This is a genomic window from Enterobacter sp. WI-ESBL-E8, assembly GCF_053364895.1.
The window spans coordinates 739,045-796,715 of the sequence record NZ_JBRWXJ010000001.1 but is presented as its reverse complement, the minus strand read 5'-3'; the positions used below and the strand labels follow the sequence as shown (position 1 = coordinate 796,715).

At 55.9% G+C, this 57,671-nt stretch carries 50 protein-coding genes, 1 pseudogene and 1 other annotated feature (1 of these 52 running past the window's edge); of the genes and pseudogenes, 13 read left to right on the top strand and 38 right to left on the bottom strand.

The annotated features are described in order from the left end of the window. Nucleotides 1-218, top strand: partial view of a bis(5'-nucleosyl)-tetraphosphatase (symmetrical) ApaH gene (gene apaH / locus ACWHWP_RS03850; RefSeq protein WP_447855092.1) — the end only. It extends 631 nt beyond the left edge of the window; only the last 218 of its 849 coding nucleotides appear in the window; its start codon lies beyond the left edge, outside the window; its stop codon occupies nt 216-218. Between the two features lie 40 nt (nt 219-258). Here the strand turns inward: apaH and folA are convergent, their stop codons facing one another. From folA to kefF, 3 genes are all read right to left on the bottom strand, one after another. Beyond that, nucleotides 259-738 (bottom strand): type 3 dihydrofolate reductase, encoded by a 480-nt coding sequence (gene folA / locus ACWHWP_RS03845; RefSeq protein ID WP_063429523.1) that lies wholly within the window; start codon nt 736-738, stop codon nt 259-261. A 114-nt stretch (nt 739-852) separates the two neighbouring features. Then, nucleotides 853-2,718: a glutathione-regulated potassium-efflux system protein KefC gene (kefC, locus tag ACWHWP_RS03840; RefSeq protein ID WP_447855091.1), complete on the bottom strand. Its 1,866-nt coding sequence runs from the start codon at nt 2,716-2,718 to the stop codon at nt 853-855. Then, nucleotides 2,711-3,241, bottom strand: a complete 531-nt coding sequence (gene kefF, locus ACWHWP_RS03835; protein WP_023310358.1) for a glutathione-regulated potassium-efflux system oxidoreductase KefF — start codon at nt 3,239-3,241, stop codon at nt 2,711-2,713. The genes kefC and kefF overlap by 8 nt, the downstream gene beginning before the upstream one ends. Nucleotides 3,242-3,615: 374 nt before the next feature. Between kefF and ACWHWP_RS03830 the strand changes: the two genes are divergently transcribed. Next, a complete protein-coding gene (locus tag ACWHWP_RS03830) occupies nt 3,616-6,600 on the top strand; it encodes an autotransporter outer membrane beta-barrel domain-containing protein (RefSeq protein ID WP_447855090.1) in 2,985 nt (994 codons plus the stop codon). Nucleotides 6,601-6,647: 47 nt separating this feature from the next. Here the strand turns inward: ACWHWP_RS03830 and ACWHWP_RS03825 are convergent, their stop codons facing one another. The 10 genes and pseudogenes from ACWHWP_RS03825 to ACWHWP_RS03780 all read right to left on the bottom strand — a co-directional run bounded on the left by ACWHWP_RS03825 (nt 6,648) and on the right by ACWHWP_RS03780 (nt 18,928). After that, nucleotides 6,648-6,881: a YgdI/YgdR family lipoprotein gene (locus tag ACWHWP_RS03825; RefSeq protein WP_003856439.1), complete on the bottom strand. Its 234-nt coding sequence runs from the start codon at nt 6,879-6,881 to the stop codon at nt 6,648-6,650. 139 nt (nt 6,882-7,020) lie between these two features. Next, a complete protein-coding gene (gene carB / locus ACWHWP_RS03820) occupies nt 7,021-10,245 on the bottom strand; it encodes a carbamoyl-phosphate synthase large subunit (protein ID WP_023310356.1) in 3,225 nt (1,074 codons plus the stop codon). Between the two features lie 18 nt (nt 10,246-10,263). Beyond that, nucleotides 10,264-11,412: a glutamine-hydrolyzing carbamoyl-phosphate synthase small subunit gene (carA, locus tag ACWHWP_RS03815; protein ID WP_063429527.1), complete on the bottom strand. Its 1,149-nt coding sequence runs from the start codon at nt 11,410-11,412 to the stop codon at nt 10,264-10,266. Between the two features lie 454 nt (nt 11,413-11,866). After that, entirely contained in the window at nt 11,867-12,688 is an 822-nt protein-coding gene (gene dapB / locus ACWHWP_RS03810) for a 4-hydroxy-tetrahydrodipicolinate reductase (RefSeq protein ID WP_063429529.1), read from the bottom strand. A 205-nt stretch (nt 12,689-12,893) separates the two neighbouring features. Continuing rightward, complete coding sequence (gene ispH / locus ACWHWP_RS03805; protein ID WP_447855089.1) at nt 12,894-13,844, bottom strand: 4-hydroxy-3-methylbut-2-enyl diphosphate reductase; 951 nt, start codon at nt 13,842-13,844, stop codon at nt 12,894-12,896. 1 nt (nt 13,845) lies between these two features. Next, nucleotides 13,846-14,295 (bottom strand): FKBP-type peptidyl-prolyl cis-trans isomerase, encoded by a 450-nt coding sequence (fkpB, locus tag ACWHWP_RS03800; RefSeq protein ID WP_003856450.1) that lies wholly within the window; start codon nt 14,293-14,295, stop codon nt 13,846-13,848. Between the two features lie 118 nt (nt 14,296-14,413). Beyond that, nucleotides 14,414-14,914 (bottom strand): signal peptidase II, encoded by a 501-nt coding sequence (lspA, locus tag ACWHWP_RS03795; protein WP_047346316.1) that lies wholly within the window; start codon nt 14,912-14,914, stop codon nt 14,414-14,416. After that, nucleotides 14,914-17,730 (bottom strand): isoleucine--tRNA ligase, encoded by a 2,817-nt coding sequence (ileS, locus tag ACWHWP_RS03790; RefSeq protein ID WP_059312602.1) that lies wholly within the window; start codon nt 17,728-17,730, stop codon nt 14,914-14,916. The genes lspA and ileS overlap by 1 nt, the downstream gene beginning before the upstream one ends. 45 nt (nt 17,731-17,775) lie before the next feature. After that, entirely contained in the window at nt 17,776-18,702 is a 927-nt protein-coding gene (gene ribF / locus ACWHWP_RS03785) for a bifunctional riboflavin kinase/FAD synthetase (RefSeq protein WP_047346314.1), read from the bottom strand. Nucleotides 18,703-18,709: 7 nt separating this feature from the next. Next, nucleotides 18,710-18,928, bottom strand: a pseudogene (locus tag ACWHWP_RS03780) (DUF2575 domain-containing protein). A 101-nt stretch (nt 18,929-19,029) separates the two neighbouring features. On the opposite strand from ACWHWP_RS03780, the gene rpsT reads away from it, so the two are divergent. Then, nucleotides 19,030-19,293, top strand: a complete 264-nt coding sequence (gene rpsT / locus ACWHWP_RS03775) for a 30S ribosomal protein S20 (protein WP_003856458.1) — start codon at nt 19,030-19,032, stop codon at nt 19,291-19,293. A gap of 57 nt (nt 19,294-19,350) precedes the next feature. On the opposite strand, the gene nhaR is transcribed toward rpsT, so the two are convergent. From nhaR to dnaK, 4 genes are all read right to left on the bottom strand, one after another. After that, the gene (gene nhaR, locus ACWHWP_RS03770; RefSeq protein WP_059312603.1) at nt 19,351-20,250 is read right to left on the bottom strand and encodes a transcriptional activator NhaR; all 900 of its coding nucleotides are present in this window, start codon (nt 20,248-20,250) and stop codon (nt 19,351-19,353) included. A gap of 58 nt (nt 20,251-20,308) precedes the next feature. Next, nucleotides 20,309-21,484 carry a Na+/H+ antiporter NhaA gene (nhaA, locus tag ACWHWP_RS03765; protein ID WP_447855088.1) on the bottom strand — a complete coding sequence of 392 codons (1,176 nt, stop codon included), beginning with the start codon at nt 21,482-21,484 and terminating at the stop codon, nt 20,309-20,311. A gap of 171 nt (nt 21,485-21,655) precedes the next feature. Next, complete coding sequence (gene dnaJ, locus ACWHWP_RS03760; RefSeq protein WP_059312605.1) at nt 21,656-22,801, bottom strand: molecular chaperone DnaJ; 1,146 nt, start codon at nt 22,799-22,801, stop codon at nt 21,656-21,658. A gap of 87 nt (nt 22,802-22,888) precedes the next feature. Next, nucleotides 22,889-24,802: a molecular chaperone DnaK gene (gene dnaK, locus ACWHWP_RS03755; protein WP_447855087.1), complete on the bottom strand. Its 1,914-nt coding sequence runs from the start codon at nt 24,800-24,802 to the stop codon at nt 22,889-22,891. A gap of 296 nt (nt 24,803-25,098) precedes the next feature. Here dnaK and satP point away from each other — a divergent pair, with 296 nt between their 5' ends. Then, nucleotides 25,099-25,665 carry an acetate uptake transporter gene (gene satP, locus ACWHWP_RS03750; RefSeq protein WP_047346310.1) on the top strand — a complete coding sequence of 189 codons (567 nt, stop codon included), beginning with the start codon at nt 25,099-25,101 and terminating at the stop codon, nt 25,663-25,665. Here the strand turns inward: satP and ACWHWP_RS03745 are convergent. From ACWHWP_RS03745 to tal, 3 genes are all read right to left on the bottom strand, one after another. After that, nucleotides 25,642-26,964: an MFS transporter gene (locus ACWHWP_RS03745; protein ID WP_447855085.1), complete on the bottom strand. Its 1,323-nt coding sequence runs from the start codon at nt 26,962-26,964 to the stop codon at nt 25,642-25,644. The genes satP and ACWHWP_RS03745 overlap by 24 nt on opposite strands. 122 nt (nt 26,965-27,086) lie before the next feature. After that, complete coding sequence (mog, locus tag ACWHWP_RS03740; RefSeq protein WP_047346308.1) at nt 27,087-27,674, bottom strand: molybdopterin adenylyltransferase; 588 nt, start codon at nt 27,672-27,674, stop codon at nt 27,087-27,089. A gap of 110 nt (nt 27,675-27,784) precedes the next feature. After that, on the bottom strand, nt 27,785-28,738 hold the full coding sequence (gene tal, locus ACWHWP_RS03735; protein WP_023334458.1) for a transaldolase: 954 nt from the start codon (nt 28,736-28,738) through the stop codon (nt 27,785-27,787). 262 nt (nt 28,739-29,000) lie between these two features. Between tal and ACWHWP_RS03730 the strand changes: the two genes are divergently transcribed. Further along, a complete protein-coding gene (locus tag ACWHWP_RS03730) occupies nt 29,001-30,431 on the top strand; it encodes an alanine/glycine:cation symporter family protein (RefSeq protein WP_447855084.1) in 1,431 nt (476 codons plus the stop codon). 66 nt (nt 30,432-30,497) lie between these two features. Then, nucleotides 30,498-31,271 (top strand): peroxide stress protein YaaA, encoded by a 774-nt coding sequence (gene yaaA, locus ACWHWP_RS03725; protein WP_059312609.1) that lies wholly within the window; start codon nt 30,498-30,500, stop codon nt 31,269-31,271. Between the two features lie 32 nt (nt 31,272-31,303). On the opposite strand, the gene ACWHWP_RS03720 is transcribed toward yaaA, so the two are convergent. The 7 genes from ACWHWP_RS03720 to yjjY form a co-directional block, all read right to left on the bottom strand. Beyond that, nucleotides 31,304-31,606, bottom strand: a complete 303-nt coding sequence (locus ACWHWP_RS03720; RefSeq protein ID WP_447855083.1) for a DUF2502 domain-containing protein — start codon at nt 31,604-31,606, stop codon at nt 31,304-31,306. Between the two features lie 292 nt (nt 31,607-31,898). Beyond that, nucleotides 31,899-33,185, bottom strand: coding sequence for a threonine synthase (thrC, locus tag ACWHWP_RS03715; RefSeq protein WP_059312611.1), 1,287 nt, complete (start codon nt 33,183-33,185; stop codon nt 31,899-31,901). Nucleotides 33,186-33,188: 3 nt separating this feature from the next. Then, nucleotides 33,189-34,118: a homoserine kinase gene (gene thrB, locus ACWHWP_RS03710; RefSeq protein ID WP_059312612.1), complete on the bottom strand. Its 930-nt coding sequence runs from the start codon at nt 34,116-34,118 to the stop codon at nt 33,189-33,191. A gap of 1 nt (nt 34,119) precedes the next feature. Beyond that, a complete protein-coding gene (gene thrA, locus ACWHWP_RS03705; protein WP_063429604.1) occupies nt 34,120-36,582 on the bottom strand; it encodes a bifunctional aspartate kinase/homoserine dehydrogenase I in 2,463 nt (820 codons plus the stop codon). Between the two features lie 24 nt (nt 36,583-36,606). Then, nucleotides 36,607-36,724, bottom strand: a sequence feature (Thr leader region). Continuing rightward, nucleotides 36,663-36,731 carry a thr operon leader peptide gene (gene thrL / locus ACWHWP_RS03700; protein ID WP_015572623.1) on the bottom strand — a complete coding sequence of 23 codons (69 nt, stop codon included), beginning with the start codon at nt 36,729-36,731 and terminating at the stop codon, nt 36,663-36,665. Its footprint overlaps the feature before it by 62 nt. 211 nt (nt 36,732-36,942) lie before the next feature. Further along, the gene (locus ACWHWP_RS03695; protein ID WP_447855082.1) at nt 36,943-37,629 is read right to left on the bottom strand and encodes a tRNA/rRNA methyltransferase; all 687 of its coding nucleotides are present in this window, start codon (nt 37,627-37,629) and stop codon (nt 36,943-36,945) included. Between the two features lie 399 nt (nt 37,630-38,028). Then, nucleotides 38,029-38,169 carry a YjjY family protein gene (gene yjjY, locus ACWHWP_RS03690; protein WP_085928893.1) on the bottom strand — a complete coding sequence of 47 codons (141 nt, stop codon included), beginning with the start codon at nt 38,167-38,169 and terminating at the stop codon, nt 38,029-38,031. A 95-nt stretch (nt 38,170-38,264) separates the two neighbouring features. Between yjjY and arcA the strand changes: the two genes are divergently transcribed. Further along, the gene (gene arcA, locus ACWHWP_RS03685; protein WP_003856501.1) at nt 38,265-38,981 is read left to right on the top strand and encodes a two-component system response regulator ArcA; all 717 of its coding nucleotides are present in this window, start codon (nt 38,265-38,267) and stop codon (nt 38,979-38,981) included. Between the two features lie 46 nt (nt 38,982-39,027). Here the strand turns inward: arcA and creD are convergent, their stop codons facing one another. The 4 genes from creD to creA are packed head-to-tail and all read right to left on the bottom strand — an operon-like array spanning nt 39,028 to nt 43,035. Beyond that, entirely contained in the window at nt 39,028-40,380 is a 1,353-nt protein-coding gene (gene creD / locus ACWHWP_RS03680) for a cell envelope integrity protein CreD (protein ID WP_447855081.1), read from the bottom strand. Nucleotides 40,381-40,436: 56 nt separating this feature from the next. After that, entirely contained in the window at nt 40,437-41,861 is a 1,425-nt protein-coding gene (gene creC / locus ACWHWP_RS03675) for a two-component system sensor histidine kinase CreC (protein WP_447855080.1), read from the bottom strand. Then, on the bottom strand, nt 41,861-42,550 hold the full coding sequence (creB, locus tag ACWHWP_RS03670) for a two-component system response regulator CreB (RefSeq protein ID WP_063957455.1): 690 nt from the start codon (nt 42,548-42,550) through the stop codon (nt 41,861-41,863). Before creB ends, creC begins: the two co-directional genes overlap by 1 nt. 14 nt (nt 42,551-42,564) lie before the next feature. Further along, complete coding sequence (gene creA / locus ACWHWP_RS03665) at nt 42,565-43,035, bottom strand: protein CreA (protein ID WP_023334448.1); 471 nt, start codon at nt 43,033-43,035, stop codon at nt 42,565-42,567. Nucleotides 43,036-43,246: 211 nt separating this feature from the next. On the opposite strand from creA, the gene robA reads away from it, so the two are divergent. Next, nucleotides 43,247-44,116, top strand: coding sequence for an MDR efflux pump AcrAB transcriptional activator RobA (gene robA, locus ACWHWP_RS03660; RefSeq protein WP_025758049.1), 870 nt, complete (start codon nt 43,247-43,249; stop codon nt 44,114-44,116). Here robA and gpmB read toward each other — a convergent pair. Next, nucleotides 44,113-44,760: a 2,3-diphosphoglycerate-dependent phosphoglycerate mutase GpmB gene (gene gpmB, locus ACWHWP_RS03655; RefSeq protein WP_008502057.1), complete on the bottom strand. Its 648-nt coding sequence runs from the start codon at nt 44,758-44,760 to the stop codon at nt 44,113-44,115. The genes robA and gpmB overlap by 4 nt on opposite strands. A gap of 49 nt (nt 44,761-44,809) precedes the next feature. On the opposite strand from gpmB, the gene yjjX reads away from it, so the two are divergent. Continuing rightward, entirely contained in the window at nt 44,810-45,325 is a 516-nt protein-coding gene (gene yjjX / locus ACWHWP_RS03650) for an inosine/xanthosine triphosphatase (RefSeq protein ID WP_059312712.1), read from the top strand. Nucleotides 45,326-45,352: 27 nt separating this feature from the next. Here yjjX and trpR read toward each other — a convergent pair whose 3' ends face one another. After that, nucleotides 45,353-45,682 (bottom strand): trp operon repressor, encoded by a 330-nt coding sequence (gene trpR, locus ACWHWP_RS03645; protein WP_047346298.1) that lies wholly within the window; start codon nt 45,680-45,682, stop codon nt 45,353-45,355. Between the two features lie 55 nt (nt 45,683-45,737). Beyond that, nucleotides 45,738-47,675 (bottom strand): murein transglycosylase, encoded by a 1,938-nt coding sequence (sltY, locus tag ACWHWP_RS03640; RefSeq protein WP_447855079.1) that lies wholly within the window; start codon nt 47,673-47,675, stop codon nt 45,738-45,740. A gap of 227 nt (nt 47,676-47,902) precedes the next feature. On the opposite strand from sltY, the gene ettA reads away from it, so the two are divergent. Next, nucleotides 47,903-49,570 carry an energy-dependent translational throttle protein EttA gene (gene ettA / locus ACWHWP_RS03635; protein WP_006810191.1) on the top strand — a complete coding sequence of 556 codons (1,668 nt, stop codon included), beginning with the start codon at nt 47,903-47,905 and terminating at the stop codon, nt 49,568-49,570. Between the two features lie 522 nt (nt 49,571-50,092). On the opposite strand, the gene ACWHWP_RS03630 is transcribed toward ettA, so the two are convergent. Continuing rightward, the gene (locus ACWHWP_RS03630) at nt 50,093-50,992 is read right to left on the bottom strand and encodes a LysR family transcriptional regulator (protein WP_447855078.1); all 900 of its coding nucleotides are present in this window, start codon (nt 50,990-50,992) and stop codon (nt 50,093-50,095) included. A gap of 108 nt (nt 50,993-51,100) precedes the next feature. Here ACWHWP_RS03630 and ACWHWP_RS03625 point away from each other — a divergent pair, with 108 nt between their 5' ends. Then, nucleotides 51,101-52,102, top strand: coding sequence for a zinc-binding alcohol dehydrogenase family protein (locus ACWHWP_RS03625; protein ID WP_059312620.1), 1,002 nt, complete (start codon nt 51,101-51,103; stop codon nt 52,100-52,102). Nucleotides 52,103-52,156: 54 nt separating this feature from the next. Here the strand turns inward: ACWHWP_RS03625 and nadR are convergent, their stop codons facing one another. The 3 genes from nadR to serB all read right to left on the bottom strand — a co-directional run bounded on the left by nadR (nt 52,157) and on the right by serB (nt 55,853). Continuing rightward, nucleotides 52,157-53,389, bottom strand: coding sequence for a multifunctional transcriptional regulator/nicotinamide-nucleotide adenylyltransferase/ribosylnicotinamide kinase NadR (nadR, locus tag ACWHWP_RS03620; RefSeq protein WP_015572616.1), 1,233 nt, complete (start codon nt 53,387-53,389; stop codon nt 52,157-52,159). Nucleotides 53,390-53,424: 35 nt separating this feature from the next. Further along, nucleotides 53,425-54,810 (bottom strand): DNA repair protein RadA, encoded by a 1,386-nt coding sequence (gene radA / locus ACWHWP_RS03615; RefSeq protein ID WP_014068810.1) that lies wholly within the window; start codon nt 54,808-54,810, stop codon nt 53,425-53,427. Nucleotides 54,811-54,884: 74 nt separating this feature from the next. Beyond that, nucleotides 54,885-55,853, bottom strand: coding sequence for a phosphoserine phosphatase (serB, locus tag ACWHWP_RS03610; RefSeq protein ID WP_447855076.1), 969 nt, complete (start codon nt 55,851-55,853; stop codon nt 54,885-54,887). A gap of 117 nt (nt 55,854-55,970) precedes the next feature. On the opposite strand from serB, the gene ACWHWP_RS03605 reads away from it, so the two are divergent. Both ACWHWP_RS03605 and lplA read left to right on the top strand, forming a co-directional pair. Then, nucleotides 55,971-56,615: a YtjB family periplasmic protein gene (locus ACWHWP_RS03605; protein WP_447855075.1), complete on the top strand. Its 645-nt coding sequence runs from the start codon at nt 55,971-55,973 to the stop codon at nt 56,613-56,615. A gap of 39 nt (nt 56,616-56,654) precedes the next feature. Further along, nucleotides 56,655-57,671, top strand: a complete 1,017-nt coding sequence (gene lplA / locus ACWHWP_RS03600) for a lipoate--protein ligase LplA (RefSeq protein WP_447855073.1) — start codon at nt 56,655-56,657, stop codon at nt 57,669-57,671.

Below are 57,671 nucleotides of genomic sequence, written 5' to 3'. Positions count from 1 at the left end.
TTGCCATTCCGGGACCGGTGACAAGTGAGTACAGCGTGGTATTTGGTCACTGGGCTGCACTGGAAGGAAAAGGAACGCCGGAAGGGATCTACGGTCTGGATACCGGATGCTGCTGGGGCGGAGAGTTAACCTGCTTACGCTGGGAAGATAAAGCTTACTTTGTTCAGCCGTCCAACCGACAGCTTAACTCAGGAGAAGGCGAGGCCGTTGCCTCCTGATGCATGATTCCCTCTCCTCGCAGGGAGAGGGAGTAATCACTTAACGACGTTCCAGAATCTCAAAGCAGTAGCTGTGGGAATTCTGTGCATCCGCGTCGTGGAATTCGCTGAAAACCGATTCCCACTCGTCCGGATCGTAGTCCGGGAAATGGGTATCGCCTTCCACTTCTGCATCAATGTGGGTCAGATACAGCTTCTGCGCTTTCGGCAGGAACTGCTCATACACACGCCCACCGCCGATCACCATGATCTCTTCGGCATTGCCGCACGCGGCAATCGCCTCGTCGACTGATTTTACCCATTCGACGCGCTCGTCAGTGCCTGGCTGGCTACTGATAACGATATTTTTACGGCCCGGCAATGGACGACCAATCGACTCCCAGGTCAGGCGGCCCATCACTACCGGCTTGTTTAACGTAGTACGTTTAAACCATGCGAGATCGGCAGGCAGGTTCCACGGCATGGCATTTTCCATACCGATAACGCGGTCCACCGCCAGCGCTGCAATCAGACTGATCATTGAAAATTTCCCGGATGCAAAAAATTGCCGCCACTATACGGAAAGCTTAATCTTTCGTCGACTGGCGGCAGGGTAAAGATAAAGAAATTTTTTATTATTGCTGGCAACTCCACTTCACGCGGAAGGTTTACTCTCGGGCTCGTCAGCCGGATCGCCGGTATGCTTGCCCTCCTCCGTGCCTTGCCAGCCATGGCGCTGGATCAGCGACAGGTGATTACGATCCTCGTTAATGATTTCCGTCAGCATCGCGCTGGTGCGTTTGAACACCGCCGCGCGCTCCGTGGCCGAACTGCCGGCCATCGCCGCCATCTCTTCCACCATCTCGGTATTAAAGCGGCGGAACAGATCCGCACGCTCGCGCGCTTCATACGCGCCGAGCCCCAGACTTTCCAGCGCCGTACGGCCAGACTTTAGCGCACCTTCGAACGTTTCACGCTCCGGTGCGTCTACACCCGCCTGCCGCAGCCGGATATAGTGATCCACATCGCGCGCGCGGGAGATAATGGTCAGCGACGGGAAATGCTCTTTCACCAGTTCCACCATCTGCATGCTGGTCTCTGGATCGTCAATGGCGTTAATCAGCACCTCGGCTTTTGCCGCCCCGGCGGATTCCAGCAGATCGACGCGGGTCGCATCACCGTAAAACACCTTCATATCAAATTTACGCAGGGTATCGACATGGTCAGGATCGTGATCGAGGATGACCATTTTCACCCCGCTCGACAGCAGTAAACGACCCACGATCTGCCCGTAGCGGCCAAAGCCGGCGATGATGACGCGCGGCTGCTCCTCGTCGATTTCATCGGCTTCGCGCTCCTGCTCGCTGCCCGATTTTTCCAGACGCGTCAGCACCACCAGCAGAACAGGCGTCGCCGCCATCGACAGTGCGACCGCCAGCGTCAGCGCTTTCGCCCACTCCGGATCGAGCACGTTTGCCATCTGCGCTGCGCCAAAGACCACGAACGCAAATTCGCTCCCCTGCCCCAGCAGCACTGCAAACCAGCGGCGCTGCCGGGTCGGCACGTTCAGTGGACGCGCAATCAGCCACAGCATCACCATTTTAATAACCAGGAAGCCCACCAGCAGGATGACGATCCGCAGCGGGTGCGTCACCAGCGTGCCGAAGTCGACGGACATCCCGACGCCGATGAAAAACAGCCCCAGCAGCAGCCCTTTGAACGGCTCGATATCGCTTTCCAGCGCGTGACGATATTCAGAGCTCGCCAGCAGAACGCCTGCAAGGAATGCCCCCATCGCCATCGACAGCCCGGCCTCTTCCAGCAGCAGACCAAAGCCAAACACCAGGAACAGCGCCACGGCGCTGAATACCTCGCGCAGGCCTGAGCGGGCAACAAACCGCAGCAGCGGACGGGTAACGTAGCGTCCAAGCAAAACCACCAGCACCAGCGCGCCCGCCACCTTCAGTGCGGACAGCGCGAAAGCGCCCAGCGTAGTCGAGGAACCGCTTGCCGCCAGCAGCGGGATCATCGCCACCAGCGGGATAGCGGCAATATCCTGGAACAGCAGCACGGAGAACGCGCTGCGGCCCATCTGGGAGACCGTCAGGTTACGCTCGTTCATGGCCTGCATGGCAATGGCCGTTGAGGAGAGCGCCAGCGTCATGCCGATGAGCTCTGCCACTTTCCAGTCCATTCCCAGCAGGATACAGAACCCGCCCAACAGCAGGCCGCAGGCCACCATTTGCAACGCGCCACCGCCAAATACCGAGGCGCGAAGCTTCCACAAGCGCTGCGGATCGAGTTCCAGACCAATCACAAAGAGCATCAGCACAACGCCAATTTCAGCGAAATGCAGAATCGCCTCTGCATCCGTGACCAGACGAAGCCCCCACGGCCCAATGACGCAGCCGGCAATCAGATAGCCGAGAACGGAGCCCAGCCCCAGGCGTACCGCCACGGGCACAATCAGCGCCGCCGCGCCGAGGTAAATCAGCGCCTGTATCAGCGTATGGCTATCCATGATGCGTCTCCTGCCACTCGAGTAAGCGTTGTTTATAATGGCGAGCCTGCGCCTGCAGCGTTTCATCGTCGCAGACAAACGTGCAGTGCATGGCAAAAGGCGGGAGCCAGTTCAGACCACAATAGAGCGCGGTTGCCTGCAGCGGCTGCGCCAGGACGTCAAACCCCGGGAAGGACCCAATATCAAAGTGGCTTTCCCCTCCGCCGGTAGTGACCGCCCACATCAGGCTTTTTCCTTTTAGCGCATTGCCGTTGTGGCCGTAAGCCCAACCGTGGGAGAAGACTTTATCAATCCACAGCTTCAGGAGCGGAGGCGTGCTGTACCACTGCATGGGATGCTGCCAGATAATCAGATCGGCGCGGGAAAGTGCCTCCTGTTCGGCGGCGATATCGATATTAAAATCGGGATAGAGTTGATAGAGGGAACGTATCTCTACGTTATCAAGCGTCCTTACCTGCTCAAGCATCCGCTTATTCGCATGCGAGTGCTGCGGATAAGGATGGGCGTAAATTATCAGAATCATGAATGGGCCTGTCATCTTCTATTCTTGTAGCAGTGAGTGTAGACAGTTACCTTCACGACTGAAAGAGGTTAACGAGTGCTTTAAGGCAAAACGCAATTTTTGGCAATCGACGCCGTTATGCCATCGTAACTGACGTGAAAGTAAGAGAATGACGAGCGTGATAAATTCACCCCGTAAAAAACAAACAATCATTCATATAATTGACGGATGTTTTTAGATTGCCTTAAGTCATTTTTTAATAAATCAACCTGTACATAACCTATTGAAAAATTAATAATTTTATGCTTTGTTTTTTGAGCTCATTCTCTAACGCGGTCAATGTATGAATTCACCCTCGTTACCTGATGTTCCTTCTCACTCAAATGGATGTGTACATGAGCAACAAATTATTCACATTAAATAATACCACCAAAATTCTGGGAAATATTTTTCCTGCTTTGTTGATATGCACCCCAGCAGTTGCATTTTCTGCAACTATCGACCAATCAACGTCTGCACCTCAAGATTTTTCAGTTGATGCTGAATATATTATTAATAAAGACGTCACGATTTCCTCCGCCAGTAATGAAGCGGCCGTGTCTGTCTCAGGTTTTACTGTCACCAATACCACTAATAAGGGGAATATTTCCGGAACGGGAATTGGCCTGGATATTAACACGGGTGCACAACGTGTTGTTATTAGCAATGCCAGTGGCGCGACCATTTCTTCCACGACAACGAATGCAGTGAACATTCAGTCATTGCTCGGTGACTTTAATAATAGCGGAAGCATTATTGGTGCCGAAAATGGCATTTTTGTCAGTGAAAATTCCTCTGCAATAAATATTACCAATACAAGTACTGGAGTAATCAAAGGTAAAACAGGCCTGAATGCTCAGACTGGAATTGGCATTAATAACAGTGGCACCATTATTGGAACGAATGGTGACGCCAGTATGTTTAGCGACGGAAATACCAAGATATTAAACAGTGGTACCATGCAGGGAACCCAGTATGGCATTCATGTAAGAGATTCTGCAAAAGTTGACATCACGAGTAGTGGAACTATTCGTGGTGATTCAGCAGCCATTATATTTGCGAGCGATAAAAATAACACTCTGGTTCTTAATACTGGCTCCGTCCTGATAGGTGACGTTATTTCCACAAATTCAACAGGAAATACCCTGACCCTCATCGGCTCCGGTACAGAAGACAGTAACTTCGTTGGGCTGAATGAAGGCGAGGGTTTTGCCGGTGTCAAAATGAATGGTGAGAACTGGACGCTTACGGGCGATCTCGACATTATCGGCACCGATAATTCTCTGCAAGTAAATAGCGGAGATTTAACGTTAGCGGGAAGCGTCTCTAATAACGGTAACACTCTGGTTGCAAACGACAGCACCTTACGATTAGGCGATGGTAAAAACACCGCCAGTCTTAGTGGTGGTCTGGAAAACAACGGTACCGTGATTTTCAATCAAGGCAGCGATTTCCTTTTCGCCACCAACATGACCGGTAGCGGTGACGTTGAAAAAGTGGATTCTAACACGCTGACGCTGACGGGTAACAACAGCTACAGTGGAAATACGGTGCTGCACAGCGGTACTACACTGGTCGCCACCGGAGCAACGCTCGGCGTCAAAGGCAGTAACGCCACCGTCACCGTGGAAAACGGTGCAACCTTTGCCACCGCAGGCGAAGTCAACAACAACGTCTCCATTCTTACCGGCGGTACGCTGGCGGCGTGGAATGCGATTCAGGGTAACTCAACGCTGAGCGGTGCCGGAGTTGATACGGTGAACGGCAACGTGACTAACGGCGGCACGCTGCTGCTCAGTGCGGTCGACCATAGCGTTGGCAATAATTTCACAATTAACGGCGATTACACCGGCTCTGACGGTAGCCAGATTGTGATGAACAGCAGTCTGGGCGAAGATAATGCGCCAACCGACCACCTCACCATTACCGGCAGCAGCTTCGGTCAGTCCGGGGTAAGCATTACCAATATTGGCGGCGCAGGTGCGCAAACCGTTAACGGCATGGAAATTATAAGCGTAGGCGGCAGTTCCGAAGCTCAACTGACGCTGGCAGCACCGGTTGTTGCCGGCGCTTATGAATACAATCTTTATCAGCACGCCGACGGCAACTGGTACCTGGAATCAAAGGCAACACCTTCTGATGAGCCTTCTGACGACGGCGATAACACCGGTGACGGTGGTAATACTGACGGCGGCGGTAACACTGACGGCGGCAGCAACACCGATGGTGGCAGCAATACCGACGGCGGCAGCAATACCGACGGCGGCAGCAACACCGACGGCGGCAGCAACACCGACGGCGGCAGCAACACCGACGGCGGCAGCAACACCGACGGCGACAGCAATACCGACGGCGGCAGCAATACCGACGGCGGCGGCAATACCGACGGCGGCAGCAACACTGCGCCGGAAGTGATGGCCCCTGAAGTCGGGGCTTACTTAGGCAACTACCTCGCCGCACAGAGTATGTTCCTGCATAAGCGCGACGATCGCGACCAGATCACCTTCCGCAATGAAGACGATTTGAACACCTGGATGTACGTTAAGGGCCGTTACCACGAGAACGATGCCGGTGACGACAAAGTCAGTTATGACACCACGACCACCGTTCTGCAAGTCGGCAGCGATTTCATGAGTAAGTCAATGGACACTGGCATCCTGCGTGCTGGTGGCATGTTCGGTGCAGGCCAGGCGAAGACTCACTCAGATGCGAGACATAACGTGCGTGACGCGCAAGGTAAGGTAGATGGCTTCAATGTTGGGCTCTACGCCACCTGGCAGGAAGATCAGAAATTACGTCTGGGCAGCTACATTGATACCTGGGCCGCCTATAGCTGGTACAACAACAAAGTGACCAGCAACCGTAACGATGAAGACTACAATAGCGAAGTTTTTGCCGCGTCTGTTGAAGTCGGCCACGCGTGGGTTATCCCATCTGAAAACGAACGAACCTGGAAGATCGAGCCGCAGGCGCAGGTGATCTACAGCTATCTCGATCAGGAAAGTCACACCGATCGCGACGGCGTACGCGTAACCACGCTGGATAATGACAGTGTCTTCGGTCGTTTGGGTGTTAAATCCAGCTACGTCCAGCCAAAAAACGTTAAGGCGTGGCAGCCATACGTTGCGGTGAACTGGTTGAAAGGTGCAGGTCAAAACGATTTGGCATTTAACGACGAGACCGTCAGCAACGATACGCCAGAAGATCGTGGTCAGTTGGAGTTGGGCGTTACCGGCAACCTGAACGAAATGACGACCATCTCCCTGCGCGCCAGCGGCGAGTGGGGTGAAAACAGCTACGCCGCTTACGGCGGTCATATTTTGTTAAACCACCGCTGGTAATCTGTCAGAATGAAGCAAAAAAGCAGTGGCATCCGCCACTGCTTTTTTTAGTTATCCAGCTCGCCCATAGATTTAACCTGGTCACGGTTAATCTGCTCGGTTTGACCGGTTTCAGCGTTTTTGTACGACACCAGGCCGGTATCGTCATCCACCTGCGGCTTGCCGTCGGTGACAATGGTTTTACCATCGGTGGTTTTTACGGCCTGATTAGACGAACAGCCCGCCACGGTGAACATTGCAGTGGCAGCCAGAACGGAAGCGATCAGTAATTTATTTTGCATGGTGTTTTCCCCTGCTCTCAGTTGAATTTCGTTATCGACCTAACCATTTTAGGCTAACTGACTGAATGCGGATGGAAAACCAGAAGGTTCTGAAGATGGGGAGAATGCCCGGCAACCGAACGTCACCGGGCATTTTTACTTACTTGCTAATCTGCGCGTGCATTTCCTGCACTGAAATCACCTTCTCGGTGGCATCCGCGTTCAGCGCCATGGCCGTAGCGAAACCGCCGTTCAGGGTGGTGTCGTAGTGCACCTTGTACTGCAGCGCGCTGCGGCGAATCAGCTTGGAGTCTTCAATCGCCTGGCGGCCTGCGGTGGTGTTGATGATGTAGGTATATTCGCCATTCTTGATGCGATCCTGAATGTGCGGACGACCTTCATGCACCTTGTTCACCAGACGCGGGTTGATACCGGCTTCACCCAGCACAATCGCCGTACCGTGGGTCGCATCCAGCTCGAAGCCCTGCTTCAGCAGCTTGGCGGCCAGGTCAACCACGCGCTCTTTGTCGCCTTCGCGAACGGAGAGCAGCGCACGGCCTGATTTTCTCATGGTGGAGCTACTGCCCAGCTGCGCCTTCGCGAAGGCTTCTGCGAAGGTGCGGCCCACGCCCATCACTTCCCCGGTGGAGCGCATTTCTGGCCCTAAAAGCGGGTCAACGCCCGGGAATTTGTTGAACGGCAGCACCACTTCTTTCACCGAGTAGTACGGTGGAATAATTTCTTTGGTCACGCCCTGCTGCGCCAGCGTCTGGCCCGCCATCACGCGTGCCGCCACTTTCGCCAGCGGAACACCGGTGGCTTTAGAGACGAACGGGACGGTACGCGCCGCGCGCGGGTTCACTTCAATCAGGTAGACTTCGTTGTCTTTCACCGCGAACTGAACGTTCATCAGACCGCGAACCTGCAGCTCGAAGGCCAGCTTCTGCACCTGCTGGCGCATCACGTCCTGAATTTCCTGGCTCAGGGTGTACGCTGGCAGAGAACAGGCCGAGTCGCCTGAGTGCACGCCCGCCTGCTCGATATGCTCCATGATGCCGCCAATCAGCACCATTTCGCCGTCGCAGATGGCGTCAACGTCCACTTCTACCGCGTCGTCGAGGAAGCGGTCGAGCAGCACTGGCGCATCGTTGGAGACGCTCACCGCCGTCTGGAAGTAGCGACGCAGGTCGGCTTCGTCATAAACGATTTCCATCGCGCGGCCGCCCAGCACGTAGGAAGGACGCACCACCAGCGGGTAACCAATCTCTTTAGCCTTCTCAACGGCCATCTCAATGGCGGTGACGGTGGCGTTCGCCGGCTGTTTCAGCTTCAGACGGTCAACCGCCTGCTGGAAACGCTCGCGGTCTTCCGCACGGTCAATCGCATCCGGGCTGGTACCGATAACCGGCACGCCTGCCGCTTCCAGCGCGCGCGCCAGCTTCAGCGGGGTCTGGCCGCCGTACTGCACGATAACGCCTTTTGGCTTCTCGATGCGCACGATTTCCAGCACGTCTTCCAGCGTCACCGGCTCGAAGTAGAGGCGGTCAGAGGTGTCGTAGTCGGTCGAGACCGTTTCCGGGTTACAGTTGACCATGATGGTCTCGTAACCGTCTTCGCGCAGCGCCAGCGAGGCGTGTACGCAGCAGTAGTCGAACTCGATGCCCTGGCCGATACGGTTTGGACCGCCGCCCAGCACCATAATCTTGTCGCGGTCGACGGACGGGTTAGCTTCGCACTCGTCTTCATAGGTGGAGTACATGTACGCGGTGTCGGTTGAAAATTCCGCCGCACAGGTGTCCACGCGCTTGTAAACCGGGTGCAGGTCATACTGGTCGCGCAGCTTGCGGATTTCCGCTTCGCGCACGCCCGCCAGCTTAGCCAGACGCGCATCGGCGAAGCCTTTACGCTTCAGCACGCGCAGGAAGTCAGCGTCCAGACCGGTGATACCCAGCTCAGCCACCTGTTCTTCCAGACGCACCAGTTCTTCAATCTGCACCAGGAACCAGCGGTCAATGTTGGTCAGGTTGAACACGCCGTCCACGGACAGGCCCGCACGGAAGGCATCGGCGATGTACCAGATGCGCTCAGCGCCCGCGTCTTTCAGCTCGCGGCGAATTTTGGTCAGCGCTTCCGGGTCGTCCAGGCTTACTTTCGGGTCAAAGCCGGTCGCACCGACTTCCAGGCCGCGCAGCGCTTTCTGCAGGGATTCCTGCTGCGTGCGGCCAATCGCCATCACTTCGCCGACGGATTTCATCTGGGTGGTCAGACGGTCGTTCGCACCGGCGAATTTCTCGAAGTTGAAGCGTGGAATTTTGGTCACAACGTAGTCGATGGACGGCTCGAAGGACGCCGGGGTGCGGCCACCGGTGATGTCGTTCATCAGTTCGTCGAGGGTGTAGCCTACCGCCAGCTTCGCCGCCACTTTGGCGATCGGGAAGCCGGTCGCTTTGGAAGCCAGCGCGGAGGAACGGGACACGCGCGGGTTCATTTCGATAACAATCAGACGGCCGGTTTTCGGGTTCACGGAGAACTGCACGTTTGAGCCGCCGGTTTCTACGCCGATTTCACGCAGTACCGCCATCGAGGCGTTACGCATGATTTGATACTCTTTGTCGGTCAGCGTTTGCGCTGGCGCAACGGTGATGGAGTCGCCGGTGTGGATCCCCATCGCATCGAAGTTTTCGATGGAGCAGACGATGATGCAGTTGTCGTTTTTATCACGCACCACTTCCATCTCGTACTCTTTCCAGCCAATCAGAGACTCATCAATCAGCAGCTCTTTGGTTGGGGAGAGATCCAGACCGCGTTCGCAAATCTCTTCGAACTCTTCGCGGTTGTAGGCGATACCGCCGCCGGTGCCGCCCATGGTGAAGGATGGACGGATGATGCACGGATAACCCACGTCAGCCGCGACGGCCAGCGCTTCTTCCATATTATGTGCGATGCCGGAACGCGCGGTGTCGAGGCCGATTTTCTTCATCGCCACGTCGAAGCGGCGACGGTCTTCTGCTTTATCAATCGCGTCGGCGGTTGCGCCAATCATGGTCACGCCGAACTCTTCCAGCACGCCCTGACGCTCCAGCTCCAGCGCACAGTTCAGCGCCGTCTGGCCGCCCATGGTCGGCAGTACCGCGTCCGGACGCTCTTTTTCGATGATTTTGCGTACCACTTCCCAGTGAATCGGCTCGATGTAGGTTGCATCAGCCATTTCCGGGTCGGTCATGATGGTTGCAGGGTTAGAGTTGACCAGGATAACGCGGTAACCCTCTTCGCGCAGGGCTTTACACGCCTGCGCACCGGAATAGTCAAATTCGCAGGCCTGGCCGATGACGATCGGGCCAGCGCCAAGAATCAGGATGCTTTTTATGTCTGTACGTTTTGGCATTGTCTTCTCGGCTCCTGATTATTTAGCGGTCTTACGGTATTGCTCGATAAGTTCGATGAAGTGATCGAACAGCGGCGCGGCATCGTGTGGGCCCGGGCTGGCTTCAGGGTGGCCCTGGAAGCTGAATGCTGGCTTATCGGTACGGTGGATACCCTGCAGGGTGCCATCGAACAGCGACTTATGTGTCACGCGCAGGTTAGCCGGCATGGAGGTCTCATCGACGGCGAAACCGTGGTTCTGCGCGGTGATCATCACCGTGTTGTTATCAATGTCTTTCACCGGGTGGTTACCACCGTGGTGGCCGAACTTCATCTTAACGGTGTTCGCACCGCTCGCCAGAGCCAGCAGCTGGTGGCCGAGGCAGATGCCGAATACCGGAATGTCTGTTTCCAGGAAGGACTTGATGGCAGCGATGGCGTAGTCACAAGGAGCCGGGTCGCCTGGGCCGTTAGAGAGGAAGATGCCGTCCGGGTTCATCTTCAGTACGTCTTCAGCAGAGGTCTGCGCTGGCACCACCGTCAGGCGGCAGCCGCGGTCAACCAGCATGCGCAGGATGTTGCGCTTGGCGCCGAAATCGTAAGCCACCACGTGGAACGGCAGCTCGCTCTCTTTTTTCGCTTCCGGCAGGTCGCCTTCCAGCGTCCAGCTACCCTGCGTCCAGCTGTAGGCTTCAGCGGTAGTCACTTCTTTCGCCAGGTCCATGCCGTTCAGGCCCGGGAAGGCTTTCGCTTTTTCCAGCGCCAGGGCCGCATCGAGGTTATCACCTGCGATGATGCAGCCGTTTTGTGCACCCTTCTCGCGCAGCAGACGCGTTAACTTACGGGTATCAATATCGGCAATCGCCACGATGTTATGGCGTTTCAGGTAGGAAGAGAGGTCTTCGGTGTTGCGGAAGTTGCTGGCAATCAGCGGCAGGTCGCGAATGACCAGGCCTTGCGCATGTACCTGAGAGGACTCTTCGTCAGCCGCATTGGTGCCGACATTGCCGATATGAGGATAAGTAAGAGTAACGATTTGGCGAGAATAGGAGGGATCAGTGAGGATTTCTTGATAACCGGTCATTGAAGTATTGAAAACGACTTCCCCAACCGCCGAACCCGTTGCCCCTATGGCCCGACCGATAAACTGGGTTCCGTCTTCCAGAACCAATAGCGCTGACTTAATCAAAACACCCTCCAGAGAATATTCACTCACTTTATTTGCATATTAATTCATAACCATGTCATGAATCAATGCAAATGTGTTGCCAGCGGATTTTTGGCAAACGGCGGCATTCTGGGGATTTGGTGGGTAAAAGTCAACTTAAAACGGATATTTTGTTTAGTCTTTTGCGAGCCTGGCGGCTGGAATGCGATTTAACGGGCAAAAAGATCAGGCAAATCATTCTGGAAAACGCTTGCGCGGTAAGTTTAACGGAAATTTCGTGCGCGGGGCAATAAAAAGTGGACCATATGGTCAAAATTTACAATTACGCAACGTAAAACAGAGAGAAGAGATATTGTTTTAAAGCTTTAACTTAATAACACCCACAAAGAAGACAAAATAAAAGGGCAATAAATTATTGCCCTATGCAATCAATATATTACGACTGCAATAACCACATCACGATGGGTAATAATGCTTACAAATTGTTGAGATCGAGTACATCTCGCATATCAAAAAGACCATTACGCTTGCCTTTCAACCACAACGCGGAGCGCACTGCGCCATTTGCAAATGTCATTCGGCTAGATGCCTTATGCGTGATCTCTACACGTTCGCCGATATCGGCGAACATCGCGGTATGTTCGCCGACGATATCGCCTGCTCGCACCGTTGCGAAACCAATGGATCCCGGAACGCGTTCGCCCGTATGACCTTCGCGAGAATAGACCGCGATGTCTTTTAAGTCTTTATCCATTGCATAAGCAATCGCTTCGCCCATTGCCAGCGCCGTGCCTGATGGCGCGTCGACTTTATAGCGGTGATGCGCTTCAACAATTTCAATGTCGGTATAGTCGCCCATCACTTTCGCCGCCTTTTCCAGCAGCTTCAGCATCACGTTAACGCCTACACTAAAGTTGGCAGCGAAGACGATCGCAATCTCGTTTGATGCCTCCTGAATGGCTTGTTTACCCGCCTCGTCAAAACCGGTGGTGCCAATCACCATCCCTTTACCGTTCTGACGGCAAAACGCCAGGTGATTCAATGTGCCTTCAGGGCGCGTAAAATCGATGAACACGTCAAAGTCATCTTTTACCGCCTCCAGGCTGCTCTGCACGGTTACGCCCGTGTGGCCTGCGCCCGCCAGCTCACCCGCATCGGTGCCAAGTAGTGATGAACCTGCACGTTCCAGCGCCGCGCCAAGTGCCACACCATCCATCTGTAGCGCCGCCTGAATCAGCTGACGGCCCATACGTCCACCCGCGCCCGCAATAGCGACACGGATCTGTGCATCATGCATAGTTATTCTCTTACGTTAAAATGATGTAAACCGTTTTCAGATTAACCAGCCTTGAGAAGCACTGCCAACTGAAAACACCGATAATTAGAATTTAACGTGAAACCGACTTAAATATCAGTAAAAGACATGATTTTGTCGTCACGATAAAGTAACGGGTAAAAAAAAGGCCAGCACAGGAGGTGCTGGCCTTTCATCAGAAAAGGGACTATTCGACTTCGCGGGCACCAATTCTCAGTTCTTTCGGGACTTCGAAAACGATGTTCTCTTCACGTCCTTCCAGCGGCACCGCTTCGCCACCGCCGAGCTCCTGCAGACGAGTAATGACATTCTGTACCAGTATATCCGGCGCGGAAGCCCCTGCCGTTACGCCCACGCAGGCCGCGTTTTTAACCCACGCTTCCTGAATATCCGATGCGTCATCAATCAGGAAAGCCGCTTTCCCCATCCGCTGTGCCAGTTCGGCCAGACGGTTGGAGTTAGACGAGTTTTTGGAGCCGACCACCAGCACCACATCCGCCTGTTCAGCAAGGGCACGCACCGCTTCCTGACGGTTAGTGGTTGCGTAGCAGATGTCATCCTTACGCGGACCGACGATTTTCGGGAAACGCTGACGCAGGGCGTCAATCACGTCCGAGGTATCGTCTACGGAGAGCGTGGTCTGGGTCATAAACGACAGACGGGCTTCATTTTTTACGTTCAGCGTTAACACATCTTCAGGCGACTCAACCAGATACATCCCCCCTTCCGGGTTGCTGTACTGGCCCATGGTGCCTTCGACTTCCGGATGACCGGCATGGCCAATCAGAATCGACTCTTCACCACGACGGCTGGCGCGCGCCACTTCCATATGCACTTTCGTGACTAATGGGCAGGTGGCATCGAACACGGTCAAATCGCGGCTTTTCGCTTCGTTCCGTACCGCCTGAGAGACGCCGTGCGCGGAGAAAATCAGGATCGCACCGTCCGGAACTTCGCTGATTTGTTCAATAAAGATGGCGCCGCGCTCGCGCAGGCTGTCGACCACGTAGCGGTTGTGCACCACTTCGTGACGCACATAAATCGGCGCGCCGTAAATTTCCAGCGCGTTTTCAACAATGCTGATAGCGCGGTCTACACCGGCGCAGAAGCCGCGCGGGTTAGCCAACAGGATCTGCATTTCAGGCCTCCAGTGCAGGATCGATTTCCAGCACTTCAACATCAAAATGAACGGTACGCCCGGCAAGCGGATGGTTGAAGTCAACGGTAATCGAGTCGCCGTTGATTTCGCGGATCACGCCAGGCATTTCGCTGCCGTCCATAGCGGTAAAGAGCATAATCGCCCCAATTTCCGGTTCACCCGCATCCATAAACTCACGGCGCGAGAAATACTGGATCAGGTCCGGGCTCGGGACACCAAACGCGGCATCCGGCTCCAGCGAAAAGGCTTTTTTCTCACCCTCTTTCAGACCCAGAAGCTGCTGTTCAAGGCCTTCAGACAGAGAGGTATCGCCAAGACGAAACAGGGCCGGCTTGCCGTTATTTCGGGTGGATTCAGCCGTTGAGCCATCATCCAGTTTCAGCGTGAAGTGAACGAGAACTGCGCTGTTGCTCTGTACGGATTTAGACATACACATTGCTCTTTAATGTTGTCTCGCCTGTGTGCCGGGTGGCGCTGCGCTTACCCGGCCTACAAGTGTCGGCATATTCGGTAGGCCGGGTAAGCTACGCGTCACCCGGCATTGATGCTTACGCCTGCTCTTTCGCGGCTGGTTTCGGCAGGAAGCCTTCCAGCACGATTAACGCCGCACCGATGCAAATTGCGCTATCGGCGAGGTTAAAGGTCGCGAAGTGCCAGTCGCCGACGTAGAAGTCGATCATATCGACCACAAAGCCGTGCCACAGGCGGTCAAACAGGTTGCCCAGCGCGCCGCCAATGATCAGCGCGTAGGCGATGTTATTCAGCTTTTGCGTCGCCTTCGAGCGGTACATCAGCACTGCCAGGATCACGCAGATACCGAGAGCGATACCCGCAAAGAACCAGCGCTGCCAGCCACCGCTGTCGGCCAGGAAACTGAACGCCGCGCCGTAGTTACGCGCGTAGTGCAGGTTAAGCGACGGGAACAGCGGGACCGTATCCCCCAGAGCAAAATTCTGGAGGATCAGGAACTTGCTGCCCAGATCGATAATCAGCACCACCACAACCAGCCACAGCCAGCGCAGTCCTGTTGAACAGAGAGTTTTACTCATCAGGCAAACTTACGTTTTTCGCCGTCACCGGCGACGTTGCTTACACAGCGTCCGCAGATGTCTGCGTGTTCCGCCACCTGACCGACATCGGTAGTGTAATGCCAGCAGCGCGGGCATTTCTCACCGTCGGCTTTGCTCAGCGCGACTTTCAGTCCTTTGAGCAGCTCGCTCTGCTGAGCATCAGCAGAAGCTTCGGCATAATCCGCAACTTTCGCGCCGGAGGTCAACAGGACAAATCGTAATTCATCGCCCAGCGCCGTCAGTTTAGCCGCCAGCTCCGGTTCCGCGTACAGCGTGACCGTTGCTTCCAGAGAACCACCGACTTTCTTGTCAGCACGCGCCTGCTCGATAACCTTGTTCACTTCGCCACGTACTTTCAGCAGCTCGTCCCAGAAGGCATCGTTCATCGCTTCAGTGCTGGAGAGATCGAACAGACCTTCGTACCATTCGCCGGTGAAGACATATTTCTCGCGGTCGCCCGGCAGATAGCCCCAGATTTCATCCGCGGTGAAGGACATGATCGGCGCCATCCAGCGAACCAGCGCTTCTGCGATGTGGAACAGCGCGGTCTGGCAGCTGCGACGCGCCACGCTGTCCGCTTTCGCGGTGTACTGGCGGTCTTTGATGATGTCGAGGTAGAACGAGCCCATCTCAATGGAGCAGAAGCGCATCAGGCGCTGCACCACTTCGTGGAAGTCGTAAGACTCATAGGCCTTCAGGATATCGTCCTGCGCCGCTTTCGCGCAGCCTACCGCCCAGCGGTCCAGCACGACCATCTCTTCCGGTTTCACCATGTCTTTTGCCGGATCAAACCCGTTCAGGTTCGCCAGCAGGAAGCGCGCGGTGTTACGGATACGACGATAGCTGTCGGCAGCACGTTTCAGGATCTCGTCAGATACCGCCATTTCGCCGGTGTAGTCGGTGGAGGCCACCCACAGACGCAGAATATCTGCGCCCAGTTTGTTCATCACATCCTGCGGAGAAACGGTGTTACCGATAGATTTGGACATCTTGCGGCCCTGACCATCCACGGTGAAGCCGTGGGTCAGTACCTGACGGTAAGGAGCTTTGCCTTTCATGGCGGTGGAAATCATCAGGGATGACATGAACCAGCCGCGGTGTTGGTCAGACCCTTCCAGATACATGTCGGCGGCGTGACCGGAAAACTCCGGACGCACGTCAACCACGGAGGAGTGGGTAGACCCGGAGTCGAACCACACGTCCAGGGTATCCGGCACTTTCTCGTAGCTGTCTGCGTCAGCGCCCAGGATGTCGCGGGAGTCGAGATCCCACCACGCCTGAATACCGTCAACTTCGACGCGTTTCGCCACTTCTTCCATCAGTTCCAGGGTGTTCGGGTGCAGTTCTTGCGTCTCTTTATGCACGAACAGAGACATCGGCACGCCCCAGGTACGCTGACGGGAGATACACCAGTCAGGACGGTTAGCGACCATGGATTCGATACGCGCCTGGCCCCAGTCAGGGATCCACTGCACGCCTTTGATCTCTTTCAGGGACTGCGCACGCAGGCCTTTCTGATCCATGCTGATGAACCACTGCGGGGTCGCACGGAAGATGATCGGCGTTTTGTGGCGCCAGCAGCACGGATAGCTGTGCTGCATTTTCTCTACGTGCAGCAGCGCGCCGCTGGTGCGCAGCATATCCACGATGATGTCGTTGGCTTTAAAGACGTTGATACCGTCCAGCGCCGGGTAGGTGCCAGGCAGGTAAGAGCCGTCCGGGCCCACCGGGTTAGCGATTTCCAGACCGTACTTCAGGCTGATGCTGTAGTCGTCAGGACCGTGGCCACCGGCGGTATGTACCGCACCGGTACCCGCGTCCAGGGTGACGTGGTCGCCGAGGATCGCCGGAACATCGAAGTCCAGGAACGGGTGTTTAAAGCGCATCAGCTCCAGCGCGTCACCTTTCACGGTGCCCAGCACGGTGTAGTCGGTGATATTTGCGCGTTTCAGCACGCTCTCAACCAGATCTTTCGCCAGGATAACTGCCTGACCTTCTACCTGCACCAGCGCATATTCGAACTCACCGGACAGGGAGATCGCGCGGTTGGCTGGCAGGGTCCACGGGGTGGTGGTCCAGATCACCAGCGAGATCGGGCCGTTTACCGAGGAGACGCCAAATTTAGCTTTCACCGCATCCTGATCCACCGCGTGGAACGCCACGTCGATAGACGGAGAGGTTTTGTCGTAATACTCCACTTCCGCTTCAGCCAGCGCAGAACGGCAGTCCACGCACCAGTGCACGGGCTTAGCACCTTTATGCAGGTGGCCGTTACCGATGATTTTACCCAACGCTCGGATGATGTTGGCTTCAGTTTTGAAGTCCATGGTCAGGTACGGGTGCGACCAGTCGCCCAATACGCCCAGACGGATGAAGTCAGCGCGCTGACCGTCAACCTGCGTGGCTGCGTATTCGCGGCATTTCGCACGGAACTCTGCGGCGGTGAATTTCTCACCCGGTTTGCCAAACTCTTGCTCTACTTTCAGCTCGATCGGCAGACCGTGGCAGTCCCAGCCCGGAACGTAAGGCGAGTCATATCCCGTGAGGCCTTTGGACTTCACGATAATGTCTTTCAGAATCTTGTTAACCGAGTGACCAATATGAATGCTGCCATTCGCATATGGAGGGCCATCATGCAGAATGAAGGTTTTCTTGCCTTTTTTGGCTGCACGAATGATGCCGTACAGGTCATCATCGGTCCAACGCGCCAGCATTCCCGGTTCGCGCTTGGCGAGATCGCCGCGCATCGGGAACCCTGTTTCCGGCAAATTCAGGGTTGATTTATAGTCACTCATCAGATTCTCGGTTCCGTATTTATCACGTAGGCATTTAAGCCGGGTTCAAAGCCCAAAAAACTCGCGGGCCGTCAATTCATCACGCGCAATTTGCGCTTTGAGTTCATCCAGCGAACCAAATCGCTGCTCGTTGCGTATTTTTTTACGCAGTATCACATCTATATGGCGACCATAAAGGTCCATTACAACGTCCAGCAGGTGCACTTCTAACTGTTGACGCACACCGGCGACGGTAGGACGCGTACCAATGTTGGCGACGCCATAAAATGGCTTATCGCCCAGTCCTGCCACTTCTACCGCATAGACCCCTTTAACCGGGGAAACCTGACGACGCAGCGGTATATTCGCCGTCGGGAAACCAATGGTGCGGCCGAGCGCGTCGCCATGGACAACGCGGCCTGAAATGGTGAACGGATGCCCCAGCAGGGTTTCTGCCGTATCCAGTTCATCATTGGCCAGCGCCTGACGTACTGCCGTGCTGCTGACGCGCACGCCGCCTTCACAGAAGGTCATCGCACTGGTGACGTCAAAGCCGTATTCCAGGCCAGCCTTCTGTAATAGCAAGAAATCACCCTGACGACCAGCGCCAAAGCGGAAATCATCCCCCACGGCAAGAAACTGCACGCCAAGACGCTCAACCAGCAGGTCACTGACAAAATTTTGTGCTGTCAGCGCGGCAAAGCGACGATCGAAACGTACGCACAATACGTAGTCCACGCCGGACTCCGCCAGATAGCGCAGCTTCTCGCGCAGGCGGGTGAGACGGGCGGGAGATTTATCGCCCGCGAACAGCTCCAGCGGCTGCGGTTCGAAAATCATCACTACCACGGGCAGGCCGCGGGCCTCCCCTTCTTTACGCAATCCCTGCAACAGCGCCTGATGACCACGATGCACGCCGTCGAAATTACCAATTGTCAGCACGCACCCGTGCGGTGCTCTGCTGAGATTATGTATGCCGCGTATCAGCTTCATGTCTGGCTCAAAACAGTGAAAATCGCCAAAGTATACCTTGTACAGCGGTTAAGGTTAACCGGCGATTGTTCGTGCAAAACAGAAAGCCGTAATGATTTCATCAGGCTGACCTTTCGCAGCGAAAAAATCTGCTCGTGAACTGCGATTTTTATGCCGAAAGGCTGTATTCAGAGAAGACAAGCTGGTAGAATCCTGCGCCATCACTACGTAACGTAGCGTCGCTAATTAACGGCGCTTATTTGCACAAATCCATTGACAAAAGAAGGCAAAGAGGGCATATTCCTCGGCCTTTGAATTGTCCACATAGATCATATTTGGGAGTTGGACTTGGCTAATATCAAATCAGCTAAGAAACGTGCCGTTCAGTCTGAAAAGGCTCGTAAGCACAACGCAAGCCGTCGCTCTATGATGCGTACCTTCATCAAGAAAGTATACGCAGCAATTGAAGCTGGCGATAAAGCTGCAGCGCAGAACGCATTTAACGAAATGCAACCAATCGTGGATCGTCAGGCTGCTAAAGGTCTGATCCACAAAAACAAAGCAGCGCGTCATAAAGCAAACCTGACCGCGCAGATCAACAAACTGGCTTAATCGCTACTTGTTGTTGCTTGTTTAAAGAACCCGCTTAACGCGGGTTTTTTTATGCCTTCAGATTGCCGGTGGTGTAAACAGCGCCGAGTAGTCACGGTTACAGATACGCTGCACCGCCGGGTGCTGAATCATCCTTTCCGCAAAAATCGCGTGATACTCTTCCATCACGTTATCGACCCGACCAATCTCCGTAATCCTGTTATCTGAATAGAGATCGTGCGCGTACAGCGTCGGTGCAACGAAGATAGCATTGTGCGCTTCGCCAAAGGCTTTCATCAGCGCCGCGTCGTCGAATTCGCCGAGGATCTCAACGTTCAGCCCCTGTGAGTTAAACCAGTTCAGCAGCTTGCGTCCCAGCATGGAACGTCTTCCTGGTACCAGCAGGCGACGCTCTTCCAGGCAGGCCGGGAAGGGTTTTTCCGGCGGCGGGTTAATACACCAGAAGCTCACGCCGCATTCACCAATCTTCACCGAGAACAGCCCTTCCTGCTGCGTGGAGTCGATCGGACAATCCGAGATAATCATGTCCAGCTTGTGCTGGCTCAGCTGTTCCAGCAGCATCTCGTGAGTGGATTCAAAGCAGCGCAGGTGGATTTGCTCATCTTCTACCACGGCCGCATCCAGCACGCCGCTCACCAGCCGCTTGGACAGCGCGTCCGCCACGCCGACATCAAAGAGCAGGTTCGACTCTTTGCGGTAGTTGACGATATCCAGCATCTCCTGGCTTAGGGTGAACATTTTATCCGCGTAGCGGAAAACCAGTTCGCCCAGTTCGCTGGGTTCAATCCCACGCCCCTTACGCTTGAACAGCTTGCCCTGCAAACGTTCTTCCAGCGCCTTGATCTGCCCGGTGATGGTTTGCGGCGTCAGGTAAAGGGCCTCTGCCGCCCCGACCACCGAGCCCTGTTTGTAGACGTGCCAGAAGTAGTAAAGATGGTTGTAATTTAAATGAGACATCGCGTCTTCTCTCCCTGAGTGTGTATCGGGAGAAGGATCCCCTCCTCCCGGCTTTCCGTTATGCCTGGACGGCCTGTCCGGACAATTTCACCTTCAATAAGGTATAACCGATCACCGCGGCCAGTAATGACCCGATGAGAATGCCGAGTTTAGCCCAGACGATAAGCTCAGGCGCATGCGCGCCAAACGCCAGCGTCGAGATAAAGATCGACATCGTAAACCCGATTCCGCACAGCACGCCAACGGCCATAATCTGCGTAAACGTGGTGCCGTGCGGCAATGAAGCCAGCTTCAGCTTCGTCGCCAGCCAGCAGAAAAGGCTAATGCCCAGCGGCTTACCGATAAACAGCCCGGCAATAATGCCCAGCGGCAGCACGGACGTCAGCCCGTCCAGCGTAACGCCGCCGAGGGAAACGCCCGAGTTGGCAAACGCAAACAGTGGCAGGATCATAAAGGCAACCCACGGATGCAGGACATGCTCCAGCTGTTTAGCGGGTGATTTGCCCTCCTGCGGCTTAAGCGGCACGAAGAAACCGACAATCACGCCTGCCAGCGTGGCATGCACGCCCGATTTCAACACCGCGGTCCACAGCACCATCCCCACGAGGATGTAGATACCGATGCGGCGAACATTAAAGACGTTCAGCAGCGCCAGGACCGCAATCGCTCCTGCGGCCACGCTCAGAGACAGAATCGACAGATCGCTGGTGTAGAACAGCGCGATAATCACAATGGCGCCCAGGTCATCAATGATCGCCAGCGCCATCAGGAAGATTTTCAGGGCAACCGGCACGCGGCTTCCCAGTAGTGCCAGCACCCCGAGCGCAAAAGCGATATCCGTTGCTGCCGGGATTGCCCAGCCGTGACGTGCAATCGGATCCTGCCAGGTGAACGCCAGGAAGAGCAGCGCCGGAACCACCATCCCACCGAGCGCGGCAATCACCGGAAACGCCGCACGCTGGCGGCTGGCAAGCGAGCCCAGTACCAGCTCACGCTTCACCTCAAGCCCGACCAGCAGGAAAAACACCGCCATGAGCGCATCGTTGATCCACAGCAGCATGTTCTTGTTGATTTCCAGCGCCCCGACCTTCAGCTCGACGGGCGTTTCCAGAAAAGCATGATACAGATCGCGGGTAAAGCCGACGTTTGCCAGCACCATCGCGGCCGCAGCGGCAATAATCAGGATCACGCCACCGGACGCTTCACTGCTAAAAAAACGGTGTAGTAATTTCACTTTAATTCTCTCTTTTACAACAATACCTCGATAAAACCATAATACCAAGCCCTATAACTCGGCAAAAACAGATTAATATTGAGTATAGATTCAGTTTTACCGAGCAATACCCACAAATAGAAAAAGCCCGGAATCACTTCCGGGCTTTTGCAAATGAAACCTGCTAACCGATTAGCGGGTCAAATCATCGAAGAATTTTTTGACGCCATCGAAGAAGCTTTTGGAGCGTGGGCTGTTTTTCTCACCCGTCGGGCCGCCAAAGCTTTCCTGCAGCTCTTTCAGCAGCTGTTTCTGCTTATCGTTCAGGCCGACCGGCGTTTCCACGACGACGCGGCACAGCAGGTCGCCCTGCGCACCACCGCGAACGGATTTCACGCCCTTCCCGCGCATGCGGAACAGCTTACCGGTTTGGGTTTCACCCGGGATCTTCAGATTGACGCGGCCATCCAGCGTAGGTACTTCGATTTCGCCACCGAGGGCAGCCATCGCGAAGTTGATCGGCACTTCACAGTACAGGTTGTTCCCTTCGCGCTCGAAGATAGCGTGCTGTTTCACCTGCACCTGAACGTACAGATCGCCTGCCGGTGCGCCGTGTTCGCCGGCTTCACCTTCACCAGCCAGACGGATGCGGTCGCCCGTATCCACGCCAGCCGGGATTTTAACGGACAGGGTCTTGGTTTTCTCAACGCGGCCGTGGCCGTGGCATTTGGTGCACGGATCTTTAATCAGCGTACCGCGACCGTGACAGTGAGGACAGGCCTGCTGTACGGCGAAGAAGCCCTGACGCATCTGTACCTGACCAGAGCCGTGACAGGTCGGACAGGTCTGCGGCTGGGTGCCCGCTTTCGCGCCGCTGCCGTGGCAGACGTCACACTCTTCCAGCGTCGGGATACGGATCTCTTTGGTGACGCCGCGAACGGCCTCTTCCAGCGACAGCTCCATGTTGTAGCGCAGGTCCGCGCCGCGCGCCGCGCGCTGACGACCACGGCCACCGCCGAAGATATCGCCAAACACATCGCCAAAGATATCGCTGAAGTCAGCGCCGCCGCCAAAGCCGCCGCCGCCGAATCCACCGCCGCCCATGCCGCCCTGTTCAAAGGCTGCGTGACCATACTGGTCATAGGCCGCACGTTTTTGTGCATCGGTCAGGACTTCGTAGGCTTCTTTGATCTCTTTAAATTTGGCTTCAGCCTCTTTGTCACCCTGGTTACGGTCCGGGTGGAATTTCATGGCCAGGCGCTTATACGCCTTTTTGATTTCACGCTCTTCCGCAGTTTTCGGAACGCCTAAAATCTCGTAATAGTCTTGCTTTGCCATTGGTTTTTTTAAGCCCCTTAACATGCGAGCACGGGCGTGGAGAGTTCTCCTACGCCCGTGCCGATTAATTACCCTGCATCAGGGCGATTATTTTTTATCTTTAACTTCTTCGAACTCAGCGTCGACAACGTCGTCGTCTTTCGCGTTGTTCGCCGAAGCGTCAGCGCCCGCCTGCTGTTGAGCGTGCTGCTGCTGAGCGATTTCCATCAGCTTCTGAGAAGCCTGCGCCAGCTCCTGCATCTTCGCTTCGATATCCGCTTTGTCTTCACCTTTCAGTGAGGATTCCAGCGCGCTCAGTGCAGCTCCGATAGCAGTCTTGTCTTCCGCTGGCAGTTTATCGCCTGCTTCTTCAACCTGCTTACGGGTGCTGTGCAGCAGATGGTCACCCTGGTTACGGGTCTGAACCAGCTCTTCGAACTTACGGTCGGATTCAGCGTTAGCTTCGGCATCGCGAACCATTTTTTCGATTTCAGCTTCGTTCAGACCAGAAGATGCCTTAATGGTGATCTTCTGCTCTTTACCGCTGTTTTTGTCTTTCGCAGACACGTGCAGGATACCGTCAGCATCGATGTCGAAGGTCACTTCGATCTGCGGCATGCCGCGCGGTGCCGGGTTAATACCGTCCAGGTTGAACTGACCCAGAGATTTGTTATCCGCCGCACGCTTACGCTCACCCTGAATCACATGGATGGTTACCGCAGACTGGTTGTCTTCAGCGGTAGAGAACACCTGGCTGTGCTTCGTCGGGATGGTGGTGTTTTTGTTGATGAGTGGAGTCATCACACCGCCCATGGTTTCGATACCCAGAGACAGCGGAGTAACGTCCAGCAGCAGTACGTCTTTCACTTCACCAGTCAGTACGCCACCCTGAACCGCAGCACCGATAGCAACCGCTTCGTCCGGGTTAACGTCTTTACGTGGCTCTTTACCAAAGAACTCAGCCACTTTCTTCTGAACCATTGGCATACGCGTCTGACCACCAACCAGGATAACGTCCTGGATGTCAGAGACGGACAGACCAGCGTCCTGCAGGGCAACTTTCAGCGGCTCGATAGAACGGTTCACCAGGTCTTCTACCAGGCTTTCCAGTTTCGCACGGGTCACTTTAATGTTCATGTGTTTAGGACCGGTCGCGTCTGCAGTGATGTACGGCAGGTTCACGTCGGTCTGCTGAGCGGAAGACAGTTCGATCTTCGCTTTCTCAGCGGCTTCTTTCAGGCGCTGCATAGCCAGCGGGTCGTTACGCAGGTCAATGCCCTGATCTTTCTTGAACTCGTCAACGAGGTAGTTGATCAGACGGGTATCGAAGTCTTCACCACCCAGGTGGGTATCACCGTTGGTTGCCAGAACTTCGAAGGTTTTTTCGCCGTCAACTTCGTCGATTTCGATAATAGAGATATCGAAGGTACCACCGCCGAGGTCGTAAACTGCGATAGTGCGGTTGCCCACTTCTTTATCCAGACCGTAAGCCAGCGCAGCCGCGGTTGGTTCGTTGATGATACGTTTTACTTCCAGACCTGCGATACGGCCAGCATCTTTAGTTGCCTGACGCTGAGCATCATTGAAGTATGCAGGAACGGTGATAACAGCTTCAGTTACCGGCTCACCCAGGTAATCTTCAGCGGTTTTCTTCATTTTCTTCAGCACTTCAGCAGAAATCTGCGGTGGTGCAGTTTTGGTGCCTTTCACATCAAGCCATGCATCGCCGTTATCTGCCGCGATGATTTTGTAAGGCATGATGGAAACGTCACGCTGAACTTCTTCGTCCTGGAAGCGGCGACCGATCAGGCGTTTAATCGCAAACAGGGTGTTTTGCGGGTTTGTCACTGCCTGACGTTTAGCCGGCTGACCAACCAGAGTTTCACCATCCTGGGTATAAGCAATGATAGAAGGCGTGGTGCGATCGCCCTCGGCGTTCTCCAGCACGCGTGCAGTAGTGCCATCCATAATCGCTACACAAGAGTTGGTAGTACCCAGGTCGATACCAATAATTTTACCCATCTAAACGTCTCCACTAAAAATTCAGTCAACATGTGGTTGTGTACCTGTAATAAGGGCAGAACGTGCTTTTTCAACTGCCCAGATTTGATTTTTTTCAGGTCCACACACTGCGGTTGCTTACAAGATGGGGTCGCAACGTCGTCCATCAAGGGGGAAGGATAAAAAAATTTTTAATTTCACCCCGATGAGATCATAGACGCCATCGATTGCGCCCATTATGATGCCGCGCCCCGTCAGGGAGAACTGACGCGGGTTTAACCATTTCACCATATTAATGATGATTTTTTTGAGGACTTATGGGCAACACTAAGTTGGCTAATCCGGCTCCGCTGGGCCTGATGGGTTTTGGCATGACCACTATCCTGCTGAACCTGCACAATATCGGGATGTTCCCGATGGATGGCATCATCCTGGCAATGGGCATTTTTTACGGCGGTATCGCGCAAATCTTCGCGGGCCTGCTGGAATATAAGAAAGGCAACACCTTCGGCTTAACCGCCTTCACCTCTTATGGCTCTTTCTGGCTGACCCTGGTTGCTATTCTGCTGCTGCCTAAAATGGGCCTGGCAGACGCGGCAAACGCCCACTTCCTGGGCGTTTACCTGGGCCTGTGGGGCGTGTTCACCCTGTTCATGTTCTTCGGCACCCTGAAAGGTAACCGCGCGCTGCAGTTCGTCTTCCTGAGCCTGACCGTACTGTTCGCCCTGCTGGCGATTGGTCACCTTGTGGATAACGAAGGCATCGTTCACGTTGCAGGCTGGATTGGTCTGGTTTGCGGCGCAAGCGCTATCTACCTGGCAATGGGTGAAGTGCTGAACGAGCAGTTTGACCGCACCATTCTACCGATTGGTGAAAAACACTGATTCCTCTGTCGTGCCCGCCACGCGGGCACGACATCCCCATGCCTGCCGAAGCCAAATTCCCAATACCAGCCCCATGACCGAAAGCGCGAGAACATACCAGGCGGGTGCCATCGGTGATACGCCCATCAGCACCGTGACCGCGATCGGCGTCAGTCCGCCAAAAATGGCATACGACACGTTGTAAGAGAACGAGATGCCGGTGAAGCGAACCTCTGGCGGGAACGCACGTACCATGACATACGGCACCGCGCCGACAACCCCGACGCACAGCCCCACCACACCGTACAACACAAACAGCTGTTCAGGATGGCTACCCGCCAGGTGATAAAATGCCCAGCTGGACGCCGCCAGCAGCAGGCTGCCTATGATAAAGGTCAGGCTCGGGCCAAAACGGTCGACGGCCAGCCCGGCAGCAAGACAGCCAAAGCAGAGCATAATGGTCGCGATACTGTTTGCCTGCAGCGTCACCGCCGGGGCGAATCCATACTGTTTCTGCAGCCAAACCGGCGACATTAATATCACCACGACAATGCCCGCCGAAAGCAGCCAGGTAAGAAGCATCGACACCACTACCGCTTTTTTATGGCGTACCACGACGGCTTTCACCGGCAGCTCCTGCGCCAGCGCTTTGCGCTGCTGCATCTCCAGGAAAATCGGTGTCTCCTGCAGCCAGCGACGCAGATACATCGCTACCAGACCAAACGCCCCGCCCAGCAGGAACGGAACACGCCAGCCCCAGTCGTGCACGGCCTGCGGCGTCATGCTGGTGTTGACAATCGTCGCCACCACCGACCCCAGCAAGATCCCGATGGTCAGGCCCGCCGTTAAGGTTCCACAGGCAATACCAATCCGGCGCGCCGGAACATGTTCCGCCACGAATACCCACGCGCCCGGCACTTCACCGCCAATCGCCGCGCCCTGAAGCACGCGCATCAGCAACAGCAGCAAAGGAGCAAGGATGCCCAGTGAGGCATAGGTGGGCAGCAGACCAATGGCCAGCGTGGGTACGGCCATCAGCAGAATGCTGAGGGTAAACATCTTCTTACGCCCTACCAGGTCGCCAAAGTGCGCCATCACAATGCCGCCCAGCGGACGCGCCAGATACCCTGCGGCAAAAATGCCGAAGGTTTGTACCTGACGCAGCCACTCGGGGATATCCGCCGGGAAGAAGAGCTCCCCCACCACGGCGGCGAAGAAGACGAAGATGATGAAATCGTAAAACTCCAGCGCGCCGCCTAAGGCCGCGAGCGTGAGAGTTTTATAGTCCTGTCGATTCAGAGGTCGGGTGTTATGTGACATAGCGAACCATTTAGCTTTTGTTGTGGATTTATTTTTACAGCTATCGTAAAGAAAAAATTACTATATCGTAAAAACCTTACCACGCCATCGCCGCTTCAGCTAATGTCACATAATTGTTATTTTCAGGAGATTGTTTCGCGGCGTGCGCTTTTAGGACGAAAAGCTGCTACCACTTTCTCGTCCGTCTCAACGTACGGCCCCTCCAGCAGCTGTATACAATACGGTACACTGGCGAATATACCGTGCACGATGACGCTGCCGTCTTCCGCTTTCAGCCCTTCCAGCGTCTCTTTGATCGACTTCGGCTGGCCCGGCAGGTTCAGAATCAACGCCTGTTTGCGGATTACGCCTACCTGACGGGAGAGAATGGCCGTCGGGACAAAGTGTAGACTGATCTGGCGCATCTGTTCGCCAAAGCCCGGCATTTCACGATCTGCGATAGCCAGCGTCGCGTCCGGCGTCACATCGCGGCGGGCAGGCCCCGTTCCCCCGGTGGTCAGCACCAGATGGCAGCTCATCTCATCAACCAGCTCACAAAGCGTCTGCTCAATGATCGGCTGTTCGTCTGGGATCAGGCGGGTCTGAATTTCAAAGGGGGTAGTCAGCGCGTTGCCCAGCCACTCTTCCAGAGCGGGGATGCCTTTATCCTGGTAAACACCGCTGGAGGCGCGGTCAGAAATCGACACTAAGCCGATGCGTAAGGTATTCATATCCATTCCATTCAAAGAGTACTGATTAAAGGGAATGATACACGCAGAGAGGAGATTCAGACAGGGTACGAAGGAAGACGCGTGACCGGGAGCCCGGTCACGCAGGATGATTACAGCAGGTCGCCGATCATTTTTTCCAGTTTGCCCTGGTCAACAGCAAACTTACGGATACCGTCCGCCAGTTTGTCTACTGCCATTGGATCCTGGTTGTGCTGCCACAGGAACTCGGATTCAGTGATGCGCTCAGGGCGTGCTTTCACTTCACCGGTGTAGGACAGTTTACGCTCCAGGGTACCTTCGCTTTCAGCCAGCTCTTTCAGAAGTGCAGGCGCGATGGTCAGGCGGTCACAGCCAGCCAGCTCGATGATTTCACCGACGTTACGGAAGCTTGCGCCCATAACCACAGTCTCATAGCCGTGCTGTTTGTAGTATTCGTAGATTTCAGTCACGGAAACCACGCCTGGATCTTCAGCTGGTGCGTACTCTTTCTTGTCGGTGTTGGCTTTGTACCAGTCCAGAATACGGCCTACGAATGGAGAAATCAGGTACACGCCGGCTTCTGCACAGGCACGCGCCTGCGCGAAGGAGAACAGCAGGGTCAGGTTACAGTTGATACCGTCTTTTTCCAGCTGCTCTGCAGCGCGGATGCCCTGCCAGGTAGAAGCCAGTTTGATCAGGATACGGTCGTTGCTGATGCCCGCATCGTTGTACATTTTGATCAGACGTTTTGCTTTCGCGATAGACGCTTCGGTGTCGTAGGACAGACGCGCATCTACTTCAGTAGAGATACGGCCAGGAACCAGCTTCAGAATTTCCAGACCGATGTTTACTGCCAGTTTATCAGTGGCATCCACAACCTGCTGCGCGCGGTCGTTGCTCTGTGCTTTCGCCCAGGTCACTGCGTCGTCAATCAGTTTGCGATACTCAGGGATCTGTGCGGCGTTAAGAATCAGAGAAGGGTTAGTTGTGGCATCCTGCGGCTGGTACAGCTTCATTGCCGCGATATCTCCGGTGTCAGCTACGACAGTGGTGAACTGACGAAGGGAGGTCAATTTATCCGTCATGATAGTGTTTCTCTTTTAACGTGCCCTGGATAATTCACGCTACCGACAGCATGCCTGCAGCGGAAAAATGACAGGTTTACTTGTTAGGGGGATGTAACCGGTCTGCCCTGATGATAACACGACGGAGGGGTAGCGCAACCGCAGACAGTGCGCTTAGGCAGAGTATGATAAACTCGGAATATTAACAGGCTGCTAAGCAACAGCATGCCCAATCAGTGGTAGCGCTTACATATTCACTTTGGCATCAACAAGAGGGACGTTAATGCCTGATTTCTTTTTCTTTATAAACGAAGTCCTGTGGGGCTCGATAATGATTTACCTGCTTCTGGGAGCAGGTATTTGGTTTACGCTACGCAGTGGGTTTATCCAGTTTCGCTATATCCGCAAGTTTGGCAGAAGTCTGAAAAACAGCGTCACGCCCCAGCCGGGCGGATTAACCTCATTCCAGGCGCTCTGTACCAGCCTTGCGGCACGCCTCGGCAGCGGGAATCTGGCGGGGGTCGCGCTGGCCATCAGCGCCGGTGGGCCTGGCGCGGTCTTCTGGATGTGGGTGACGGCGCTTCTCGGTATGGCCACCTCCTTCGCCGAAAGTTCGCTCGCGCAGCTCTACAAAGAGAAAGATAAGCACGGCCAGTTTCGCGGCGGTCCTGCCTGGTACATGGCGCGTGGCTTAGGGATGCGCTGGATGGGCGTTCTGTTCTCGCTTTTTTTACTGCTCGCGTACGGTCTTATTTTTAATACCGTCCAGGCTAACTCGGTCGCCAATGCCCTGCGCTACGCCTTCGCGTGTCCGGAGTGGGTCGCCGGTACCGTTTTAGCACTCATCGTTCTGCTCACCATTTCTACCGGCCTCAAAGGCATCGCCCGTCTCATGCAGTGGCTGGTTCCCATCATGGCTCTGCTCTGGATTGCCGCGAGCCTGTTCGTCGCCGCACTGCACGTCGACCAGGTTCCGGGCGTGATAGCGGCCATCGTCAAAAGCGCCTTTGGCTGGCGTGAAGTCGCATCCGGCGCGCTGGGCTACACCTTCAGCCAGGCGCTGATGGCGGGGTTCCAGCGAGGCATGTTTTCCAATGAAGCCGGCATGGGGTCGACACCCAACGCCGCCGCCGCCGCCTCGTCGTGGCCGCCGCATCCTGCCGCGCAAGGTATTGTGCAGATGATTGGCGTCTTTACCGATACCATTGTTATCTGTTCCGCCAGCGCCATGATTTTGCTGCTGGCAGGCCCCGTGCCGCATTCGTCGGAAACCGCCGGAATACAGCTTCTCCAGCAGGCGCTGATGAGCCTGACCGGCGGCTGGGGAGCCGGATTTGTCTCGCTCATCCTGGTCTTGTTTGCCTTCAGCTCGATTGTGGTGAATTACCTCTACGCCGAAAATAACCTTATTTTCCTGAAGCTCGACTCCCGCGCCGCAATCGGAGCGCTGCGCCTGGGCGTCATACTGATGGTCGTCGCTGGCTCCCTCCTCAGCATGCCGCTGGTCTGGCAGCTGGCCGATATCATTATGGCGCTGATGGCAATCACGAACCTGACGGCGATCCTGCTACTTTCACCGGTTGTGACCCTGATTGCCAGAGACTACCTCCGTCAGCGCAAGCTGGGCATTCCGCCGGTATTTGATCCCGCTCGCTATCCCGACGTTAAGGCGCAGCTGGCTCCCGGCACGTGGGATGATTTGCCGCGGCAATAACAGCTATCGATCAATTCAGAGCGATTTTTTGCTAAAGTCGCTCTAAATTTCCCGCAAGGACTGGATATGCTGATTCTGATTTCACCTGCAAAAACGCTCGACTACCAGAGCCCGCTCGCCACCGAGCGCTATACCCAGCCTGAACTGCTGGACTACTCTCAACAGCTGATCCGCGAAGCGCGCAAACTCTCTGCGCCGCAAATCGCCTCGCTGATGAGCATCAGCGACAAGCTGGCAGACCTTAACGCGACCCGCTTTCACGAGTGGCACCCGGATTTCACCCCCGCTAACGCCCGCCAGGCCATTCTGGCGTTTAAGGGCGATGTCTATACCGGCCTGCAGGCGGAAGATTTTAGCGAAGCCGATTTCGATTTTGCCCAGCAGCATCTGCGCATGCTGTCGGGCCTGTATGGCGTACTGCGTCCGCTGGATCTGATGCAGCCGTATCGTCTGGAGATGGGGATTCGCCTGGCAAATGCCAAAGGCAAAGATCTGTACCATTTCTGGGGCGATATCATCACCGATAAGCTGAATGCGGCGCTGCACGCTCAGGGTGATAACGTGGTGATTAACCTGGCGTCTGATGAATACTACAAGTCGGTGAAACCGAAAAAGCTGGATGCGGAAATTATCAAGCCGGTGTTCCTCGACGAGAAGAACGGTAAGTTCAAAGTGATCAGCTTCTACGCCAAGAAAGCGCGCGGCCTGATGAGCCGCTTCATCATCCAGAACCGCCTGACGAAGCCGGAGCAGCTGACCGCCTTTAACAGCGAAGGCTATTTCTTTGACGAGGCGTCGTCAGGGAAAGGCGAGCTGGTGTTTAAGCGCCACGAGCAGTAAAACAGACCCCCGCCAGCTGGCGGGGTTTTGCATTAATGATGTTTCCAGTCCGGGCCTGGACGATGATCGTCATGTCGGTCATCGTGACGGTCGTGGTGATTGTCACGATCGCGATGCTCATCATGCGGACGCCAGTGGTTATCGCGCCAGTCATAATGCGCCTTCCACCAGTCATGGTCGCGCCAGCGGCCGCCGTCCCAGTAGTGCCCGTTATTATCCTGGTCGCCAAACTGCAGTTTTACCGCAGGAACCAGCGTGATTTCAGATGCCTGTACCGCCATGGGAGCGACCAGCATCAGTGAAAGCGCGATGAGAGCAGGTTTCAGTTTAGACATAGGTGACTCCTCGTTACTCTTGCCCAACGTGGGCCGATGTAAGGAGATTACGCGAGGGGAACGGGGGATGTTATTCTCTGCAATCCTAAACGCTAAGTGACCGCATTTATTGGGAATTTCTGCTTTTTTCCTGCGTAATTTCTCCTTAATTTCTCCATAAAAAAGCCGGGTGGCGGCTTCGCCTTACCCGGCCTCGGTACAGTGTTGCTGTTGCCGGGTGACGCTGCGCTTACCCGGCCTACGTTCTGAGCCGTTGTAGGTCGGGTAAGGCGTAGCCGCCACCCGACAAAAATCATGCTCGGATCATCATCAGCTTACGCAGCGCGGCAAAATCCGCCGGCAGCTCATGAGACAGCAGCGGCAGGTCGGCACGCTCAGCCAGCTCTTTCGGCAGCGGCAGCGTTTCGCCCAGAATTGCTTCCACGCTCTCTTTGAACTTCGCCGGATGCGCGGTTCCCAGGAACAGGCCATACTCACCCGGGTTAAGCTGGTCGCGCAGCGCGCGGTAAGCAATCGCCGCGTGCGGTTCAGAGGTGTAACCTACCGCTTTTAACTCACGCATGGTGGCTTTGGTGGTTTCATCCGTCACCGCCGCGTAGCCCAGGTCACTCAGACGCCAGATCTTACGGCGGAACAACTCTTCCACGCGCGGCCAGTTGTTCGGCTGGGACACATCCATCGCGTTGGAGAGCGTCGCCTGCGTGGCGTTTGGCGCCCACTTTCCGTCTTTCAGGAAGCGCGGCACGGTATCGTTGGCATTGGTGGCGGCAATAAAGCGTTTCACCGGCAGCCCCAGCGATTTCGCCAGCAGGCCAGCCGTCAGGTCGCCGAAGTTACCGCTCGGCACGGAGATCACCAGCTGATTGCGGGCTTCCTGCGGCAGCTGCGCCACCGCTTCAAAGTAGTAGCAGATCTGCGCCAGCAGACGACTGATATTGATAGAGTTGGCGGAGTTCAGACCCAGCGCCACCTTCAGCTCTTCATCGTCGAAGGCCTGTTTAACCAGCGCCTGGCAGGCATCGAAGTCACCGTCGATCGCCACGGTTTCAATATTGCCGCCGAGCGTGCAGAACAATTTTTCCTGCAGCGGGCTGATTTTGCCTTTCGGATAGAGGATCACCACGCGGACGTTTTTCAGGCCGTAGAACGCGTGAGCAACCGCCGCACCGGTATCGCCGGAGGTGGCGGTCAGAATGGTCACCGGTTTGTCGCCGCTGATGTGGGTCAGCATCTGGGCCATGAAGCGGCCGCCGAAGTCTTTAAACGCCAGGGTTGGGCCGTGGAACAGCTCCAGACAACCGACGTCAGGCTCAACCTGCTGAACGGGTGCCGGGAAAGCGAACGCCGCACGCACGCGTTCTTCCAGCAGCTCCTGCGGAATTTCGTCGCCGATAAACGCCGACAGAATTTTGGTGCTGCGGGTGACAAAGTCCAGCTTCAGCAGTTCATCAATCTCGGTCAGCTGAAATTCCGGCAGGTCATGGGGGAAAAACAGCCCCTGATTTTTGCCCAGTCCCTGCGTTACCGCCTGCGCGAAGCTGACCTGCTCGTTATGATCTTTAAGGTTGTAGAGTTTCATTAATTATCCCAGTACTCGTGCGCCAGCCGTGTCCAGACGGCAAATATGAACAAAGCCTTCCTGATTTTGCAGGTAGTGTTTAGAGAGCCAGTCCGCCACGCGCTGCGCAGTGTCTGGCTTATCGCACAGGGCGAACAGCGTCGGGCCGGAGCCGGAGATGCCGCACGCCTGCGCGCCGATATCCATGGATGCCTGTCGCGCCTCGTTAAAGCCCGGCAGCAGCTTCGTGCGGTACGGCTCGGCAATGACGTCCTTCATCAGTTTCGCCGCCAGCTGTGGCTGACGGGTGTAGCAGGCGTGAATAAAGCCTGCCAGGTGACGCCCGTGGGCGATGCAATCCTGACGACGATACTGCGCGGGCAGGATCGCACGCGCTTCTGCGGTTGAAACCTTAATGCCCGGATAGGCCAGCACCCACAGCCACTCATCAAACCCTGGCACCTGCTGGCTGATGATGCCATTTTCTTCGATCATCAGCTGCATACCGCCGAGGAAGCACGGCGCCACGTTGTCGTAATGAATGCTGCCGGAGATACGGCCTTCCAGCTCGCCCATTAAGGCAAGCATGCGGTTGTTGTTCAGGGGTTTGCCGCAGTGCTCGTTCATCGCCACCAGCGCGGCGACCACGGAACAAGCGCTGGAGCCCAGGCCCGAGCCAATCGGCATACTTTTTTCCAGCGTCATGGCGACCGGCACGTTTTTGCCGATCTCCTGACAGAAGCGCTCCCAGCACTGATAGACAATATTCTCGCGCGGGTCAGACGGCAGCTTGCTGGCGAAACGGCCCACGTTATTCAGGCTGAAACTTTCTGCCGCTTCAACCGTGACCGTATCGCCCAGCAGCGAACCATCCACCGGAGTGACCGCCGCGCCCAGCACGTCAAATCCGACGCTCATATTGGCGCTGGAAGCCGGGGCATAAACTTTGACCATGTTAAACTCCTAACTTCCATGACAGGGTACGCAGCAGATCGGCAAACACACCCGCCGCTGTAACATCGTTCCCTGCGCCATAGCCGCGAAGCACCAGCGGCAATGGCTGATAATAGTGGCTGTAAAACGCGAGGGCGTTTTCGCCGTTTTTGACTTTGTAGAGCGGATCGTTGCCATCCACTTCGGCAATCTTCACCCGGCACACACCATCTTCTTCAATGTTGCCAACATAGCGCAATACCTTACCTTCATCACGGGCTTTCGCAACGCGAGCGGCAAAAGCGTCGTCAAGCTGCGGCAAATTCGCCATAAAGGCGCTGACGTCACCGCTGTCATCAAACTCTGCTGGCAGCACCGGCTCAATCACGATATCCGAAAGCTCAAGCTCGCGGCCCGTTTCACGCACGAGGATCAGCAGCTTGCGCGCCACGTCCATCCCGGAGAGATCGTCACGCGGATCCGGCTCGGTATAGCCCAGCTCGCGCGCGGCGCGGGTTGCTTCTGACAGGCTCATGCCTTCATCCAGCTTGCCGAAGATAAAGGACAGCGAGCCGGAGAGAATGCCGGAGAAACGCTGCAGTTCATCGCCCGCGTTGAGCAGGTTTTGCAGGTTCTCGATAACCGGCAGCCCCGCGCCCACGTTGGTGTCGTACAGGAACTTGCGGCGCGACTTGCTCGCCGCCAGACGCAGCTGGTGATAGTAATCCATCGACGAGGTGTTGGCCTTTTTGTTTGGCGTCACCACGTGGAAACCTTCGCGCAGGAAGTCGGCGTACTGATCGGCCACCGCCTGGTTGGAGGTACAGTCAACAATCACCGGGTTAAGCAGGTGATACTCTTTCACCAGACGGATCAGGCGACCCAGGTTGAACGGCTCTTTCGCCTCGTTCATCTCGGCCTGCCAGTTTTCCAGGTTCAGCCCGTGAACGTTGGTCAGCAGCGCTTTCGAGTTGGCAATCCCGCAGACGCGCAGATCGATATGTTTCTTCTTCAGCCACGCCTGCTGACGCTTCACCTGCTCCAGCAGCGCACCGCCCACGCCTCCGACGCCAATCAGGAACAGCTCGATGACCTGATCGGTATTGAACAGCATCTGGTGAACCACGCGTACGCCGGTGGTGGCGTCATCGTTGTCCACGACAACAGAAATTGAACGCTCTGACGACCCCTGGGCAATTGCCACAATATTAATGTTGGCGCGCGCCAGCGCGGCAAAGAATTTGGCGGAGATACCGCGCAGCGTGCGCATACCGTCGCCGACCACAGAAATAATCGCCAGGCGCTCCTGAATGGAGAGCGGCTCAAGCAGCTCTTCTTTCAGCTCCAGATAGAACTCTTCTTCCAGCGCGCGGCGGGCGCGCAGACAGTCGCCCTGCGGCACGCAGAAGCTAATGCTGTACTCGGAAGAGGACTGGGTGATCAGCACTACAGAAATTCCGTTGCGGGACATGGCCGCAAACACGCGCGCCGCCATGCCGACCATCCCTTTCATCCCCGGACCGGAGACGCTGAACATCGCCATATTGTTAAGGTTGGAGATACCTTTCACCGGCAGGCCGTCCTCATCGGTACTGGCGCCAATCAGCGTACCCGGCGCCTGCGGGTTACCGGTGTTTTTAATCAGACAAGGGATTTGGAACTGGGCTATCGGGGAGATGGTACGCGGGTGAAGCACTTTAGCGCCGAAGTAGGAGAGCTCCATCGCTTCCTGGTACGACATCGACTTCAGCAGTCTGGCATCGGGCACCTGGCGTGGGTCGCAGGTATAGACGCCGTCAACGTCAGTCCAGATCTCACAACAGTCCGCGCGTAAACAGGCGGCCAGCACGGCGGCGGAATAGTCGGAACCGTTACGGCCCAGCACCACCAGCTCGCCCTTCTCGTTACCGGCGGTGAAGCCGGCCATCAGGATCATGTGGTCAGACGGGATTTTGCTCGCGGCGATACGGCGGGTTGATTCGGCAATATCAACCGTGGATTCGAGGTAGTGGCCCACTGCCAGCAGTTTTTCAACCGGATCGATCACGGTCACGTTGTGACCACGCGCTTCCAGCACGCCCGCCATAATGGCGATAGACAGTTTTTCGCCCCGGCAGATCAGCGCCGCGTTGATGCTGTCCGGGCACTGTCCCAGCAGGCTGATTCCGTGCAGAACATGTTTAATTTGCGCGAATTCCTGCTCAACAAAGGACTTCAGCTGAGCGTGCGGGAAGCCAGGCAGCGCCTCTGCCAGCCCCTGCAGCAGCTCAGCGAAGATACGCTCGGCGTCGCTAATGTTCGGGAGTGCATCCTGGCCACCGATGGTCTTTTCAATCATTGCCACCAGATGGTTAGTGATTTTTGCCGGGGCAGAGAGCACGGTTGCAACCTGCCCCTGCCTGGCGTTGCTCTCCAGGATATCGGCAACACGCAGAAAACGTTCTGCATTTGCCACTGATGTACCGCCGAACTTCAACACTCGCATGGTTCTACCTCGTTTCCTTTAGCCGAAAAAAAAGCCCGCACTGTTCAGGTGCGGGCTTTTTTTTGTTTTTCCTGTACGCGTCAGCCCGCATCGTTACCTGTGGTAATGATGATGGTTGTGGTAATGGTGGTGATGCTGATGCGTTTCATGGATGTTGTGTACTCTGTCATTATTATCTGTCTGTGCTGTATTCTTTTAGGGTTAAAGGATCGGGCCCCTTAAGTCAATGGATTTTTAATTTGATCACATTTTGAGAGACTCTCACGTCCCGCTGCGGGCAGATTTATTTTCATCCGATTCCCCCAGATGCAACCCTTTGCAACAGACTTATCCGCCATAGTAAAAACTTATGGCAGTATTTTACTCGGCCAATTTTTTTTCAATATCATGCAGCAAACGATGCAGCATTGCGGTGTCCCGCTGCTCAAGACGCCCAAGACGCTGCTGCAGCCAGTCAGCCATTTTTTGATCGTCCGCCACCCCCAGCTGGGTTAACAGCTGCTCAACGCGAGCGCGCAGCGCGGCCAGCTGATTTTCGTTTGCCCCTTCAGCCTGAGGTTCGGGAATTTGTATTAGGGAGGCTAATTGATAGCAATAAACCATTACTGCCTGGCCTAAGTTCAGGGACGGGTAATCGGCCACCATCGGCGCGCCGGTAAGAACGTCAGCCAGCTCCAGCTCTTCGTTTGTTAATCCGGAATCTTCACGACCAAACACCAGCGCCGCTTTTTCCAGCCACTGGCTTTTCTCGCTCAGCATCGGCACAAGCTCCGCTGGCGTGGCGTAATAGTGAAACTTCGCCCGGCTGCGCGCCGTGGTGGCGACGGTGAAGGAGATATCGTGTAGCGCCGCGGCGAGGGTATCATAAGTGGTTATATTATCGAGAATATCGCCCGATCCGTGCGCCACCCAGCGTGCCGCAGGCTCCAGGTGGGCAGTGCTGTCCACGATACGTAAATCGGTAAATCCCATGGTCTTCATGGCGCGCGCGGCAGCGCCTATATTTTCTGCTCTGGCTGGGGCGACCAGTACAATCGACAGATGCATTTATGCTCTCTTTTTAATCAGTTAGCGGGTAAAAATGTGATGCGCTTCAACATATTACGCAGCGCGAATTTACAAAATTGCAACACAAATCACCGAAATAGCGTTTCATAACAAATTAAAAACGCTAAACTATTCCTTGTCTGAACAATCAGTTAGAATGTTAACAGAACACTATTATCCCTATGTTTTATAATGATAATAGCGATATGAATACCCTATTCTGATTGGATTCGCTTCGTTTATAAATCAATGTCCGCAACTAGTTGGTTTATTGAAAAATTGTGACAAAGGCTAGCATTCGGCTACGATGATTTCATCAAACTGTTAACGTGCTACAATTGAACTTGATATATGTCAACGAAGCGTAGTTTTATTGGGTGTCTGGTGTCACTTAGCCTGTTATGTTGCTGTTAAAATGGTTAGGATGACAGCCGTTTTTGACACTGTCGGGTCCAAAGGGAAAGTACCCAAGACCAAGCTAATGATGTTGTTGACGTTGATGGAAAGTGCATCAAGAACGCAATTACGTACTTTAGTCACGTTAAGCCGATCATGTTAATTTGCGACATGCATCAGGCAGGTCAGGGACTTTTGTACTTCCTGTTTCGATTTAGTTGGCAATTTAGGTAGCAAACATGCAGACCCCGCACATTCTTATCGTTGAAGACGAGTTGGTAACACGCAACACGTTAAAGAGCATTTTCGAAGCAGAAGGCTACGATGTCTTTGAAGCGACCGATGGCGCAGAGATGCATCAGATCCTTTCTGAAAATGATATCAACCTGGTGATCATGGATATTAACCTGCCGGGCAAAAACGGTCTTCTTCTGGCGCGCGAACTGCGCGAGCAGGCGAACGTCGCGTTAATGTTCCTGACGGGCCGTGACAACGAAGTTGATAAAATTCTTGGCCTGGAAATCGGTGCGGATGACTACATCACCAAGCCGTTCAATCCTCGCGAGTTAACCATTCGTGCACGCAACCTGCTGTCCCGCACCATGAACCTGGGTACGGTCAGCGAAGAGCGTCGTAGCGTAGACAGCTACAAATTCAACGGCTGGGAACTTGATATCAATAGCCGTTCGCTGATTAGCCCGAACGGTGAGCAGTATAAACTGCCGCGCAGTGAATTCCGCGCGATGCTGCACTTCTGCGAAAACCCGGGCAAAATTCAGTCCCGTGCAGAGCTGCTGAAGAAAATGACCGGCCGTGAGCTGAAGCCACACGACCGTACCGTAGACGTCACCATCCGTCGTATTCGTAAACATTTCGAATCTACGCCAGATACGCCGGAAATCATCGCCACGATCCACGGCGAAGGGTACCGTTTCTGCGGCGATCTGCAGGAGTAATCCCGCAGTTAATGCATTAAAAAACGGCGCTTATGCGCCGTTTTTTTTATTTCCAGATCCGCATCGTGTCGTTATCAGGCTCTGCAGAAGGTTGAGGACGCTTCGGCTGAGAGAGCGAGTACCAGTCAAAATGACGGGTCAGATACATCACCGCGAACAGCGCCAGGGCGAGAACCGCCGACCCCAACAGCAATGCACTGTCCTCCGAACGCAGCAGGAACCACATCACCACATCCAGTCCGAGGAGTGCCAGCACAAACATTCCGCTGCGCTTCCAGCTTTTCAGCACCGCCTGCAGGTACATTCCGTTCATCGCCGCCCCAACGAGGCTTGCGACAATCCAGGCGGGGGTAAACCCGACGTGTTCAGACAAGGCCAGCAGTACCAGATAGAACAAGACCAGCGACAGCCCCACCAGCAGATACTGCATCGGGTGAAGGCGTAATCCGGTTAAGGTCTCGAAGACAAAGAAGGCCATAAACGTCAGGGCAATCAGCAAAATAGCGTATTTAATTGCCCGATCCGTCAATTGATACTGGTCGGCTGGCGTGGCTACCGTCACGCTAAAGGCCGGGAGCGCTTCCCACTCCGGTGATTCCTTGTCGTAGAACCAGCTCTCAAGGTTATTTGCAAACCAGCTGCTCTGCCAGTTCGCCTGGAAACCAGACTCGCCTATCTGGTGCTTAACCGGAAGGTAATCGCCCATAAAACCCGGATGCGGCCAGTTGCTGTTGAGCGTCATTTCGCTATTACGCCCTACCGGTACCACCGCAAAACTGCCGGTTCCCGCCAGGTTGAGTGACATCTCAAGTGCAAACGTTTTGGCTTCCAGCGCTTTGTCGGTCAGCGGGATGTGGACGCCCGCTAGCGCCCCGTAGACACCGGAACCGGGTTCTACGCTTAGCGTTTCACCATTGATTTTAGAGATGCTGACGGTGCCAATACCCCGCGCGTCGCCAACGCCCGTCACGATAAACGGCTGCCCTGTTGTTATCGTTTCCCCTCTCAGCTGTTTTAGCGCTTCGGTATTAAACTGCGCTTTTATCTTCAGGTCAGTGTTCCAGATTTGCCCGTCATAGATGCCAATATTTCTCGACTCCACGTGCTGGTTCCCTTCAATAACCAGAGATTCCGGCAGAATGTAATGCATATAGCTTTTCTTAAATTCGACCTTCTTCTCGTCCTCTATCTTGTAAAAGATCTCCGTCATCGGAATGGCAATCATCGGACCGACCAGTTTTTGCGGTCCGCTGGTGCTTTGGCGCAGCGTATTTTCAACATCGTTGCGATAGCTCTCACGCTCTGAAATCAGGTTACTGACCATAAACAGCGGGACTAACAGCAGCAGGATGCACCCCAGCAGGGTGCTAATTTTCCAGAACAGGGGGGATTTCATCATTACGTCTCCTTTGTGATGGGGAGAGCGTAACCGGGCCGCGTGGAGCCAGTTTGAAGTTATGTGAAGGGACGGTGAAGTGTGAGCGTGGCCATCACGCCTCCTTCATCACGATTGCGTAAATCGATCTCTCCCTGATGCAGACGCGCAACCTCCTGGACAAACGCCAGCCCGAGACCGCTGCTCTTCAACCCGTTCTCACGAGGAAGGGAATAAAAGCGTTCAAAAATACGTTCCCGCGCATAGTCCGGGATCCCGCTTCCGCTGTCGGTGACGATCAGCTGTACCTGCCTGCGATCTTCCCGGGCCACTAGTGCAATGGCCCCGCCCTGCGGCGTGAAATCTATAGCGTTATCCAGCAAATTGCCAAGCGCCTGTTCGAGAAGGTCGGGATCGCCCGCCACGTAAAGCGAGGCCGGCTGAAGGGTCAGCACAATCTCTTTCGCTGCCAACAGTGCCGCGCGCGCGTCGGCAAGCCGCGTGAACAGCGAGTCGACGCTGACGACCTCAGGAATAATCTCGACGCGATTTTCAAGCCGAGCCTGGGTGAGCAGCTTTTCGACCAGCGACTGCATGCGCGCGTTCTGTACCAGAATATTATCGATAAACCGCTCGGCCACCTGCGGCGGTGGCTGTTCAGAGAGAATTTCTGCCGCACCGCGAATGGCCGCGATCGGGCTTTTCAGCTCGTGGGTGAGCGCATGGACATAGCGTTCAATATAGTTTTTCCCTTCCAGGCGAATGCGCATATTTTCCAGCGCCTGCGCCAGCTTGTGCAGTTCGCTACTGCCGGGATTCGGTAGCGGGAGAGGCGTATCGGTGGTCACCGAGTCGGCATAGCGCGATAAGGTGCCGATGGATCGATTGATCCACCACGCCACAGCAAAGCCAATCAGCAGGGCAATGCCGAGCAGCGCTCCGCCTGCCCACAGGATCCGTCGTTCGCTGCGGTGAATCACCGGCGCCATCGCGCTGTTCGGTTTGCCTACCGAGATCGCACCGATAATCTTGCCCCGATCCCTGATCGGTGCCGCAACATACATCACCGTGCTCTCCGGATCGTCGGGAAAGCTCTGGGTGCTGCGCGCGCCATATTCACCGCGAAGCGTCAGCCAGACGTCGTTCCAGCGCGAATAATCTTTTCCCACGGCCAGACCGGCGGAATCAAACACGACCCGGCCCTGTGCATCGGTCATGTAGACGTGATACTCGTTACGCACTTTATGAATCCCGCCGATATTGGCGCGCAAAGGGCGTTGATGAAGCTGCGAAAAGGCCTGCGCCAGCTTGCCCTGCTGCGCATTACCCGAAAGCAAATCGTCACGTCCGATTTCGGCCAACAGGGTCGCGGTATCGATCAACGTGCCCTCGGTTGCTCTGCGCACGCCGGGCTTCACTTCCTGAACAAAGATCGACAGCACAAACCACGCGGCGATGGCGACGATCAGGAAATACCCCAGCAGCAACCGCATTCCAATGCGCATTAATAAAGCCCCAGGCTATAGCCCATACCGCGATGGGTACTGATGGGTGAAAGTTCCTCATTCACCGCCCGCAGCTTGGCGCGCAGGGTTTTGATGTGGGTGTCCACGGTACGATCGAAACTGTCGCCGTCTTCGCCCCACACCTTGTCCATTAACTGCTGACGGGAGAACACCCGTCCGGGAGCCTGCAGTAAGGTTTTAAGCAGTAAAAACTCATAGCGCGTGAGCGGTAATGCTTCACCACACCAGCTAATTCGCGCGGCTGGTTCATTCAGCTCAAACTGGCCGATGCGCACAATCTCTGAAGGCGCGGCGGATTTTTGCATGCGCCGTAAAATTGTCCGCACCCGCGCACAGACTTCACGGGGTGAAAAAGGCTTGGCCACGTAGTCATCGGCCCCCATTTCGAGCCCAAGCAGCTTGTCCACCTCATCACTGCGCGCCGTCAGAAACAGCACCGGCAATGAAGGATGCTGCGCCAGCAGTCGGCGACAAAGCTCAAACCCACTGATGTCCGGCAGCCCGACATCCAGAATGGCGAGCGCCGGAGCCTGTCGCCTCGCCTCCTCCAGCACCGGCAAACCCCGTTCAAACGCCTTTACTGCAAATCCCTCCTGCTGGAGCATGTAGATAAGCGTATCGGCGATACTGATTTCGTCTTCAACCAGCCAGACCACAGGTTGTTGCATGGTTCATCCCTGAATTAGTGCCACGGCATAATCGGCACCGCGCTGATCGCGTTTTTCGGCGAGCCTTCCACCACTTTGTCGGAATAGGCCAGGTATGCCAGGGTGTTGCGTTTGGCATCATAGAAGCGCACTACCTGAAGCTTTTTAAACACCAGCGAGGTCCGTTTCTGGAACACCACATCACCCTGCGCTTTACCGTTTTTAATTTTATCGCTCAGCTCAACCGGCCCAACCTGCTGGCAGGAGATCGCCGCATCGGAAGTATCTTCCGCCAGCCCCAGGCCGCCTTTGATACCGCCCGTTTTCGCGCGGCTGACGTAGCAGGTGACGTTTTTCACGTCCGGATCGTCAAACGCCTCCACCACAATTTTGTGGTCAGGGCCGAACATTTTGAACACGGTATCGACGGAACCAATCTGTTCTGCCTGTGCGACGCGGCCAACCATCAACATCAATGCGGTGAAGATCAAAGTCTTGTATTTCATATTGTTACCATTCTTTAAAATTACGCTGAGCGATTATTCAACACTTTAGACAAAAATGTAGCAAGATCACAGGATTAGAATATATTTGCCCATAATGTGCTCCAAAAAGCATGAATGCGCAAAAAAAACACTGAATGCTAAAACATCAAAAAATGCTATTATCCGCTAACCTGTTATCAGGCACCTGCTGTTTTAAGGATGAGGATAGTATATGGATCAGGCTGGAATTATTCGCGACCTGCTCACCTGGCTGGAAGGTCATCTCGACCAGCCTTTGTCACTGGATAATGTGGCGGCTAAAGCAGGCTATTCCAAGTGGCATCTGCAGAGGATGTTCAAAGATGTCACCGGTCATGCTATCGGGGCCTATATTCGCGCACGTCGTCTGTCAAAGTCTGCTGTGGCATTGCGCCTGACCGCACGCCCGATTCTGGATATTGCCCTGCAATACCGTTTCGATTCGCAGCAAACCTTCACCCGCGCCTTTAAGAAACAGTTCTCGTTGACGCCAGCGCTTTATCGTCGCTCGCCTGACTGGAGCTCGTTTGGCATGCGTCCGCCGCTGCGTCTGGGCGAGTTCGCGATGCCGAAATACGAAATTGTCACGCTGCCTGAAACCCATCTGATCGGTACAACGCAGAGTTACTCGTGCTCTCTGGAGCAGATTTCTGAGTTCCGACATCAGATGCGCGTCCAGTTCTGGCGCGACTTCCTGAGCCACGCGCCGGCGATCCCGCCGATTCTGTATGGTCTCAACGAAACGCACCCGAGCCAGGAAAAAGACGACGAACAGGAGGTGTTCTACACCACCGCGCTGACACCGGATATGGCCAATGGCTACATTCAGGGGTCGAAGCCTGTCGTGCTGGAAGGCGGTGAGTACGTGATGTTCGCGTATGAAGGGCTGGGAACGGGGGTTCAGGAGTTCATCCTGACCGTTTACGGGACCTGCATGCCGATGCTGAATCTGAATCGCCGTAAGGGTCAGGACATTGAGCGCTACTACCCGGCGCAGGATGCTAAACCGGAAGAAGGCCCAATCAATCTGCGTATGGAATTCTTGATTCCGATACGTCGTTAACGCTGCAGTTCGTCAAGCGCAGGGGCATCAAGATGCGAAATGTCCCCTGCCATCTCCACTACCCAGCCCGACGCCAGCCACGCGCTCTCCTGGTAATCAATCCGGGAAATGGAGCAGTTGCGCAGACGCAAACGGCGCTCAGCATACGCCGGTAACCCCAGAATGGTGCTCACCAGGCAACCCAACGCAATCCCGTGACTCACCAGTAGCGGACGGCTTCCTGCCGGAAGCTTCAGGCACTCGGCCAGAGCAGCATGCATGCGCACGCTGAGCTCCTGCATGGATTCTCCCTCAGGAATACGGCCATCTTCGGTACCGTTCACTAGCGTGCGACGCCAGCCCTCTTCCGTTTCCGTCAGCGTATCGATATGGCGTTTTTCCAGCACGCCCATATCCAGCTCGCGCAGGCGCGGCTCAAGCATGACGTCACAGCCGCAGGCGTCTGCGATGATGCGCGCCGTCTGCTGTGTGCGACCTAAGTCGCTGGTGATGACGTGGGTAATGCCCAGCGTTCTGGCACGCTCTGCCACCTGCCACGCTTGCTGCACGCCCTTCTCAGTGAGGGGACTGTCTGACTGGCCTTGAATACGTCGCTCGGCGTTCCACTGCGTTTCACCGTGGCGAACAAGGTATACCTGTAACATGCTTTTTTTCCGTTATACTGCGATGAGTTTTTTTGAATCGAGCTTAATTATGCACCATGTTGTCTCTGCTACCACTAATCCTGCCAAAATTCAGGCAATTCTAAGGGCATTTGAAGAGATCTTCGGCGCAGGATCCTGCCATATTGAGGCCATCGGCGTCGAGAGTGGCGTTCCTGAACAGCCGTTCGGCAGCGAGGAAACGCGCGCTGGCGCACGAAATCGCGTGGCGAATGCGAAGGCTGCGGCACCGGATGCTGACTTTTGGGTGGCCATTGAAGCAGGTATCGACGAAGGCGCAACGTTTAGCTGGGTGGTTATCGAAAGTCGCGAGCAGCGCGGTGAAGCGCGTTCGGCTACCCTGCCGCTACCAGACATTATTCTTGAGAAAGTACGCGCGGGTGAAGCGCTCGGGCCGGTGATGTCGCAGTACACCGGCATTGATGAGATTGGCCGTAAAGAAGGGGCCATTGGCGTCTTCACCGCAGGCGCGCTGACGCGTTCAGGCGTGTATCACCAGGCGGTGATCCTGGCGTTAAGCCCGTTCCATAACGCGATTTATCGTTGAATGTGTAGGCCGGAGAAGGCGAAGCCGTCATCCGGCGTTTTTCAGCAATACCGCTTCCAGCCACTGGCGCAGCTCAACCGGTGCCGACTTAAGGCTGTTCGATCCGCGGGTAATCGTTGCGATACCCGCGCCGAGCTCATTTTTAAGCTCGCGCTGGCTCATCTCGCCGCGCAGCAACTCTTCAATGATCCGCACGCGCGTGCCCAGCGCCTCGCGCTCGTCCGGCGTGAGCATCAGCTGCATCAGGGGTAAATGCAAATCCTGATCGTAAGACTGGCGAAGCAACTCCACAAAACGAAGCCACTCCTGATGACGTTGTTCGGCCATTGCCGAGGAATACGGGGAATGCTGGGTCATGTTATGCTGCCTCTTGTACTCATTAGCGAGTACAGCATAACACAACCCACGCCGATCAGTAACGTCTCTGCCACTCGGCATCGCTCATCAGGGTATCTTTCTGCCCCATGAAGTAGCGATAGTACGCATCATACGCCAGCACGTTTTTCACGTATCCGCGCGTTTCCGAGAACGGAATGCTCTCGACAAACGCCACGGCGTCGATGCGCCCGGCGCTGTTGCCGAGCCAGGTGCGCACGCGCCCAGGGCCCGCGTTATACGCCGCCGAAGAGAAGATGCGGTTATTGCCGAACTGCTGATACACGTACTGAAGATAGCTGGTACCGATGTTGATGTTGGTATCCGGATCCAGGAGCTGTGACGGGCTGCTGTACCCAGGAATATTAAACATCTTCACCGTGTGCGTCGCCGTACCCGGCATGATCTGCATTAGACCGCTGGCACCCACCGGGGAACGGACTTTCGGGTTCCACGCGCTCTCCTGACGGGCAATCGCCATCGCGTAACTTTGCGGGATATCTTTGCCGCTGGTGTAGCGCTCGAAAAGATCTTTATAAGCCAGCGGGAAACGCTCTTCGAGATGATCCCACAGCTTGCCGGCGATCGTCGCCTGCACGCTTAGATCCCACCAGTGATTATCAAACGCATAGCGGGCAAGCTGGGCTTTCTCGTCGGTGGTGCGGCTGGTCACCAGGTTCGCCCACTCGCTGCGCGCGGTGTTGTCCATGTTCCAGTACATCAGCTCGCGAACGCGTGCCATTTCTGGCCCCTGCGTCAGCGCCGGGTTCGCGTTAGCGGGCGCTTTATCAATGCGGAAGGTGTACTCCTCATCCAGGCGCTGCGCGGCCGCCATCGGGTAGAACCCTCGCTGCTGCATCAGCGAATGGAGAATATCTTTGGCTTCATCATCACGACCGCGCTCCATCAGCAGGTCGGCCTGCCAGTAGCGCCATTCGTCCTTCTCTTTGGCTTCCATAGGCAACCGCGCAAGCCAGGTATTTAACCCCCGGCGATCGCCCGTGCCCAGCGCCATTCGCACGCGTCGTTCCACCAGCGAGGTGGAGTTCGAGCGCATAATGGCATCGTCTCGCCAACGCGCCTGTTCGTCGGTCACATCCGTGCCCATCAGTCGCCACGCCACAATGTCGCGCAGCTCCTGGGTTTGCTCCTCGTTAAGCTGCTGCGCCTGCACCAGCTGCGGGATCATCAGTCGCGCGTTTTCCACATCGTCACGCGCCACGCTGGCAAAAGCCACCGCCGCCATCTGACGGGTAAAATCGGTTGCCCCCGTAGTGCGGGCAAAGGTCAGGACGCTGTTCGGATCGTTTGCCAGGGCAATAACCGCCGTAGAGATAGTCTGGTAATCGGACGGCATTTGCCCCGCCAGGGTGGTTACCAGCCGCGTGTTGCCGGCTTTCATCGCCAGACGGATGCGCTCAAGATAGGCCAGCGGGTCCTGCTTGCCGGAAGCACGCCATGCGCCAAACAGGGAATCACAGGCGTTTGGCTGGCTTTTGCCGGTGAGCCAGAGCTCTTTCGCCCCTGCCCAGGCCTCTTCCTGCTGCCCGGTCGCCCATTTCGCATAGTAATAGTTACACTGGGCTTCGGTGGCGTTCGGCTTTTCAGGGCTAAACGCCAGCAGTCCGCGCCAGTCTTCGCGACGCGCCAGCTCGTTAACGAAACGAGACTGCAGGTTCCGCGCCGGCGGCAGGGTCGGGTTCGCCTGAATGAAGTTATTCACGGTGACGGTCGGTTGGTTCATGAGATCGTCCGTGATCTGGCGATACTCCAGATACGGATACAGCGGATAATCCTTGAGCGTCGGCATCAGCGCCTGCACGGTATCCATCTGCTTGTTGTCCCACGCCTGTTTAATTTGGGCGTAGCGATTACGTTGTTCATCCAGTGAATCGGCATGCACCGCCTGGCTTACCGCCATTACGCATACGCTGGCAGCCAGCAGACGCCAGACCACCCGTTTGGCTTTTTCCACAAGCTCTTCCTCATTGTTTTTTCGTCAATTGCAGCGTCTTGCCACGTCAAAGTCTAATCAACTTATGCTAACCAGGCATCCTGCAACGCGCCACGTCATGGACACTTTTTTACCTTTCTTGCGCGTTTTAACACTCCCGACGTTCCTGGCTGGGATTAGGCCGTGAAAAAGGCTACACTTCGAGGCTGAAATTCCTTCTCATCACGATAAAAGAGGCGAAGTCCAACGTGGCTCAATTCGTTTATACCATGCATCGTGTCGGCAAAGTGGTCCCGCCGAAACGTCATATTCTTAAAAATATCTCGCTGAGCTTCTTCCCGGGCGCAAAAATCGGTGTTCTGGGTCTCAACGGTGCCGGTAAGTCCACCCTGCTGCGCATCATGGCCGGCATCGATACAGACATCGAAGGTGAAGCCCGTCCGCAGCCTGGCATCAAAATCGGCTACCTGCCGCAGGAACCACAGCTGAACCCGGAACACACCGTGCGTGAGTCCGTTGAAGAAGCCGTTTCCGAAGTGGTTAACGCCCTGAAAGGTCTGGATGAAGTGTATGCCAAATACGCCGAGCCGGATGCGGACTTCGACAAGCTTGCTGCACAACAGGGCAAGTATGAAGAGATTATCCAGGCGCACGACGGTCACAACCTGAACGTGCAGCTGGAGCGCGCGGCGGATGCCCTGCGTCTGCCGGACTGGGATGCGAAAATCGCCAATCTCTCCGGTGGTGAACGCCGCCGCGTGGCGCTGTGCCGCCTGCTGCTGGAAAAACCAGACATGCTGCTGCTCGACGAACCCACTAACCACCTGGATGCGGAATCCGTGGCGTGGCTGGAACGCTTCCTGCACGACTTCGAAGGCACCGTTGTGGCAATTACCCACGACCGTTACTTCCTCGACAACGTCGCGGGCTGGATCCTGGAGCTGGACCGCGGTGAAGGCATTCCGTGGGAAGGCAACTACTCCTCCTGGCTGGAGCAGAAAGATCAGCGTCTGGCGCAGGAAGCTTCTCAGGAAGCGGCGCGTCGTAAGTCTATCGAGAAAGAGCTGGAGTGGGTGCGTCAGGGCGCGAAAGGCCGTCAGTCCAAGGGCAAAGCCCGTCTGGCACGCTTTGAAGAGCTTAACAATACCGAATACCAGAAACGTAACGAAACCAACGAACTGTTTATTCCACCTGGAGCACGTCTGGGGGATAAAGTGGTTGAAGTGACCAACCTGCGTAAGTCCTACGGCGACCGCCTGCTGATCGACGACCTGACCTTCTCCGTGCCGAAAGGCGCAATCGTCGGGATCATCGGTCCGAACGGCGCGGGTAAATCAACCCTGTTCCGCATGATGTCCGGTCAGGAACAGCCAGACAGCGGTTCTATCACCCTGGGTGAAACCGTGAAGCTGGCGTCCGTTGACCAGTTCCGTGACGCAATGGATAACAGCAAAACCGTGTGGGAAGAAGTTTCCGGCGGTCTGGATATCATGCGTATCGGCAACACCGAGATGCCAAGCCGCGCCTATGTTGGCCGCTTCAACTTCAAAGGCACCGACCAGGGCAAACGCGTGGGCGAGCTGTCCGGCGGTGAGCGCGGTCGTCTGCACCTGGCGAAGCTGCTGCAGGTGGGCGGTAACGTACTGCTGCTCGATGAACCAACCAACGACCTGGACATCGAAACCCTGCGCGCGCTGGAAAACGCCCTGCTGGAGTTCCCGGGCTGCGCCATGGTTATCTCGCACGACCGCTGGTTCCTGGACCGTATCGCGACCCACATCCTGGACTATCAGGACGAAGGTAAAGTGGAGTTCTTCGAAGGTAACTTCACTGAATACGAAGAGTACAAGAAACGCACTCTGGGCGCAGACGCGCTGGAGCCGAAGCGTATTAAGTACAAGCGTATCGCGAAATAACAGCAAAACGGCAACTTCGGTTGCCGTTTTTTATGTTTGTTCCCTCAGCCCCGTGGAGAGGGATCCCCAGTAATTTTTTACCGGACGCGATGAATGTTGCTTCAGGTAAATTAATGGCTTACAGCGATGCCCTGGTCCGGCTGTAAATCGCCGAGGCGTTTCCGTAAGGCCGGGGCGAGGCGCAGGGATGCGCCGAGAGGGCGTGGCCTGCAGGGATGCAGGCTCATGCCCGACCCGATAGCCTGAAGGAATAAGCTGAGGGTACCGCGAAGCGGCGATTTACCGCCGGGAGCCCGGGTCGCCAGGGCGGTGGCGATTGAGCCGCCCTGGCACGTTCACAGGCCATGCCGTTACAGAGTAGCAAGGAACATAAAGTGAACGGAATAACCTCCACTGCCGTATGTTCCCCCTCACCCCAGCCCTCTCCCTCAAGGGAGAGGGGGTCGTCAGTGCAGACATATTTTGTGGGGATCCCTCTCCCCGTGGGAGAGGGTCAGGGTGAGGGCATCAGGCCGCACATAATCAACGCCCCACGTAATACCGCTTCACCTCATCAAACTGCATCGCAAACTCGATATAGCTCATCAGCGCAGGTGAATTCAGCTTGCGGCTTGGATACGCCAGCCACAGATCGTTTCCTTCGACGTTCCACTCCGGCAGCACCTGTACCAGCGCCCCTTTCTCGACCTTATCTTCCAGCAAAAAAGCCGGAAGCAGCGTGATCCCCGCACCGGCCATCGCGCACTCACGGGCGTAAACCAGGTTATCCGTCAGATGGGCATTATCCGGCAGATAGCGATAATCCTCACTTTTACTTTGCAGAAGCCACTCGGACCAGGCTTTGTGGGTAATGCAGCGGTGCTCCACCAGCTGGCGAGGATGCGTCAGCGGCTCCCGACGCGCCAGGTACGCCGGTGAGGCCATCATATAGCGCGGACAGTGGCCGATCATCCGGCCAATCAGAGAGGAGTCCTGCGGCTTACCGGTACGCAGCGCCACGTCAAAGCCAGACTCGACCAGATCGAGCACGTCGTCAGAAATGGAAACATCGAGCGAAACGTCGGGATAGCGGAGCTGGAATTCGGCATTCATATGCGCCAGCAGCGTGGCACCGATCCCTGCCGGACAGGTGATGCGAAGCCGTCCGCTCGGATTTTCGCGCAGGCGCTGAATGGCGTACTCCGCCCGCTCGCTGGCCGCCAGCATCTCCCGGCAGTGGACCAGATAGTGCTCGCCCGCGAACGTCAGGTTCAGCCTGCGCGTGGTGCGGTTAAGCAGGCGAATACCCACCTGCTGTTCAAGCTGGCTGATGCGCTGGCTCACGCTGGATTTTGGCAGTTCCGCTTTGTGTGCCGCTGCGGTGAAACTGCCCATCTCCGCCACCAGCGCAAACAGCGCCATGTCCTGCAGCTGTTTAAACATGATTGTTCATCCTGTACGAACGCTGAGTTCTTGATTGTCCATCTTATCATGCAGCTGACCACTTAATAGACTAGCCTCAACAAAACGCATTCCATTGAGGAGCACACCATGTCAGTTAAAGCCATTGCCGTTAACCCAGAAAATCCCTCCACCTTCATTGAAATCACCCCGCCGATGCCGCAGCCCGGCGAGCACGATCTGCTGGTGGAGGTGAAAGCCGTCTCCGTTAACCCGGTCGATACCAAAGTCCACGCGGGTATTGCCAAAAACGGGCTGAAAGAGCCGCGCGTGCTCGGCTGGGATGCCAGCGGGATCGTCAAAGCCGTTGGGACGGGCGTCACCGGATTCAAGCCGGGGGATGAGGTGTGGTACGCGGGCGACATCACCCGCCCGGGCAGCAACACCACGCATCAGCTGATCGATGCGCGTATTGTCGGGCACAAACCTGCGAGCCTCGGCTGGGCGGCTGCCGCTGCACTGCCCTTGACCGCGCTCACCGCGTGGGAAGGTCTGTTTGAACGGCTGAACATTCAGGATGCCGGCGCGGACAAAACGTTGCTGATCATCGGCGGTGCGGGCGGGGTGGGATCGCTGGCGATCCCGTTTGCGAAGCACAACAGCAAGGTGAAGATCGTCGCAACCGCGTCACGTGAAGATTCCGCCCGGTGGTGCCGCGACCGCGGTGCAGACGTGGTGGTGAACTACCGCGATCTGAAAGGCGAGCTGGCGAAAGAGGGACTCACCTTTGTGGATTATATTTTCATCCTCAACGACACCGACGGGCACTGGGATGCGGTCAGCGACCTGATTGCGCCGCAGGGGCATATCTGTTCCATTGTTGAAAATGAACGTCCGCTGAACCAGGACAAGCTAAAGTCCAAATCCGCCGCCCTGCACTGGGAGTTTATGTACACCCGCAGCATGTATCAGACCGCGGATATGGCGCGTCAGGGAGAGATCTTAGACGAGGTCGCGAAGCTGGTGGATAACGGCGTGGTGGAAAGCTCGCTGAGTGAAACGCTGCACGGGCTGAGCGTGGAAAGCATTACCGAGGCGCACCGTAAGGTGCTGGACGGACATATGCGCGGGAAAGTGGTGGTTGAGTATTGAGTGATCTGATGCCCTCACCCCGGCCCTCTCCCACAGGGAGAGGGAGGTTAACGCTTACCCCTGCTCCCCCATCATCTCCTTCACCAGCTCGACGCAGCGCAGGAAACGGGAGTCGTAATCCGACTCCTCAACGTGCACAAACTCAACGTTATTCTCATTGAGCATCTCCACCAGCATGGTCTGAAATTCCCGCCTGTCCACGGAACTGCCGAGGCTGCGCATGCCGTCGGCCACCCACGGAGTGTTGTTTTCCAGCAGGATCACCAGGTCAAAGCGGTATTCGTCAATCAGCGCCTGCACGAACGGGTGCTCGCGCCCCTCGTACTTTTTACAGAACGCCTGCGTGGTCACGAAATCGGTATCGATAAACGCCACTTTATTGGCATATTTGACAGCGAAATCAATGTACTGGGCGTGCCCGAGCGCAATTTTGTCGTAGTCGGAATACTGCAGCGCCATCTCGTCGCCACCGAGGTGCGAGAAGACATAATCGCGGCCGTACTCCCACGCGCTGGTGGTGTTGAAGATGTTCGCCAGCTTATTGACCAGCGTTGATTTGCCGCTCGACTCGCCGCCCAGAATCGCCACCGTACGCACAAAGAACGGCTTAACTTCGGTCGGAATGTAATCCCAGTAGCGGAACGGGTTTTCGCGGATCTGCGCCCCGCTGATGTTCATAAAGGTGCGCTTTGGATCGATAAGCACGGTTTCAATGCCCAGATGCTCGCGGAACTGCGGCGCATCGGACTCTTCAGAGGTGTAGATCCAGTTCGGCGCAATGCCCTTCTCTTCCATAAACGCTTTGATGCCGTTGCTCCACACGTCCCAGCCGTGCGGATAGGGCTCCATGCCCTCTTCATTGAAGGCATGAATGCGAATATTTTTCTGATACTTAAAGGTCTGGAGCAGCCAGCGCAGACGGTCAGGCACGGTTGGCTGCTGCGACATGGCGCTGTCCTCAAACAGCTGGCGATCGCGGGTTTCGTCGTACCCCATGATGATGTGCAGTTCATCCACCTGGCTACAGGCGCGCTGTATCAGATAGATATGCCCGGTATGCAGCGGGTAAAACTTGCCGAACACCACGCCGATGTTCTTTTGCATACGCGGGAATTCCAGCCCCAGAAAGCGGTGCAGCGCTTCGAGCTTCTGCGCGCTGGGGCTTTTGATTTTGGCGTTCAGCAGCTGGCTCAGGTAGCCTTTGGTCATACCGCTGGCGTCCGCCACCTGCTGTAGCGTACAGCCTTTCTGACGGATTGCGGTTTTAATGTAGTCAAATGATGACATAAATTACGGTGCCTCCTGCAAAATCGAATACGTAATTATAAGTCGTCAAAGACATTTAACGCATCTGCGAGTTTTTTCACGCCAAATACCTGCATCCCTTCCGGGATTTTTTTCGGCACGTTAGCGGCCGGAACGATAGCCCGACGGAAACCGTGTTTTGCCGCCTCGGAGATACGCTCCTGCCCGCTGGGTACCGGACGGATTTCCCCGGCAAGCCCCACTTCACCAAACACGACCAGATCCTGCGGCAGCGGCCGGTCGCGCAAGCTGGAGACCATCGCCAGCAGCAGCGCCAGGTCAGCGCTGGTCTCGGTGACTTTGACGCCGCCGACCACGTTAACGAAGACGTCCTGATCCGCCATCTGCAGCCCGCCGTGACGGTGCAGCACCGCCAGCAGGATCGCCAGACGGTTCTGTTCCAGACCGACCGCCACGCGCCGCGGGTTGCCCATCATCGACACGTCCACCAGCGCCTGAATTTCAACGAGCAGCGGGCGCGTCCCTTCCCACAGCACCATCACCGAGCTGCCGGAGGTGATCTCATCACCACGGCTCAGGAAGATGGCCGACGGGTTGCTGACTTCGCGCAGCCCCTGCTCGGTCATGGCAAACACGCCCAGTTCGTTCACCGCCCCAAAGCGGTTTTTATGGCTGCGCAGGGTACGGAAGCGGGAATCCGCGTCGCCGTCGAGCATCACGGAGCAGTCGATACAGTGTTCGAGCACTTTCGGTCCCGCCAGCGAGCCGTCTTTGGTGACGTGGCCGACCATCACGATCGCTACGCCGCGCGTTTTGGCAAAGCGCGTCAGGTAGGCCGCGGTTTCACGCACCTGCGCCACGCTGCCCGGCGAGGACTGAATGTCCGCCATATGCATCACCTGGATGGAGTCGATCACCATCAGCTTCGGTTGCTCTTCTTCAGCGATCATGCAGATTTGCTCGATGCTGGTTTCGGAGAGCATGTTCAGGTTGCCGGTCGGCAGACCGAGGCGGTGCGCACGCATCGCCACCTGCTGCAGAGACTCTTCGCCCGTGACGTACAGGGTTTTCATCTGTTCGGCGAGCTTGCAGAGCGTTTGCAGCAGCAGGGTCGATTTACCCGCGCCCGGATTACCGCCAATCAGGATGGCGCTGCCCGGCACCACGCCACCGCCGAGCACGCGGTCAAACTCTTTGAACCCGGTGGAGAAGCGCGGCAGCTCTTCGAGGCTGATGTCCGAGAGCTTTTGTACCTTCGCCACGCCCGCGTTACCAGCATAGCCGCTCAGGCGCTCGTTGCGGGCCACGCTCGGCGAAGCCGCCACACCACGCACTTCGGTGATGGTGTTCCAGGCATGACAGGCGCTGCATTGCCCCTGCCAGCGCGGATAATCCGCACCACATTCATTACAGACAAATGCGCGTTTTGGAGCTTTCGCCACGGTTTACCTCGTTATTTCTGTGCGGCCTGCGTGCCGGGTGGCGCTTACGCTTACCCGGCCTACAAAGCAGACCGTTATTTCTGATTAAGGCTGCCGGAGAGAATGCAGAACACCCCCATCAGGTCAGCGTGACGGATAGTGACCTCCGTCTTTTCATTCACTTTTGGCTTGGCATGGTAGGCAATGCCAAGCCCGGCCGCTTTGATCATCGGCAGGTCGTTCGCCCCGTCCCCGATGGCGACGGTCTGGACCACCGGAATTTCATATTTTTCCGCAAGACGGGTCAGGGTGCTGGCTTTGTACTGGGCATCCACAATATCGCCGATCACCTGGCCGGTCAGCTTGCCGTCCATGATCTCCAGCTCATTGGCCACCACGGTGGTCAGATGCAGTTTTTCCCGCAGGTAATCCGCGAAGAAGGTAAAGCCACCGGAGGCAATCGCCACTTTCCAGCCCAGCGACTGCAGCTTCAGCACCAGCTGCGTCAGCCCTGGCATCAGCGGCAGCACGTCGCGCACCTGACGCAGGATGTTGGCATCGGCCCCTTTCAGGGTCGCCACGCGCTGTCTCAGGCTGGCGGTGAAGTCCAGCTCGCCGCGCATCGCACGCTCGGTGACTTCCGCCACCAGCTCGCCGCTGCCCGCAAGTTTCGCAATCTCGTCGATACATTCGATCTGGATCGCCGTAGAGTCCATGTCCATAACCAGCAGGCCTGGCGTTTTCAGGTGCGGAATTTTCCCCAGCGGCGCGACGTCCAGCCCGGCGTCATGCGCCAGACGCGTTGCGCGCTGCGTCAGGGAACCGGCCAGGCGAATGACCTGGTAGTCTTCCACGCACCAGGCGGCGACGATAACCATCGCGGCGCCCAGCTTGCTTTGATACTGGGTCAGACGTTGCTTATCCAGACCGCGTCCGTAGAGGAGCCAGCCGCTACGACCGGCGTGGTAATCCAGAGGCATCACCTCATCGCCACTTAAAGAGAGCGGCAATCCTGGCCATAAAGAGACATCCGTTGGCAGGTCACACCAGGTAATGTTCGGCATTAAAGCTCCTGTAATTTCGTTCGCGCCGGAAGGTTGCAGAGGGAAAATAACGCATGAGGCTACCCTGTAACCATCACTTCTGGCAACATTAAGCCGTAAATTTTCAGCAGGTGGAATATGGCTCGCGCAAAACTGAAATTCCGGCTCCATCGCGCCGTGATTGTCCTCTCCTGTCTCGCACTGTTAGTGGTGCTGATGCAAGGGGCATCCTGGTTTAGCCAGAACCATCAACGGCAACGCAACCCGCAGTTTGAAGAGCTGGCCCGCACGCTGGCACGCCAGGTGACGCTCAACATCGCACCGTCCATGCGTACCGAAACGCCGGACGAGAAGCGCATAGGCCAGGTTTTACGCCTGCTCACGGAGAACAGCCGCATCCTTGATGCCGGCGTCTATGATGAGCAAGGCGACCTGATCTCCCGCGCGGGCGAACACGTCGACGTGCGCGACAGGCTGGCGCTGGACGGTAAAAAAGCCGGGGGCTATTTTAACCAGCAGATCGTCGAACCTATTCAGGGCAAAAATGGGCCGCTCGGGTATTTGCGCCTGACCCTTGATACTCACACCCTGCCAACCGAAGCCAAACAGGTCGATAATACCACCAACATTCTGCGCCTGATGCTGCTGCTTTCACTCGCCATTGGCGTTGTTCTGGCGCGTACCCTGCTTCGGGGCAAACGCTCGCGCTGGCAGCAATCCCCGTTCCTGCTGACCGCCAGCAAATCCGTCCCTGAAGACGAAGAGAGCGAGAAGAAAGAATAGTGATAAAGTAGGCGAACGATTCGGAAAAGGAACTCTGCCATGACGACGTTACGCCTGCTTATCTCTGACTCTTACGATCCCTGGTTTAATCTCGCGGTAGAAGAGTGCATCTTCCGCCAGATGCCCGCCACCCAGCGCGTCCTGTTTCTCTGGCGTAACGCCGATACGGTGGTCATCGGCCGCGCGCAAAATCCGTGGAAAGAGTGCAATACGCGGCGTATGGAAGAGGACAACGTTCGCCTCGCACGCCGCAGCAGCGGCGGCGGCGCGGTGTTTCACGATCTGGGCAATACCTGCTTTACCTTTATGGCGGGTAAACCGGAGTACGACAAAACCATCTCAACGTCCATCGTCCTCAACGCGCTCAACTCGCTCAGCGTGACGGCGGAAGCCTCCGGGCGTAACGATCTGGTGGTCAAAACGCCCGACGGAGATCGCAAAGTGTCCGGCTCTGCCTACCGCGAAACGATGGATCGCGGGTTCCACCATGGCACTCTGCTTCTTAACGCCGATCTCAGCCGCCTGGCGAACTACCTGAATCCCGACAAGAAAAAACTCCAGGCCAAAGGGATTACCTCCGTGCGCGGCCGCGTGGCAAATCTGGTCGAACTGCTGCCGGGCGTTACACACGAGCAAATCTGTGAGGCCGTGCGCGAGGCGTTCTTTGCGCATTACGGCGAGCGCGTGGAAGCAGAAGTGATTTCACCGGACAAAACCCCGGACCTGCCAAACTTCGCGGAAACCTTCGCCCGCCAGAGCAGCTGGGAGTGGAACTTCGGTCAGGCACCTGCATTTTCCCATCTGCTGGATGAGCGTTTTACCTGGGGCGGCGTGGAGCTGCATTTTGACGTCGAGAAAGGTCATATCACCCGCACGCAGGTGTTTACGGACAGTCTGAATCCGGCGCCGCTGGAAGCACTTGCGGCACGCTTGCAGGGCTGTTTGTACCGGGCGGATATGCTGCAGCAGGAATGTGACGCGTTGATTGGGGATTTCCCGGCGCAGGAAAATGAGCTGCGGGAACTGTCAGCTTGGATTGCACAGGCCGTGCGCTAG

Excerpts from the sequence above, each read along its gene's own strand:
- folA (WP_063429523.1), bottom strand. The coding sequence starts at position 738 with ATGATCAGTCTGATTGCAGCGCTGGCGGTGGACCGCGTTATCGGTATG.
- kefC (WP_447855091.1), bottom strand. The coding sequence starts at position 2,718 with ATGGATAGCCATACGCTGATACAGGCGCTGATTTACCTCGGCGCGGCG.
- kefF (WP_023310358.1), bottom strand. The coding sequence starts at position 3,241 with ATGATTCTGATAATTTACGCCCATCCTTATCCGCAGCACTCGCATGCG.
- ACWHWP_RS03830 (WP_447855090.1), top strand. The coding sequence starts at position 3,616 with ATGAGCAACAAATTATTCACATTAAATAATACCACCAAAATTCTGGGA.
- ACWHWP_RS03825 (WP_003856439.1), bottom strand. The coding sequence starts at position 6,881 with ATGCAAAATAAATTACTGATCGCTTCCGTTCTGGCTGCCACTGCAATG.
- carB (WP_023310356.1), bottom strand. The coding sequence starts at position 10,245 with ATGCCAAAACGTACAGACATAAAAAGCATCCTGATTCTTGGCGCTGGC.
- dapB (WP_063429529.1), bottom strand. The coding sequence starts at position 12,688 with ATGCATGATGCACAGATCCGTGTCGCTATTGCGGGCGCGGGTGGACGT.
- ispH (WP_447855089.1), bottom strand. The coding sequence starts at position 13,844 with ATGCAGATCCTGTTGGCTAACCCGCGCGGCTTCTGCGCCGGTGTAGAC.
- fkpB (WP_003856450.1), bottom strand. The coding sequence starts at position 14,295 with ATGTCTAAATCCGTACAGAGCAACAGCGCAGTTCTCGTTCACTTCACG.
- lspA (WP_047346316.1), bottom strand. The coding sequence starts at position 14,914 with ATGAGTAAAACTCTCTGTTCAACAGGACTGCGCTGGCTGTGGCTGGTT.
- ileS (WP_059312602.1), bottom strand. The coding sequence starts at position 17,730 with ATGAGTGACTATAAATCAACCCTGAATTTGCCGGAAACAGGGTTCCCG.
- ribF (WP_047346314.1), bottom strand. The coding sequence starts at position 18,702 with ATGAAGCTGATACGCGGCATACATAATCTCAGCAGAGCACCGCACGGG.
- nhaR (WP_059312603.1), bottom strand. The coding sequence starts at position 20,250 with ATGTCTCATTTAAATTACAACCATCTTTACTACTTCTGGCACGTCTAC.
- dnaJ (WP_059312605.1), bottom strand. The coding sequence starts at position 22,801 with ATGGCAAAGCAAGACTATTACGAGATTTTAGGCGTTCCGAAAACTGCG.
- dnaK (WP_447855087.1), bottom strand. The coding sequence starts at position 24,802 with ATGGGTAAAATTATTGGTATCGACCTGGGTACTACCAACTCTTGTGTA.
- satP (WP_047346310.1), top strand. The coding sequence starts at position 25,099 with ATGGGCAACACTAAGTTGGCTAATCCGGCTCCGCTGGGCCTGATGGGT.
- ACWHWP_RS03745 (WP_447855085.1), bottom strand. The coding sequence starts at position 26,964 with ATGTCACATAACACCCGACCTCTGAATCGACAGGACTATAAAACTCTC.
- mog (WP_047346308.1), bottom strand. The coding sequence starts at position 27,674 with ATGAATACCTTACGCATCGGCTTAGTGTCGATTTCTGACCGCGCCTCC.
- tal (WP_023334458.1), bottom strand. The coding sequence starts at position 28,738 with ATGACGGATAAATTGACCTCCCTTCGTCAGTTCACCACTGTCGTAGCT.
- ACWHWP_RS03730 (WP_447855084.1), top strand. The coding sequence starts at position 29,001 with ATGCCTGATTTCTTTTTCTTTATAAACGAAGTCCTGTGGGGCTCGATA.
- yaaA (WP_059312609.1), top strand. The coding sequence starts at position 30,498 with ATGCTGATTCTGATTTCACCTGCAAAAACGCTCGACTACCAGAGCCCG.
- ACWHWP_RS03720 (WP_447855083.1), bottom strand. The coding sequence starts at position 31,606 with ATGTCTAAACTGAAACCTGCTCTCATCGCGCTTTCACTGATGCTGGTC.
- thrC (WP_059312611.1), bottom strand. The coding sequence starts at position 33,185 with ATGAAACTCTACAACCTTAAAGATCATAACGAGCAGGTCAGCTTCGCG.
- thrB (WP_059312612.1), bottom strand. The coding sequence starts at position 34,118 with ATGGTCAAAGTTTATGCCCCGGCTTCCAGCGCCAATATGAGCGTCGGA.
- thrA (WP_063429604.1), bottom strand. The coding sequence starts at position 36,582 with ATGCGAGTGTTGAAGTTCGGCGGTACATCAGTGGCAAATGCAGAACGT.
- ACWHWP_RS03695 (WP_447855082.1), bottom strand. The coding sequence starts at position 37,629 with ATGCATCTGTCGATTGTACTGGTCGCCCCAGCCAGAGCAGAAAATATA.
- arcA (WP_003856501.1), top strand. The coding sequence starts at position 38,265 with ATGCAGACCCCGCACATTCTTATCGTTGAAGACGAGTTGGTAACACGC.
- creD (WP_447855081.1), bottom strand. The coding sequence starts at position 40,380 with ATGATGAAATCCCCCCTGTTCTGGAAAATTAGCACCCTGCTGGGGTGC.
- creC (WP_447855080.1), bottom strand. The coding sequence starts at position 41,861 with ATGCGCATTGGAATGCGGTTGCTGCTGGGGTATTTCCTGATCGTCGCC.
- creB (WP_063957455.1), bottom strand. The coding sequence starts at position 42,550 with ATGCAACAACCTGTGGTCTGGCTGGTTGAAGACGAAATCAGTATCGCC.
- creA (WP_023334448.1), bottom strand. The coding sequence starts at position 43,035 with ATGAAATACAAGACTTTGATCTTCACCGCATTGATGTTGATGGTTGGC.
- robA (WP_025758049.1), top strand. The coding sequence starts at position 43,247 with ATGGATCAGGCTGGAATTATTCGCGACCTGCTCACCTGGCTGGAAGGT.
- gpmB (WP_008502057.1), bottom strand. The coding sequence starts at position 44,760 with ATGTTACAGGTATACCTTGTTCGCCACGGTGAAACGCAGTGGAACGCC.
- yjjX (WP_059312712.1), top strand. The coding sequence starts at position 44,810 with ATGCACCATGTTGTCTCTGCTACCACTAATCCTGCCAAAATTCAGGCA.
- trpR (WP_047346298.1), bottom strand. The coding sequence starts at position 45,682 with ATGACCCAGCATTCCCCGTATTCCTCGGCAATGGCCGAACAACGTCAT.
- ACWHWP_RS03630 (WP_447855078.1), bottom strand. The coding sequence starts at position 50,992 with ATGTTTAAACAGCTGCAGGACATGGCGCTGTTTGCGCTGGTGGCGGAG.
- ACWHWP_RS03625 (WP_059312620.1), top strand. The coding sequence starts at position 51,101 with ATGTCAGTTAAAGCCATTGCCGTTAACCCAGAAAATCCCTCCACCTTC.
- nadR (WP_015572616.1), bottom strand. The coding sequence starts at position 53,389 with ATGTCATCATTTGACTACATTAAAACCGCAATCCGTCAGAAAGGCTGT.
- serB (WP_447855076.1), bottom strand. The coding sequence starts at position 55,853 with ATGCCGAACATTACCTGGTGTGACCTGCCAACGGATGTCTCTTTATGG.
- ACWHWP_RS03605 (WP_447855075.1), top strand. The coding sequence starts at position 55,971 with ATGGCTCGCGCAAAACTGAAATTCCGGCTCCATCGCGCCGTGATTGTC.
- lplA (WP_447855073.1), top strand. The coding sequence starts at position 56,655 with ATGACGACGTTACGCCTGCTTATCTCTGACTCTTACGATCCCTGGTTT.